This is a genomic window from Haloferula sp. BvORR071 (assembly GCF_000739615.1).
Classification (GTDB): domain Bacteria; phylum Verrucomicrobiota; class Verrucomicrobiia; order Verrucomicrobiales; family Akkermansiaceae; genus Haloferula.
Window position 1 is genome coordinate 1 of the sequence record NZ_BATP01000012.1, and the last position, 46,222, is coordinate 46,222.

Here is a 46,222-nt window from a genome sequence, read left to right on the forward strand (position 1 = left end):
GTCAGCACCTACAAGTACCGCAACCCCGCCGCGGGCATCGGCAGCAGCTATCAGGGCGCACTCGGATACTTGAGCCAGGCCGACCTGCTCACCGTGCTCGGCAATGCCGCGACGCCACGCTCGGATACCTTCACGATCCGCGCCCACGGCGAGGCGCGCGATGCCAACAACAAGCTCACCGCCACCGCGGTGTGCGAGGCGGTGGTGCAGCGAATCCCCGAATACATCGATCCCGCCGACAAGACCGAGATCGCGGCAGCCGGGCTGAGCAGCGATGCCAACAAGCACTTCGGCCGGCGCTTCGAGATTGTTTCTTTCCGCTGGCTGAGCTCCGCTGAGATCTGACATCCTTTCCATAGACCCATGCGCCTGATCCTTGCCTTCGTCTTGTCCGTCATCGGCTCAACCGCCTTTGCCCAGGATGCCCGTCCGATCGAATGCCGCTTTCTCGCCTTCGGCGTGAAGGATGATGCCGCGGCGATCGCTGTCGGCGGCAAGGGCGAGGAGATCGCCTGCCCGCTGCCGACCTCGACGCTGTCCAAGAAGATCACCTGCACTGCCAAGGACGGCAAGATCCCCTTCATCTCCGCGGCGGACCGCAAGCCGATGGCGACGGCTGGCATCCCCTCTGGAGTCAACTCCGCACTGGTCGTCTTCGTGCGGCTCGACAAGGCCGCAGCCGATGCCCCGCCCTCCGCGGGCTGGCGGGTCTTCGTCATCGAGGATTCGGCCAAGAGCTTCCCGGACGGCGGGGCCTATGTCGCGAACTTCTACACCAGTGACATCCGCTTCGTCATCGGCGAGCACAAGGGCATGCTCAAGGCCGCCGGTGCCCACGGCTATGCGATGCCGAAGGAGCGCGACGACTTCAACATGGCACCGGTGATCTTCGAGTTCCTCAACGGCGACAAGTGGCGGATCGCCAACGAAAGCTCGCTGCGCTTCCTGCCGGGGATGCGGTATTTGATCTTCGCGTATGTCGACCCGGTGTCCGGACGGCCGAAGATCAATACTTATCAGGATCTCGAACCCACGAAGCCCGCGGCGACTCCTTAAGCAAGTTCAAGAGCCGGTGATGCAGATCGCGAACTGGCGCGTCCAGGCATCGCCCTCTGCATCCGTGACGGTGAAACGGAAGCCACCACGACCCGCCGAGTTCCCTGCCGTAAAGCGGACAAGCTTCCCGCCGGGTCCATCTTGGATGGCCTTGCCACCACTGACATCGGAGATCGTGAACTTGGGCGACTTCGTGAAGCCGGCAGTGTAACGGCTGAGGTCGATCTCAATAGGTGCTGCCCTCCCCTTCTCCATGAAGAGGTGCGGCACGCTCTTGAAGTGAAGATATTCTTCCAGGCGGGTGTAGCCTTCAGCGCTACCCTTGGGAAAGAAGCTCGCGCCGCGCACCGCCTCATTGTTGTCCTTCTCCCGCGGATTCCAATGCAAGGCCTCCTCGTAGCTATCAGGCATTCCGTCCTGATCCCTGTCAGCCAAAGGAATAGCAGGCTTGAAGGTACCGAAGCCGCCATTGCTCACGCCCTCCAGGTCGCGCTCCCTGGTGATGTGATTATGCCTGAGTGCAACCACGTCCTCTAGCAGACGCGAATCGACCTCGTCGCGCAGGCCCCCGTCATATGCGTAATCCAACCGCAGGGGACCGGAATCGGAGACAATTTTCTTGTAAGCCACGCGCGGGCTCTCGACGGCCAAGAGCTCGGAACCCGGCAGCGGAGCATCGAGTCGGATGTAGTTCCCGGATGGCTTCGACCCTTCCTTGAAGGGGCTGCCGCCAACAATCGCCCAGCCGCGATCGGTGCCATTGAGCTCCTTGTCGCCGTTGTTGTCGTGAAGGTTGTTCGCCACGTGGATGGAGAAATTCGGCCGCCCTTCGCGATCGACGCCGGCCTTCTCCAGCGGAGTATTGCGGATATTTCCGGGCGGGCAGATGAAGTAATTGCCGATCACATTCGCCTTCCACGAGGCAGGTGTCTCGGAGTCCCCCATGATGAAGCCGATGTCCCAGTCAAAGCTGACGTTGTTCGTCCACTCGAGCAATCCCGCAGGCCGGGCCTTAGGATTGCGTGTGTGGTTGTGCGCCCAAACGGAGTGGTGACAGGTCGCATGATTCTGGTCCCACAGCCCACCGCAGGAATGAGTCTCCAGGCCCCAGGCATTGAGCGACCATTGCAGCGTGAGCTTGTCCGGGGGACGTTTGAAGGAAGAGATATTCTCGTCCGTGGAGAAAGCCATCGAGATGTGAACGAGGATCACGTTCTCGCAATTCGAGTCGAGATCGATACAGTCCCCGCCCGAGCCCTCCTTGCCATGGCGGAAGCGCAGATGGCGGATGACGATATCGTCGCCGGAGATCCGCAGCGTGCCATCGCGCAGCAGAATGCCATCTCCGGGCGCCGTCTGGCCCGCGATCGTGAGCTTGTTCGCGGCGATTCGGGTCTTGATCCCGCCCGCCAGATGAATCTCCCCGCTAACCGCAAAGACGATGGTGCGGCCTGCGGACGGAATGGTTGTTAGACCTTCATAGAAAGAGCTCGCCCCCGAGGACGCCAAGCTGGTGACCACATAGACATCGCCACCCCGCCCTTCCTTCGCATAAGCCCCATAGCCTTCCGCTCCGGGGAAAGCGGGAATCTCAGCGCCTGCGGCGAGCGAGCAAGTGATCGGAATCAGCAAAAGGGATTTCATCTCGGATCATCCGCTATACGCCGCGAAGGCCGCCACTCTAGCGGAGCACACCATTGGCTTCCCTGCAAAAACCCTTGAAACGCCTGCAAGCAACATCGCGCGGGATGCTTCCCAATATTCAAAAGCTTTTGCAGAAAGCCGCCTTTCGCGCATCTCAGGCGCTTGGGCAAGATTCTAGACAGGCTGCCGGAAGGTGTCGCGGCCCGTCTCCCAAGCCCTATGAAAACCCATCGATCCACCTGCCAATCCCTCGTCGCCTCATCTCTCCTCCTCGCATCGCTCCTCGCGCTCGGCGTGCAAGTGCCTATCCGCGCTGAAGCCGATCTCAACGTCTCCGAGAACTACGATGGTGTCAGTACCAGCACGGACGGAGCATCCCCCTTCGACGCTACGAACCTCAATGCGCGCTTCTCGAACCTCGACCGCAATGAGGTGCTCGCCCTGCGCTTCAATCTGAGCGGATACGACCGTTCCAAGATCGCGGCGGCGGCAGTGCGACTGGTGAACTACCGAGCCAATTCCGCCTCCCAGACTCTCCGAATCTACGGCGTGAATGACAACGCCACCGGCTACAATGCCGTCACCGCAACGGACGGCACCGGCACCGACGACAATTGGCCGGAGAACGGCACCACTTTCTCCAGCACGCCCGGCCTTGAGTTCGACGCCCTGGCGACCAGCCGCGGCATCCGCCTGGACCGCGTGACTGACCTCGGCACCGCTGCCGCGACAAATACCGCCGAAGGCACCGAAGTGAACATCTCGACCGCCGCCCTGAAGGACTTCCTCGTCGCCCATCCGGACAACATTGTGACGATCCTGGTGGTCTCGGAAACCGTCAATGGCAACCAGAAACGCTTCGCCTCGCGCGAGGCCACCACCTTGGAAACCGGTGGCACCGCCAAGCCCGCCGGCACCTATGCGCCGCGCCTCGTGATCGATCTTCCCGGCGTCAGCATCGCGGCGAGTGCCGACACCCAGATCAACGAGCAGAACAACTCCAACAGCAACAGCGGCACTGGTGAGGCAATCAATGTCCGCTGGATTCCGAATGCAACCGCCGGGCAGGGCAACCACGAGATCGTGGCCATGCGCTTCGACCTCACCGGACAGAATCCCGCCGACATTCTCGGAGCAGAGGTTCAGCTCATCAATCAACGACTCAACAGCTCAACGGTGCCGCTACACTTCTACGGGGTGATCGACAATTCCACCGGCTACAACGCGGTGACCGCCACGGAAGGAACGATGACCGATGACGATTGGTCCGAAAGCAGCACGACCTTCTCCACTTTCCCGGGCCTCGAATATGATGGCCTCACCACCACCATGGGGATTCGCAGCGACCGCACGGTGGACCTCGGAGTGGTCCAGACCTCCACGGCTAACAACAACGTCAACAAAGGCGCGCCGGTGACGCTCTCCAGCCAAGCTCTGATCGACTTCGTCAAAGGCCACCCGGACAACATCGTCACGATCTTCGTGGTCGATGATAGCAACGGCAGCGAGGGCCAAAAGCGCTTCGCAAGCCGGGAGTGCAACAACCTCGACGCCGATCCCGACGTGCCCATTGGGACCTTCTCACCGAAGATCAACCTCTACCTGGCCAATGCCGACCGCGAGGGCGATGGCCTGCTCAATGCGTGGGAAGTCCAATACGGGCTCGATCCGGACGATTCCGACAGTGACAACGACGGCATCGCCGACGGCGAGGACGACCTCGATGGCGACACGCTCTCCAACTTGGGAGAACAAACCGCACACACTGATCCCACCAATCCCGATTGCGACAACGACGGTCTCTGGGACGGCTGGGAGACCGGCAACGGCACCTGGGTCGATAGCACCCACACCGGCACCTATCCCTTGGTGGCCGACTCCGATGGTGATGGACTCCCGGACGGAATCGAGAATCCTGAAGAGGTCTTTCTCGATGGCACACAGACGGGCACCGATCCCAATAGGCGGGACACTGACAACGACCTCTACTCCGATGGTGCCGAGATAGCTCGCGGCACCAATCCGACGCTGGGCACCAGCGTGCCGGACAACGCCATCCTTGAAGTCCTCGGCACCGGCACTGCTGCCCTACTCCCCGCGCCCCTCACCGACCCCGACAATAACATCGACGACTCGACCGGCACCGGCGCGAACTTCAACTGGAAGGTGGTCACCTCCACGCCAGCGAAGAACTTCTTTGGCACTGGCTCGCTGACGGTTAATCCCGAGTTGCTGAGCGGTGCCTACGACCTCTTCGACAACAAGGTAGGCACCTTGAACGACAAGTGGCTGAGCGGTGGCGTCAATGTTGCAGGGGGGGCCAACGTCACGGTGGAGTTCCCCGGCACGGTCTCCTTGCAGAGCTTCACCATCGCCTCGCCGGACGATCGGCCGGAGCGGGATCCGGTGGACTGGCAACTCCTCGGCTCGAATGATGGTGTCGCTTTCACTCCGATTTTCACCCAATCCGACCCGGCGCGCCTGACGATCTGGTCGACACGGAACCAAGTCGTGAAGTGCACCTTACCCGCAGCCACGCCACAGTATCGTTACGTCCGCCTGGCCTGCACCAAGGTGGGTGTTAGTGAAGGCACCGTGCATCTGAATGAGCTCCAGCTCTTCGGCACCCTCACCGCAGATGCCGTCGCAGCAGACTTCAAGATCCTCGGGATCACCGGCGGTCCGACCTCGTCGACCCTCACGCTGACCTGGACCTCGCAACCGGGCAGCACCTACCGGATCGGTTATTCGGCTTCGCTCGGTGACGCGTTCGTCGGAACGGCGGCGAGCGGAGTCCCTGCCGGAGCGGGCAGCACCACAACCTATAGCTTCCCGAATCCCCTCCCCGGCTCCCAGCACTTGTTCTTCCGGGTGGAAGCTCCATGACAGCCTGAAGAGGCGAGCCTAGCAGACCATCGGGGCCCGGCGTAAAAGCCGGGCCCCGTCTTGCACTAGTGAATCGTCACTGCATCCTTCGATAGGCCTTGTCCGAGCTCTATCCGGCCCGTTGCCCCGGAGCTATTCCGGATCTCGATCCCGCCTGAGCCACTGCCTTCAAGCCTCAGGAACCCGTTCGTCTCAGAGGATGAGCTTATACTATCAATCGAGACTTTCGTGGCATTGCTCAGATCGAAGAGCGGGCCGTCCTTGATGTCGAACTGCATGCCCTCAAAGCGGAGATCCTTCACGAAACGGGCAATCACCCCCCGCCTCGCCGAAAGCTTCACCTCCTCAAAACGGACATTTTCGATCAAGGAATCCGGCTCGCCGGTGATCCGGATCGCGACTGGCGCGCCATCACCGGCAATGCGCTCGAAGCACATGTCGCGGAAGACCGGCGACTTTTCATTGGCGGCGGCGTTCTTGTCCGCGCTGTAGTCCATGTTGAGGATCACAACCTCCTCCTGCATCTTGCGGAGCTTGATGTCGCGGACATAGACCTTCTCGACCACTCCGCCGCGGCCCCGGCGAGACTTGATGCGGATCGCGCGATCGGTGCCGTCGAATTCGCAGTCGTGCATGAAGACGTTACGCACATCGCCGGACATCTCGCTGCCGATTACAAGGCCGCCGTGGCCGTGCTTGCTGGAGCAGTGGCGCATGATGACGTTCTCCGTGGGCCGCCCCACCCGCCAGCCGTCCTCATTGTAGCCGGACTTGAGGACCACGCAGTCGTCACCGGTGCTGAAGGTGCAATTCTCGATCAGGAGATCGCGGCAGGAGTCCGGATCCACGCCATCGTTGTTCGGGCCATCGGTGTCCACCTTCACGCCGCGGATCGTGATGTTTTCACAATACACCGGGTGAATCGTCCAATTCGGGCCGCTGCCGATGGTGAAGCCCTCTAGAAGGACATTCCGGCAGTTCATCAGGCAGAGGAAGTTCGGCCGGATGGCCGCCTCCGTGGTTCCGAAGACCCGCTTCTCCACCGGCACGCCCTCCCCGCCCATCTTGAAATGCTCTCCGGTCTCCTTGGACTTCCAGGCCCACCACTTCTTGGCATTGCCGTTCAGGATGCCTTTGCCGGTCACGGCCACATTCGTGCAATCCTTGGCATAGATCAGCGGCGAGTAGTTGAGGATTTCCACGCCCCCCACGCGCACCGGCACAACCGGCAGGTAGTCCTCGAAGTCATCACTGAAGATAATCTCTGCGCCTTCCTCCAAATGCAGCTCGATATTGCTGCGAAGATGGATCGGCCCGGTGAGGAACTTGCCCTTCGGCACGACCACACGTCCGCCACCCGCGTCGGCGCAGAGCCGGATCGCCGTGGCAAAGGCGGCTGAGCAGTTCTCCGTGCCTCCCGCTACCGCGCCATGCTGGGTGATGATGAAGTCGCGCTTGGGAAAGGTGGGTGGCACGATCCGTTTGAGGATCTCCGGTACGCTTGCCCATGCCTTGTCCGCCGCTTCATCCGCGGATGAGCGGTTCACCATGAGGACCGCCATCATCAGGGCGGCGTGGAGGGATCGGGTCATCATCAGCATCCTGGACCGGGGACGCTCCGAGCGTATACCCCGGCATTCTGCAAAGCTGCTTGAAAATTCACCCTTTGGCCATTCACCCCTGCCGGTCGCCATTCCAGCGCCAGCCGGGATGATGAACGTAGGCGAGCGACTCCTTTACATCGACTCCCTGTTGCGCGCGGGCCACGTTGAAGGCACGGTGGCGTTCCCAGATCTGCTTTTCCGCGGGGCTGGGCTGATGACGCCGTTCATAGGGGGCCTTATTGCCAACCAGCATGACCAGATAGCCTTCGATCCCGAAGTCACTGAGGGAGGATGGCATGCGGTAGCGGCAGAAACCGGTGGGCCCATTCTCGCGGTAGAACTCCAACAGGTCCTTGATGCCGCTGAGATCCGTCTCTTCCTGGCAGCGCCGCCAAAATGGGGTCGTCCCCGCCGAGTTGAGCTTGTAGTGCAGCCCGAGGAAGTCGCGGATCTCACGCCAATTGTTGGCCGTCTGTTCGTTGAAGAGATTGCGGAAGGAATCTGTCGGCTCCAGTTCGGAATGGATCAGGAAGTCGGTCAGCGTGCGGCTATAGGCGCACACGATCATCAGCGCGGTCGCCTCCAGCGGCTCGACGAAGCCGCCTGAATTTCCCACCGCAACGACATTGTCCACCCACATCCGGCGATAGCAGCCACTGCGGAATTTCACGATGCGCGGCGAGTCGGGAGCCTTCGGGTTCTTGCGGCGGAATTCCTCAGCAGCTTCATCATCGGAGACCATATCCGAGCAATAGACGTAGCCACGATTGATGTGGTGCTCGTGCTCGATCTGCCAGGACCAGCCGTGATCCATCGTCTCCGAGGTGGTATAGGGCAGGATTGGCTCGTCGGTGCGTTCCCAGCCACCGATCACCGCGCGGTCACAGAAGAGGGTCTTGTTAAAGCTTTCGTATGGCTCCTCCAGGACTTTTCCCAGCAGCTCGCTCCGGAAGCCACTGGCATCGACAAAGAAGTCGGCATCAAGACGACGGCCATCCGCCAGATTCACCGCGGCGATGCCCTGAGGGCCGCGCTCGGCACCCGTCACCGCACCATCGATGAATTCAACCCCGGACTCCACGGCGATTTGTTCGAGCGTGGAGACCAGTTTCTCGTTCTCCATGTGGAAGGCATGCCAAGGCTGGATGTCCGGCCCGCCCTGCGGAGTTCGGGCAAACGCCTTGCCCTCGCGCATCAAGGCTGCGGGGAGATCCACATTGGAGAACTCCTCATCGCAATAGAAGCCGTTCGGCTTCGGCAGATCACCCCAGACGAGATCCATCTGCGGCGAGAAGGTATAGTCGAAGCGGCCGCGAGGCCCCCACAGGAAACGGATCCCCAGCTTCCAGGTTGGCTCGGCAAGGGCGTAGAAGCGCTTTCGCTGGATGCCGAGATAGTCGAAGAGATGGGTGACGAAATTCGGCGTTGTGCCCTCCCCAACCCCGATCACCCCAAGCGCAGGATCGCGCACGATGCTCACTTCGAGCTGCGGGATTTTGATCTTGAGGGAAAGGGCGGCGATCAGGCCGGCGCTGCCGGAGCCGAGGACGAGGACTCGTTGGATCATGCAAAAGGGAGGATGGTAATAGTAGGGAAGAACGCGGCAGCCCTTCCGACCTGAGCCGGGAGGCACGGCTTCACCATGAAGCCGGCCGACGGATTGAAAAAGTCCCGACCGCAGGAAAATGCGGTCGGGACCCCGAAGCCATCGTGCCGGTCGGTGCTTACGGTGCGGCCGTCACTTGCACCCGCAGGAAGCCCTTGCTTCCATTGGGCAGACCCTCGGAGGCCGACAAGCGGAAGGTGTGATACTCCCACGGCGTGCCGACCAAACTGGGCAGGCTCGTGCCAGCAGCCGTATCCGAGGCCCCACCCACTTTCACCACCGCGGAGTTCGGGAAGGTCAGGTTCAGCGAACCTTGGATCGTATAGGTGACCCCGTCCTTGGTGGCCACTTGCGTTCCGTTTGGGCCCGCGGCGAAGACTGCACCGTCGCGCACCGCCACGATCAGCGTCAGCTCCTTCCCGGTTGGCGCTGCAGTATCCTGGAGCAGCAGTGCCGTGAGCCCACTGTTGGACCCGCTGTTCGGAACTCCATCGAGCGCAAACTCCGTGAGGTTCGAGGACCGATCGCCATCCGGATCATCGCCGGGATCGCGATCTGCCGGCAGAATCGACGGGAAGCCGTTGATCCATGTCGTGTAGGGTGTGGCGGGCACCGTCAGGGTGATCTGCGAGTTCGTGCCAGTGCCGTAGTTCAGCGTCCATCCGGCGGGCAATGCGGCGCCGTTGAGCGTCACCGCCGCAAAGGGCTGGGTCAGCGTACCGGTATAGCTCGCCACCACGTAGGACGAGGCACTCGCCGGATTCAATTGGGTGATCGCCAGGGTCGAGCCGGTGACATTGAGGTTGCCGTTGACCACCAACTGATCCCCGGTCGCGCCGTCGATCTCGTAGGCATAGGTGCTACCTGCGCTCAGGGTAGTGGCACCGGCGGTAAAGGTGCCCACCGAGTGCCCCGGCGCCAGCTTCGCTCCCGAATTGACCACCAGCGGACCCGCGACACTGCCTGTGCCGCCCAAGGTGCCGGCGGAGACGGTCGTGGTGCCGCCGTAGGTATTGACTCCATCCAGTGCAATCGCACCTGCCCCGGTCTTGGTCAGATTGCCCGTGCCGCTGAAGACTTGGGCGAGCTGCAGGCTCTGGCCATTCGGGTTGATCGTCACGCCTCCCGCCCCGATCGTCGCAGTCCCGATGCCATACATGAAGTTTGGGTAGGCATAGGGGGCGGCGGTGATGTTGGCGTTGTTCAACGTCAACGTCGAGGTGGCTCCTGCATGAGCCTCCGCGGAAATCCCGCGGGCGGTCAAGGTCCCGCCGGCAGTGACATTCACAATGCCGGTATCATTCTCGCGGGTTGCGAGGTCGATGCGGCCGCCGGTATTGCTCACCACGCCAGTGTTGCTCACGTTGATCGTGGCCTTGCCATCCTCGGCCACGATGATGTTCCGGCCGATCTTGGTGAGGTTGAAGCTACCCCCGGACACATTCACCACCGAGTCGGAAGTGCCCAGGCGTCCGATGACCACCCAGCAATCGAAGTTCGCCGTACCCCCACTCTGGGTCCAGAGCGCGTCCCCGCCTTGACCGATATAGGCATCGCTGCCATAGACGTTCACGTTGCCACCGGTGATATTGACGGCGGAGATCGAGGTCTCATTGTCTCCCACCCGCATGAATCCATGCGCATTGAAGGTGCCGCCGGAGATATTCACCGTGGCATTCGTCCCGGCGCTCTTGCCCCAGAAGACGTTGTTGACGTCGATCAAGCCGTTGTTCTGCAGGTTGAGCGTGCCGACCGTATTACTGTTGTCAGTAATGTTCATGTCGCTATCCACCTGGTAGTAGCTGGCATTGTCCTTCACGGTCAGGATGCCGGTGCCACCGGTGCCATTCTGACCGACCGAGATCCAACCGCCCGATTGAACGATCTGGCTCGTACCGGAGAGGATCAGCGTGCCGGTGGACGTGTTATCACCGAGCAGCACCCGGTTCTGCGTTTCCAGGAAAGCGTTGCCGTTCAAGGTCAGGGTATTCGAGCCGGAGTTCTCTCCAACCGTCAGATCGCCCGTTGCCAGCTTGGTGTTGTTGTTCAGCGTGACGCTCGCCCCGTTGTTCAAGAGCAGTGCTGAGGACAGGTTGACCTGAGGACCTGCGGTACCGTCGAAGACGATGCTGCCGCCCTGCGGCCGTAGCGCGCCTAGACGGTTCTCGGCACCCGACAGCGTCAGCGTGCCGGCCCCCAGCTTGATGAACTCGCCATCGGTTGCCACGGTTCGCAGCACCGAACCGCTCAGGCTCAGATTGTTGGCCGTATCGAGCGAAGCCGAACCCTCCAGCGTGAGGCCGCGGTTGATGGTGGCCGCGACGCCGGTGTAGATCAGCTTGCCACCGCCACCGAGCACCAGGTTCGCTGGCGATGCGGTGGCAGCCCCGATCGAACTGGCAACGCCACCGTTGGTGAGCGAATCGATTGTCACATTGCCGCCCGTGAGGCGGGTGACGCCGGTGTAGTCATTCGCCAGCCCCGTGATCGAAAGGTCACCGGAGCCGGTCTTGGTGAGACCGGTGGTGCCAGTGATCTTTCCGCCTCCAGAACTCAACGCATAAGCAATCGTGTTGTTGAAGACATTGATCGATCCCGGAGCGACGCTCGAACCCACCTGCACCGTGCCAATCGCGGCATTGTCGTTGAAGGACACGATCGCCTTGTCCACGTAGTTCGCGGGCACAGAGGCAACCACATCGAGCCAGTTGTTCGCCGCGGTCCAATTGCTACCCGCATTGCCCGTCCACTCCCGGTCCGCGTAGCTTGTCACGGTGAAGCTGACGATACCGGTACTCGTGTTGTCATTGAAGGTGGCCGAGACCACACCCGGCGGCAAAGTGCCCGCCGCGAAGGTGCCCCCGCCCGACCGCTGGGCCGGCACATAGGAGAGCACCGGCAGAGCGACCCCGGTCTGGAACTCCGTGCCCTTCAGGTTCACCGGGATACTGCCCGTCAGGGACATCGCACCGGTGACCTTGAGCGTCGCATCGGTGGGATTGGAACCGCTGAGATCTCCCACGTCGGGATTGAAGGAAGTACCAGAGGCAAAGCTGAGGCTAGAGACCACCGCCTGATCCCCGGCGAAGGCAAGCTTCACCCCGAAGGAGGTGTTAGCTGTCAAGACCACAGGGTTGCTGTTTGAAGGAGAACCTACACTCTGGCCACCAAGCACCAGACCACCCGCATTGACGGTGTTCGTGCCGGCGTAAGTGTTCGCTCCCAGCAACGAGAGCGTGCCAGCGCCACTCTTCACGACATTGCCCGTGCCAGTGATGACTTGGTTGGCTGTGAGATTGTAGCCGTTCGAGTTCACCACCATCCCGCCACTCTTGATCACGACGCTATCGACCGTGGTCGAAATGAAGTTGCTATCGCTCTGCGTCGCGATGATCTGGCTTCCATTGAAATTGAGCGTCCCGGTGCCGGCCGAAACGCCGGTGTCGTTCGTCTCGCGGGTGCCGATGAAGCGGTGGGTCCTCACTGTGCCGCCATCCAGATTGAGCACCCCGGTGGTGCTATTCTGTGCCAGCGAGAACGCTTCAGTTCGCCATTCCGCAGTGTTCGAGATGGTGAGCGATGCATTGGCCAAGGTGCCGTTCTCACCGATCCAGGTGATCCCGCCCTGCACATCCACCAGACCGCCGGTCTGGGTCATCACGCCGGGACCGGAGCTCGCAACGATGAAGTTGCTGTTCATGCCGGTCTTGGTCCAAGTGCCCCCGGACATGTCGACCGTTCCGCTGCCGCCATCCCGGCCGATCACGACCCAACTGCCGTTCGCAATCGCTCCCGCTTCGAGGTGGACCGTTCCCACGGCGTTGTTGCCTTGGCCGATGAAGAAGTCGCGGCGCGAGCGGAAGTCGCCGGTGCCGGAAATATTCAGGTGGCCCACACCGCCATCACGGCCCGCCATCGGCACGCCATTGCGGGTGAAGATGCTACCGCCGCTGAGATTGACCGTGCTAACGCCCGTGTTCTGGCCGATCCACAGGTCGTGGTTGAGCCACATCGTGCCGGCGGTCTGGTTGACATTGCCAGTGCCAGCACCGTCCGCGAAAATCGCATTTCCGTCGTGCTGCTTGATGCTGCCGCCGGCCATATTGAGCGTATCCACCCCATTGCCACCCCAGCCGACGCGGAACCAACTGCCGACGTCGATCGTCCCGGCATCGATCTTGACCGTGGCATCGGCGCCGCCCTCACCCATATTGAACTCTCCCTGGACCTTGATCAGGCCGCTGGTGTTGATGTTCATGGTGCCGGTGCCGTCACCGGCGCCAACACGGAGCTGATCTCCCGTGAAGATACTGCCCGAACCTTGGGCGAAGCCGGTCAGACCAGGGCCCACGGCCGCGGTATTCGCCAGATTATAAGTACCAGTGCTACCGCCCCCGCGGCCGACGATCACGTAATTCCCATCGCCGCTAACGACGATCCCGCCCCGGTGATCAAGACGCCCCGCTCCGCCTGCTTCACCCACGAGGACGTCGCGCGGCAAGGCATCGATGTCGTTCGTGATGACCGGAAATCCGGTGGTCGCATTGACCACCGCGTCTTCATCGAAGCCGAGGAATACCTGCGGGATATGCCCGTTGCTCCAGTTGATGGGATTGTCCCAGTTCTGATCGGAAGCAGTATTGGTCCACGTGTTGGTAGCGGCCTGTGAGGCCTGACTCAACGCGAGCGCTCCGATCAAGGAAACACTCAGAAGGGCGCCGCTGGTGATGCGGGAGGAGAATGCACCAGGGCAAGCGACTGCCGTCGCAAAGAGAGAGGCACGCGTCGTGCCCGACTTTGGTTGTTTCATGGGTTCGCGGGTTTCCGGCGGGGGCTCACCACCGAAGGGGTCGGTACTCGCTCAACCCAAACGCGTTTGCAGGCAAATGGAAATTTGCTCCTCGGCACCCAATGAGGGCGCTTTGTTTATAATGCGGACAACCTGTCATCACAGGTTGTCCGATTCGTTGCAACACGCACGGGTTGAGAAGGTCCCGACAACCCTAAACCCGCTCAATTCGCGGGCAAAACCACGAGCCTCAGGAAGCGCTTCTTGGTCGATCCCATCGCCACGTTGTCTGTATAAGTAGCCGTCCCCGCAGAGGCGAAGGCCGGGAAGGTCTGTACTACAGTCCAGTCGCCACTGAGGCTCTCGCTGGCTTCGACACGGAAGCTAATGTTGCCACCCGCAATGTGATCAAAGCCGAGCGTGAGGAAGTTACCGCTCTTTCCCAAAACCGGTCCCGCACCACCACCTTGGATCGGATTGCGCCCCATACCGAACTCAATCAGGTTCACCGAGCCATCTTGGTCAGGGTCCGCATCAACCGCCGCGGAGTCCCCCGCGAGACCGTAAGAGGCAGCCCAAGTATCGTAGGGACTCGCTGCTCCCACCAACGCCACCACCGGGAAGCCGGAGCCATTGTTGTGGGTGTAACTCAGAGTATAGCCCGCAGGGAGCGCTCCATTGACGGTGAAGGTCCCGCTGACACCGGCGCTACCACTCGCGATAATATAGTAAGGAGCGGTAAGTGTGCCCGTTCCGCTGAAGTCAAGAGTCGCCCCCGCCCCCAGCGTCAATACGCCCTGCGAATGGAGATGCCCCGGCAACACGCTCGCTTCTACATCATAGCGGATGGCTAGCTTGCCATTCACCGTGGAAGCCGCCTGTGCATTGAGCGTGCCGATCGGCGTCAAGGCTGCACCGGAAGCCACCGTGACCGCCCCGGTCTGACCACCGATGCCCAGACTCCCGGAGTTCACACTGACGGTCCCGGAGAAGGCGACGTTCGGAGAAGTGAAGCTCACGCTGCCGCTGCCACTCTTCGTCAAGCTGCCGCTGCCATCCACGCTGCCACTGAAAGTGACGGCATGGGGAGCATCCAAATCATCCGCCCCGGTGACCACCGCCGCACCTGTTAGAGAAACCGGCACCGTGGAAGCCGAGTCGGCCGCCGCGCCCAACACGCCGCCACCCAGCCGCAGCCTCGCGGTCATCGCAGCATTGGCCGAGCCAGCCACCATGCCTCCCGAGCCGACATACACGGTGCCAGCAGTGAGATTGAGAATGGAACTCCCTGCAAAGTCCGCTTGGCCGAACTGAAAGCGCTCCGCCTTCACCACGCCGCCACGGACCAGCATGATCGACTGGCCATCGAATGCAGTCCCGATGCGCACCCCAACCGCAGCATCCGTGGAGGTGAAGCTCCCGCCACCGATATCCAGCACCGACCAGCGGCTCAGGTTGGCGATCCCCACTGTCGTGGAGCCGTGGACTGTCAGGCTGCCGCTGTCCATCCGGGCGCTGACACTCGAGTTGGCATTGTTGCCCAGCACCACGTTCCCCGCGACATCCACGGCACCACCATTGATGTAGAGCCCATTCCCCGTCTGGCCGGTGGTAGGTTCAGTGCCAAGGTTGAGAGCTCCCCGGCTGACGCTGAGGCTCGCAGTATTGAGACTCCCTCCTCCCACGTGAACGAAGAAGTTTCCGCTGCTGAGGTTATTGTCAGAGATAATTCCGCCGTTGAAGTTCGCCGTGCCCGACACGATATCCAAGCCAGCGGAGGCATTGGTGAATTGCGATTGGGCTGAGGCCGTCAAGGTGCCTCCATTCAGAAGCAGCTTGGAGCCGGCCGCACCGGTCTTCACGGATCCTGCGCTGAAGCTCGATCCCGCATCCAATGAAAGCACACCTCCATTGACGGTGGCATTGCCGGTGAAGGCATGCGTGCCAGTCAGCGCGAAGGTGCCACTCCCTGCCTTGGTGAAGTTCGTTCCAGTCCCGGCAGGAGAGCCGGTATAGCTGGTCGAGGCATTGTTCTGTCCCACCGTCAGGGATAGAGGAGTCGCAACCGTATTCGCCAGCGGGAAAGGCTTGTCGCCACTCAGAGCTCCCAGCGTGATACTATCCAAGAACTCCGATACCGTGAGCGTGCCACTGGCAGCCGAATAGGTCAGTGTACTATTCTGCAGCGCAAGCGGATCACCGATCTCCACCGTCCCTGCGGAAATCGTCGTTGGTCCGCTGAAAGTATTCGCCGAGAGCAAAGTCGTAGTGCCAGCACCAAAAAAGTCCACACTGCCACTGCCGCTAATCTGCGAGGAGAGGCTGAGCGCATCCGAGCGATTGATGCGAAGCACCCCATTGTTCGCGATCGGACCACCAACCGAACCACTGGTCCCGCCTGCGCCGATCTGCAGCGTGCCAGCGCCATTCGTGGTGAGTCCGCCGTAGAAGCTGTCACCGGTGAGAATCAGGGTCCCGGGCCCGGATTTGCCCACGCCGCCATCTCCCGAGATCTGGCCCTGGATCGTGAGCGCACCCGCAGCGTCATCCAGCTTGGCAAGGATGCCATTCGCAGGCAACTGCACCGGCGCGCTGATTGTATGGCTGCCGCTCTTCACATGCAGCGTCGCCGCAGCCTCACCGTCGTCGAAGATCAGCGCATTGGAGCCCGCCACCGTAAAGGTCTGCGAGCTGTCGATGTTGAGAATCCCTACCGTCGCCGGGCTGCCAAGTGTGACCGTGCGCGCAGCGGTGATCGGCGTGCCCGAGCTGCCGCCAAGATTCGCGATTGCCGAGGTCCCATTCGGCACACCATTCGCCGTCCAATTCGCAGCCGTCGCCCAAGTGCCATTCGCATTCACGTTCCAGAAAGACTCCGGACGATTGCCAACTTCGATCCGCAGCGTCACGAAGCCCGAAGCCACACCAAAGGTATAGGTCTGCCCCGGGATCTTGCTGCTCTCGGCCACCGCCAGGCTTGCGGTGCCTGAGCCGCCGATCGCCCCGGAACTGGCAAAGAGATTGAAAGTGCCCAAGCCGGTGAAGGGCTGCGTCGTCCCCGCATTGTAGAGTTCGATCGTGCCGCCGTTGATGACCAGGCCATCCGAGTTCAGCACCTCAATCAGGTCCGACTGCAGCGCATCGACCGCCTCCCACTTGATCACCGAGCCCGCTGCCAGATTCAGCCCCCCGGCCTTGAGCGAACCCACTCCACCCGCACCCGGAATCAGGGTGCCACCGGATGCCACGCTGACCACACCGCTCATGCTGCCCTGGCCGGTGAGCGTGCCGCTATTGTTCACGGCCACCGCGCCGGAGCCGGTCGCGCTGCCGCTGGTATTGTTGATCACCAGCTTGCCGCCGTTGATGGTTGTGCTGTTGGTGCCATTGCGCGTCGACCCGCTAGCCGCATTCAGCCGGACCTCACCCGCGGCCATGGTCAGGTTGCTGACCGTATAGGCGCCGTTGTAAATGACCGTCCCCGCCCCCGGGTGACTGATCGTTCCTCCGCTGGAATTATTGCGGACGTTGATCGGGCAATTGAGCGTGAGCGTCCGGCCGCCCGGGACATTGTTCACCATCGCCACACCACCGGTGGCCCGGAAAAAGATCCCGCTTGCCACGGTCAGATCTTGAGTAGCCAGGCTCATGTCCACCCCGCCACTCGCGGTGAAAGTGAAAGTCCGGGTGCCAGTGATCGAGACCGGCCCGGCAGGATCAACAATCTTGATCGTATTGAGCCCGAGATCCCCGCCGATATCCACAGTGTTTGCAGCGGCCACGCGGCTATCCCAAATGAAGATATCCGTCTGACCGGTGCCGTTGATCGGCGTAGTCGCCATCGCGGCTCCGGCCTGATCCACCCACGAGGCATTCTGGTTCAGGCTCGAGGTGTTGTTAGCCTTGTAGTAACTCGCGGCTTGGGCGGTCGCGAGGAGCATCCCCAAGGCCGTGCCGCTCTGGATGAAGCACGGCAGGATGGGGCGGAAATGGGTACGCAGGGTTTGACCTTTCACGGGGTTTGATGGGTTAGACTTGGGTTCGAGAAAAGGAGCCGCCAGGAGCGATGGAGATCGATTCCTAGGGATAGAATAAGAAACGTTATCTTTAGCGGAGAGTTGCCGCGCGTATACTTGGCGTTTCTGCAAAAAGACTTGAGATTTAGGCTCTCAAGCCTCGTCGCCAGAGCACTCCAATCGCTCGCATGAAAGCGGCAACGCCACTTCCCTCTCAAAGCCTCAGATAGGGCCCTACCTATGGCGTCACCAACACCCGATAGAATCCCGCCGTCTCGCTCGCAGCCGGATCGCTAAAGCTCAGCACCGCTCCACTCCCCGCCTGAGCAGCCCCCACATCCACCCAAGTGCTGCTCATGCTCGTGGACCGCTGCAACCGGTAGGTATGCCCCGCGTAACCCTGAATCGTTACCGTGAAACCATTCGTCCGGCTGGCACTGGCCACCTTCACCTTGCTCGAGTCCAGGACGACTCCCTGGTTCACGATTGCCTGCAAGGTCGCCGCCGGCACATCGGCGGTTAGAAGATCGAGCAGACCGGCATTGGTGAAGCTTCCGTTCAGCTCGAAGTCCGTGCCATTGGTCACCCGGAAAGTCCCATTGTTCACCACATCGCCGTGGATGGTCAGCTTCCCGCCACAGTCGGCATGCACCGTCCCGTTGTTTACAAGATCACCGATCACCGTCCCGCAGCCATCTAACAAGCCACCCGCATCGATCACCACCTGATCCATCCCCACCGTCCCACCTGCCAAGCGCAGAGTCGCCCCGCCCGCCACATCCAGGTCGCCACCGCTGCTCATCAGCACGCCGGAGACCGCGAGCGTGCCAGCCGTTACCGCGGTATCGCCGCCGTAGTTCGAGCTACCCGCAAGCGTCAACGTGCCCGTCCCCACCTTTGTCAGCGCCGTGGCATGCGGCGTCGCATTGCTGCCATTCGAAATCGCACCAGCAAACGTCGTGTCCGTATTGAGCGCCCCGACCACATAGGTATCCACCGCCGGCCCTGCCTGGTCACTGCCACGCAGCTGCGAACCCGTTGCACCGCTCAAGGCCCCTAGGGCGACGCTCACATCGCCAGTCGCGCGGTTGTTGATCACCTGAGCCCCCGCGTCGAAGGCAATGTCTCCCCCGCCCCAGGCACCGCTGCTGGGATTGAAGCGCAGCGTTCCCCCTCCCCCGGTGAGGGCGATGCTTCCCGCGAAGTCATCGAGATTCCCCTGCAAGGTCATGACTCCACCGGCCGGGAACTGGATCGCCAGGCTTCCCGTCCCTGTCAGCGGTCCACTGAGTGTGTTATTGCCACTGGTGACCCCGATGACGGAGCTGCCGCCGTTGCGGATCTCATTCGCCACCGAGAGCGATGCCACCCCAAGATTCAGCGTTGAGCTATTCAGCGCAACAAGCCCACTGCCCAGGGCCGTGGCACTGCCGATCGCAACCGTTCCACCGTTGATCGTCGTTCCCCGCGTATAGGTATTCGCGGTATTGATCGTCAGCGTGCCGATCCCGCTCTTCGTCAGCGCCGCCGATCCCGCGATGCTACCGCTGCCATTGAAGGTGTAAGCGGTGACGCTATTGGCCACGATCACATCCTGCGGCTGGAGTGCCCCGCTGAGCGTCACGGCGCCATTGGCTGCGCTGTCATTGAAGCTGACCGCATCAAGATTGTAGAAGTTCTCCGTGCCTCCGCCTTGGGTCCAGTTCGCCGCGCTATTGAGGTTCCAATTCACGCCCACCGAGCCGGTCCAGACCAGATTTGCCGCAGAGCCGGTCACGGCAAGCTGCACGAAGGGCGTCGTCGCACCGGCGGCGGAACTGCTGAGCGCAAAGCCTTGGCGAGTCGTCGCCGGCAGATTGTGCGTGAAGGCCGCCGAGTTGAGCGCGGTATTGTTGCCACCATCGACCAAGCTATAGATGCCTGCTCCCAACCCGCCATTGAGCAGATTAAAAACAAAGTTCTGGGTGCCGCTGATCGTCAGCAAATTCTGGGTGGTGATCCGGTCGTTGCCGCTGCCCGGATTACTGGAAAGATCGTAGTTCAGCGTCGCCCCATTCAAAGTCAGCGCTGCCAGCCGCAGCTGTCCCACCTGACCCGCCCCGGCTGGAATCAAGGCCGAGCCGCTCGCGGCAGTCACCGAGCCACCCACGGAATCCCCGATCCGCCCGATCCCACCGAGCTTCGCACCGTTGGCAATCGTCGTCGAGGTGCGGCCGAAGGTCCCGTTCAGCATGAAGGTTCCCGCGTTGATATTGGTCGCGCCGGTGTGGCTGCCGGGACCATTCCAGGTGAGCGTCCCCGTGCCCGTCTTCGTCAGCACCGTCGCCGAACCGCTGGCGGAGTCAGTGGAGCTGGTGCTGTTCGAGATCGAGCCGTCGAATGTCGTGCTCTTGTTCAGCGCCCCGATCGAATAAGTCAGCGCCCCCGCATAGTGCGCTCCGCCCAGCTTCGCCGTCGCCGTGCCTTGCAGCGCTCCGATGCTAAGGGTATTGCCGCCCGAGTTGTCCCGGCCTCCCAGGTTCACATTGTCCAGATTGACCGTCGCGGCATTCAGGTTGTTGAAGGAGCCATTGGTCGAGTCGCCGTTGAAGTTCGCACAGATCAGCGTCTGCGCTCCCGTCGCCGTTAGATTGAGCGTCCCATTGAATCCCGACCACGAGCCATTCAGCCGCGAGTCCTGGACTGCCGCACCGGTCACCTTGAGATTCAGGGTTCCCCCCCGTTTACTCCGCCGATCTTCATCTGCGGCGACATGTTCACGCTCACATTGCTGCCGCCCGGCACCGTGATCAGGTTCGGCAGCGTGTGCCCGCCGGTGAAGAGAGAGCTCAGCGTACCGCTGCGGAACTCGAGCGGGCCATTGCCCATGCTCGATCCATTGCCGATCACCACCGTGCCACCATCGATCAGGATATCCAGCGGGAAGGTATTCCCACCCGTATTCGACAAGGTAAGCGTGCCGCTGCCCGACTTGCTGAGCGAGGCCGCCCCGCCAATCGCTCCGCTGCCCGTGAAGGTGTAATTCTTCGCGGAGTCAACCGTCACCGCCGAGGGCTGCACCGTGCCGGACACCGTGATGTTCGGCGAATTCAAACCGCTGTCGTCAAAGGTAGCTGTATCCGTGTCTCCCCAGCCGCTCGGTGTCTCGCCATCCAGCCACATCAGGTTGCTGGCGGTATTGTTCCAGGTATGCGAGCTGCCATTGCCCTTCCAGACCAGCGGCGAGGACACCGGATCCACCGGCAGCGGATCGCTGGAAACGAGAATCGCAAAGCGCTGCGTCCACGAACTTCCCTCCGCATCCGTGACATTGAAGTCAAACATCGCCCGGCCCGCGAAGCCCGCCGCCGACACGAAATGCGCCTGCGAATTCCCTCCTCCCGACAACGTCACCGCACCGCCCACTACATTGGAAACCGTGAAGACCGCTCCATTTGCAAAGCCGCGCGTGTAGCGGCTCAGGTCAATATCCAGCGCATTGTCCTTCAGCACCGCCCGGTGTGGGATTGCCATGTAGTGCAGATACTCCTCCAGCTGCGTGTAGCCCGCAGGCGTGCTCGGCGGGAAGAAGGTCGTACCGCTCACGAAGCCACCGGCACTGGCCATCACCGTATTGTTGTTCGCCACCGTGTGGCTGTAGCCCACAGCCTTCTCCCAATAGTCCGGCATACCGTCCTGGTCGGTATCGGTCGGCGCGGGACTGGAGATCAGGGTGCCGAAGCCACCGTTCGTCGCCCCCGATCCCCCGAGAGACCCATAAGTAATCCTGTGTCGCCGCTGGCTGGTCAAATTGTTCGTCAGGATCGTATTCAGCTCGTCCCGCAGCGGCCGGTTTGGATTCGCGTCCTGCCGCAGCGGCCCGCAGGCGGAGACCACCTTCTTGTAGGCGACCAGCGCATTGGCATCCTCGGTCACTGGCACCCCGGTACCACGCGCCACCGGACTTCCAAGCAGGTTCACATTCGCCAGGCTGCTACCCAGGATGCTGCTACCCCGGTCGGTGCCATCGAGCACCCCATCCTTGTCGCTGTCGTACAGATTGCCGTTCACATACACCGAGAAATTCGGATTCCCGTTGCTGTCCTTGCTGGCACTCGCAAAGGGACTGCCAGAGGAGGAACTGGCGATGAAATAGCTGCCGACCACGTTCGTCTTCCAATCCGCCGGGGTCTGGGAATCGCCGAGGATGAAGCCGATGTCCCAATCGAAAGTCACATTGTTGACCCAGTCGAGCAGGCCGTCCGGCCGCGCCTTCGGATTGCGCGTGTGGTTGTGCGACCACAGCGAGTGGTGGACCGTCGCATGATTCACATCCCACAAGCCGCCCGCCGAGTGGGTCGCCAGGCCCCAGACATTGTTCGACCACTGGAAGGTCATGTTGTCCGGCGGCGTGTTGAAGCTGGAGAAGTTCTCGTCATGCGCGAACATCGCGTCGCAGTGATCGAACATCGTGTTCGTCGCCGTGCTGTCGATGTCGATGGCATCGCCCGCCCGTCCATCGCGGAAGCGGATGAAGCGGAAGACGTTGTTGTTCCCGGAGACGCGGAAGGTCTCGTTCTTCAGTCCGAAGCCATCGCCCGGCGCGGTTTGTCCCGCCACCGTGATCTTGCTGGCAGTCACCCGCAGCGTGCTCGAGATGGTGGTGTAGCCGCTCACATCGAAGACGATCGTCCGCCCGGCGGCAGGCACATTGGTGGTCAGCCCGTAGGCAAAGGACCCTGCCCCCGAGCCATTCGTATTCGTGACGTGATAGACGTCTCCGCCGCGTCCCCCCGTGGAATGTGCCGCAAAGCCCTCGGCACCGGGAAAGGCGGGAATCTGCGCATGAACCAGCCACGGGCACAGAGCCGCGAGGCCGGGAAGGATGAATCGGAGCGCTGGCGCAAGTGAGGTAGGGACGGCTGGCACGGGTTTCAGGGAAAATTGAGGGTCTTAGATCGCGGTCACCAGCAGACGCACGAAGCGCCGTTGCGATTCAGCGGGGAAATGCACGCTCACCCGCTCGGTCTCCGGATTCAGGGCGGTGACTTCAATGCTCACGCCAGCCGCTCCGTTCGCAGCATCCGTCCATGCATCGAGATCGGCGGAACTCTGCACCACATCGGCAAAGCTCCCCCGGGCCCGCAATTTGCGGTCGTAGCTGAAACTCACCCCGCCACCCGTCCCGGGACTCATCACCGGACTCACGGACCCCGCGTCCCATGCCACCGGGCTCCCGCCCAAGAGGAACTCCAACGCATTCGCCAATCCATCGCGCTCGGGATCGCTTTCCGCGGCACCATCCGTCGCGGGGTCGAGGCCGTAGCCATTGAGAAAGATCTGGTAAGCACTGATCACCCTTACCCCGACCTCGCCGGACATCGAGTCGCCCGCGGAGTCCGTCACCCCGAAGCTGAAGCGCGCGATCCCACTGAAGCCCGCTGCCGGTGTGAAGCGCACGGTCTTGCCATCGCCGAGCAGCTGGACCGTGCCCGCCGTGGCAGATGCTGGAGCAATCGCCACAGTGCGGACCGGCGCTGCCGTGTAGCCCTTCGTCAGTGTGGCAAGATCGAGATCCACCGGCGTCCCTGCGGTCGTCTCGATCCTCGGCAGTGCCATCCAGGCGAGATAGTCGTCCAGTCTCGTGTAGCCGTCGTTCTCCGGATCGGCATTGGCCTCTGAGAAATCGCCCGCCGGGGATGAAGGGCTCGTGCCAATCAGGCTCTCCCACCAATTCGGCAATCCGTCGCCATCGCTATCCCAGTTTGCCGCTCTGGCCTCGCTCGGGTAGTTCTCCCAGCCGCCGACATCGTCCTGCGTATTCGGCAGACCCGGGTAGCCGCCATAGGGACCAGTCCCGGTATAGGTGTAGGTCCCGCTCAAGGTCTCCTGGATCACGCGGGTATCATGCGTATCCAGTGGCCGGTTCGCTCCGACATCGGAGAGCACGCGCTTGTAGGCACTCAACGCCGTCTGCGTGCCTACGTAGTTCTCGAAGAAAGGCGCCGCCACGAAGGTCTCATAAGTCGGAGTCGGGGCGCCATTGGACACCACGCTGCGCCGGCCGGTGCTCTGGCTGGCTTCATTGAAATAACCCGCCATCACATTTCCGGTGAAGTAGCAGCGCTGCGAACCACCGAAGTCATTCTCGTGGTTCATCGTCACAGCATAGGGCACCAGCGTCGTCGCGGCTCCCGGCTTGTAGTAGTTGTTGACGAAGTTGACCTCCATCGCCCCGCCATCGGTGGTCCGGGACTTCCAGTTGTAGACCACGTTGTTGCGGATATCGAGCCGCCCCGAGAAGAAGCCCAAGGCATCGACCCCGCCACCCATCGACCAATTCCGTCCCGAGCAATGCGCGAGCAAGTTGTGATGCAGGCTCGCGATATCCCCGCCGACCGTCGCGGCATAGCCGTGATCGGTGCCCGCCGGATAGTTCTGGTGCCCGGCGATCGCCAGCGCCTCCGAAATCAGCGTCTTCTGTAGCGTGATGTTCTTTGCCCCCCGGGAGCTGAAACCCTCGTCCATCGACCAACTGATCGAGCAGTGATCCATGATCGAATGATCGCAGCCTGCCAGGCCACCGCCGTCGATCGTCTGCCCGCTGATATTTCCCGGGCGGTTGCGTAGGAAGCGCACCACGGAATCGTTTGATCCGCTCAGCCCGAGCGGCCACTGCCGCAGGCAGATCCCCTTCCCCGGCGCTGTCTGCCCGGCGAGGGTGACAAAGGGCGAACTCAGCGTCAGCCGCCGGTCCAAGGTGATCATCCCCGCCACATCGAACACGATCACCCGCGGCCCCGTCTCGACTTCCACCGCGTGCCGCAAGGTCCCCGGCACCGGCGCCGCACTAGACGCGTAGTCCGCCAGCGAAGTGATGTGGATCACACGCCCGCCACGCCCCCCACGCGCGTAGCGCCCATAGCCCTCGGCTCCCGGGAAGGCCAACTGTCGCGGCCGGAAGCTCCACACCGGACCGGCGGTCACGTTGCCGAGTGCATCGATCTCATCCACCCGCCAGTAGTAGGTCGCGTGCTTGTTGGAGGCCGCCACCACGCGTGAAGTCCCGGTCTGGTTCCCTAGGAAGAGCGTCGAGGCGCGAGTCGCTGCAGCTACCGCCGTGCGATCCGTGCCCAAATAAACATCGTGCGATGCCGTATCGCCAGCCAATGCCGCCGACCAAGCAAGGTTCACCGTGCCCGCGTCGGCATCCACATGCCCGTTGCCATCGGCGGGCGATGGAGTATTGGCAATTCGCACCGCATTCGGTGTGTCAATCTCGAAGCCGTTGATCATCGCATTGCGGATTGTCACCCCGGCCGCCGTATTTGTCTCCGCGGCAAAGATGATCTCGGTGACATCCGCAGGCCCGCTCACCGTGAAGCTCACATAGGCGCTCGCCGCCGCAACATTCGACGCGGCGCGGATCGATGGCTGGAGATGGTCCACCGCCAGCACGCCATTCACGAGGATATCAATCGGTCCCAGCGACCCGGCCGGAATGCTGTCCCAGGCGTTGTGGTAGCTCAACAAGGTATGCGGCCCGGCATTCAGTCCCGCGATCGTCATCCGCAACTGCCCACCCGTCGCCAAGTTCGCCGGTGCAACCGTGAGACCATCGCTCACCAGCTTCGCGCTTCCTTCCGCTCCGGCCTTGTACCAATTGCTCAATAGTCCCGTCCCTCCCGCCGCAGCAGAAGCCGCCGTCTGCACAAAAGTCACCGTGACATTCTCATTCGCCGCTGTCGTGAAACTCCGGCTCACCGCATTGGTCCCCGTCGCGGCACCGTTGGTATTGTCCAAGCTCCAGCGCGTGTAGCCCAACTCCGTCACCGCCGCCGTATTGTTCGCGTCGCGGTTGATGTCCACGCGCAACTCGCCGGCATGCACCATCGCCGCACTCGCCAGCACACCGACACTAACAATCGCTCCTTGGGTTCGCAGCTTGGCCATCGGGTATTTCATTCCTACCTCTCCCTCTACTCGTCGCCTACCGGCCATTTCTGCAAAGAACCTTGAGAATTGTGCCCTACCCGTCCGGGTTACTCGCGATGTACAACCCACGGACGGCCCACTGGGTACGCCGACTTCAGTCGGCCTGAACACACCCTTCCAGTCCGCCCCATCAAGAATGCTGATCTCAAACCTCATCCCACGGCCAAGCTTCCTCCAGAAGCCTCTCAAACCGAAATCACTGCTTCCCCCATACCCCCTTCAACCACTCCGCCACCTTCTCCCCATACTCCGGCGAGAACTTCCCCCAATCCGCAATCCGATGCTGTGCATCCTTCATCTCAAAAACCTCACAAGCCACCTCCACCTTCTTCAAGCGTTCCGCAAAGGCCAAGGTATCCAGATGCCGCACCGACTTGTCGGCTGTGCCCTGCACTAACAGAAAAGGTGGCAAACCTGCCCTTACCTCCTCCGCCGGAGAAATCGTCGCAATCTTCTTCAGAGCCGCCTCATCCATGGCCTCGGGAAGATCCAGCAAGTTCCGCATCGCCGGCCCTACCACCGGTCCACGTCGCTTCGTATCCTCCACCAGCTCCACCGCCGGCGCCAAGCCTACCACCGCCTGGACCCGCGCCTCTCCCTCAGCACGAATCGCCGCCAGCGCCGCCAACTGCCCGCCCGCCGAATATCCAACCAAGGCAACCCGCTTGGGATCGCAGCGATACTCCGCCGCATGCGCCTTCACCCAGCAGATGGCCGCCTGCACATCCTCAATACACGCTGGCCAGCGGTGCTCGGGTGCCAACCGGTAGTTGATTGAGAACCATGCAATCCCCGACTTTGCCAGAGGCCCTTCCAAGGCCCCAAAGTCTTGGGCTTTATCCCCGCTGCCCCAACCGCCGCCATGGATTAGGATTGCGATTGGGAATGGCCCATCACCCTCCGGCACCACCGCATCCAACCGCAGACTCACATCCCCGGCCTTGGCATACTCCACATCCACCAAGCGCTTCTCTTCCGCAGCCACCACCGGCAGGCAAACAAGCCCCAGCAAAATCAGAAGCGGTCTCATGCCGCTCGTGCGGCTGCAGCCGCTTCACCGAATTCCAGCCCGAAGTAATCCCGCGCATTGCTGAAGCAAATATCGCGGACCATCTTCCCTAACAGTCTCATATCCCGCGGCAGCTCGCCATTCACCACATCCTTGCCGATCAGGTTGCACAGGATCCGTCGGAAATACTCGTGCCGCGGGTAGCTCAGGAAACTCCGTGAGTCCGTGAGCATGCCCACAAAGCGGCTCAGCAGCCCGAGGTTCGAAAGCGAATTGAGCTGCCACTCCATCGCTTCCTTCTGGTCGAGGAACCACCAGCCACTGCCGAACTGGATCTTGCCCGGCACCGTGCCGTCCTGGAAGTTCCCTATCATCGTTCCGAACAGGTAGTTGTCGGCCGGATTCAGGTTGTAGATCACCGTCTTCGGCAAGCGATCGTCCTGATCCAAGCGATCGAGGTATCTCGCCAGCGCTGCAGCCTGCGGCTGGTCGCCAATCGAATCGAAACCCGTATCCGGCCCCAGCGCCCGCAGCAGGCGGCTGTTGTTGTTCCGCAAGGCCCCGAGATGCAACTGCTTGGTCCAGCCCTTCTCCGCATCGAGATGCCCGAAGAACAGCATCACAAAGCTGCGGAAATCCGCAGCCTCTTGTGGAAAAACCTGCTTGCCGCTCCGCACCGCATCGAAGATCCGCGCCGCCTCCCGTTCCGTGCAATCCTCCGCATCCAAAGCGTTCAGCCCGTGGTCCGAAAGCCGCCCGCCCATCGAGTGGAAGTAATCGTGCCGCTGCTTCAGCGCCTCCAGGAAGCCATTGAGATTGCCGCAATCCACTCCGCTAGCCGATGACAGCTTGTCCGCCCAAGCATTGAATGCGAGGGCCTGATCCACCGCCAGCGCCTTGTCCGGGCGGAAGGTCGGATAGACCCGGGTCGCCAGCGCGCCATCCTCCCGGATCTTGCGGTGATGCTCCAAGCTATCGGTCGGATCATCCGTAGTGCACAGCACGGCAACCCGACTGCTTGTTAGAAGCTCATGCACCCCCGTGCTAGCCAGGCGCTCGTTCGCGGTCTGCCAGATCGAGCCGGCACTCGACTCATCCAACAAATCATCGATCCGGAAGTAGCGCAGTAGCTCCAGATGCGTCCAGTGATAGAGCGGATTGCGCAGCGTCCGCGGCACCGTCCGCGCATAGGCATCGAACTTCTCGCGGTCGCTGGCATCACCGGTACAGAAGCGCTCTGCCACGCCGTTCGCGCGCATCGCCCGCCACTTGTAGTGATCCCCCTCCAGCCAGATGCGGTAGAGATTCTCGAAGTGCCGGTTCCCCGCGATCTGGTCCGGCGGCAGATGGCAGTGGTAGTCGAAGATCGGCTGCTGCTTGGCGTGATCGTGATACAGCTCCCGCGCCACATCGCTCTGGAGCAGGAAGTCGTCAGTGATGAAAGTCTTCATGTCTCAATGGGTCGGGATCCGTGAGGCACTGTGTTCGTTGCCGTTCACCTTGGACTTCCTGAAATCCACCGTTTGCTTCAGCGGCCGGAAGCGGAACCATGCGAAGTCCGCATGGCCCGAGGCATCGAGCACATCGGTGGTGATGCAATAGAGCCCGACCTTGGCTCCGATCCACTGTCCAGGGGTGGCTTGGAAGGAGGGACCGAGCTGGTAGAAGCCCGCCTCCGTGCTCACCACGCCGAGGGAGCAAATCCCCCCCTCCGCCACCCTCAGCGAGATGGCGGAGGGGGGCCCTTTCAGGGCCAAAACACCCCCCGTTTCGCCCCCTATTACCACCCTCAGTTGGTACTCCCCGCCGAGATGCTGGACGTCCAGCGCGGCACAGCTTTCCCCGGTCACGACCAATCCTGCGTGCAGCCCGGCGTGCCCCGCGGGCAACTCGATCCGGGTTTCCACCACGAACTCCGTGGCGGGAAATTTTTGCAAGAGCAGGTTCGGCGCTTTCGCGATCTCACCATTCAGGACGAAGCGCGGTAACAGGCGCAAGTGCCCGGCGTGCTCCGTCAGATTGAACCAAGAGTCCTCGTGGTTCGAGGTCCATTGCCACTGGAGCCCGAGCGCAGGACTCTCGAATTCATCGCTATCCTGCGGCACCGCGGGGATGTGCCCATTGAGCAGCGGCTTGCGGTGCTGCAGGACCGGGCGGCCGACCAATTTTTCATCCTGGGCTTCACCAACGAGGGGCCAGTCATCTTCCCAGCGCACAGGCTGGAGATGGACCACACGACCGTAGAGTCCCTTGTCCTGAAAGTGCAGGAACCACCAGTCACCGCCGGGAGTATCCACTAGGGCGCCTTGATGCGGCCCATTGATCGCGGTCCCGCGCTGCGCGAGCACGACCCGTTCTTCATAGGGTCCATGGATGCTGCGCGAGCGGAAGATGGATTGCCAGCCGGTGGCCACGCCGCCAGCCGGTGCGGAGATGTAGTACCAGCCATGGCGCTTGTGGAGTTTGGGCCCCTCCAAGGCCGGCAGAGATGGATCGATTTCGACGACCACCCGCCCCTTGCCGAGGGTCCGTGAGCCGTCCGGAGCCATCGGACGAATGTGGAGCTTGTTGCGGATGCCGGCGCGCGAGCCCGCATAGGCATGCGCAAGGTAGGCTTTGCCATCATCGTCCCAGAAGGGACAGGGATCGATCAGACCCTTGCCCGCGAGCACGAGCTGCGGGGCCGACCACTCGGCAGCCGGATCACTCGCGGTGATCACGTAGATGCCCTCGTCCGGAGTCGGGAAGAAGATCCAGAAGCGCCCGGCATGATGGCGCAGTGCGGGTGCCCAGACTCCTTGGCCCGGCTGGACCTCGCTGTAGCGCGGGTGGGGCAGATTCTTGAGCGCATGATTGATGATGCGCCAGTTCACCAGGTCCCGGGAGTGCAGGATCGGCAGGCCGGGGGTGCAATTGAAGCTCGATGAAGTCAGGTAGAAATCCGCGCCGACCCGGATCACATCCGGATCCGAGTAATCCGCATGCAGCACGGGATTACGGAAGGTCCCGTCGCCCTGATCAGGTACCCAAGGGTAGGAATGTGAATGGCCGGCTTGGCTCATGGTGATTCGGTCAGCGGTTGGGAGACCGGCAGCAGCCGCTCCTCCCGTTGGATTCTCGGGACGAGGAGCTGGAGGATTCCCAGCGAGAGCAGATACATCAGCGAGAAGTAGGCGAAGACCCAGACATAGCTGCCGGTCTTCTGGACGATCTGGCCGGTGAACTCATTGACGAAACCGCCGGTAAAGTAAGCGACAAAGCCGCCGAAGCCGATGACCGAGCTGATCGCCTGCTTCGGCATGGTATCAGAAACCACGCTGTAGAAATTGGCCGACCAGCCTTGGTGAGCGGAGCCAGCAAGGCCGACGATCAGCACGGCCATCCAGACACTTCCGGCGAAGGGCGCCAGGAAGACCGGTACCACGCAGAGCGCACAGACCAGCAGGGTCGTCTTGCGGGCGCGGTTCACGTCCCAGCCCTTGCCAATCAGGCGTGCGGCCAGCCAGCCGCCCATCACACCGCCTACGGCAGCAAGCGCGAAGAAGGCACCCGTCCACGCTCCCGTGGCCTGCAGGCTCAGGTTGAATCTCTTGCCGAGGAAGTCCGGCAGGAAGGACTGATAGAAGCCCCATGCCGGACCCGCGAAGACGCTCGCGAGGATGTAAGCCCAGACCGCGCGGAACTTCAGCAGGGAGAGCCAAGGCACCCGCGCGGCTCTCTCCGCCACCGCCGGTTGACCGCTGCGAATGTAGCCGAGTTCCGCGGCACCGACCTTTTTGTGGTCGTCGGGCTCATCGTAAAAGAACCACCAGCCGACGAGCCAAAGCAGGCCCGTGCCACCGGTCATATAGAAGGTCGAGGCCCAGCCGATGTTGGAGAACATCCAAGGCACGGCAATCGGACAGAGGATCGCGCCGACATTGGTGCCCGCATTGAACCAGCCAGTGGCAAGCGCGCGCTCCTTCACCGGGAACCACTCGGCCACCACCTTGATCGCGCCCGGGAAGTTGCCGCCTTCGGTGAGACCCAGCGCGATGCGCGCGAACATGAAGCCGGCGGCCGTCATCGGCATGACCAGAGTCGCCAGGCCGAAGCCGCCTTCAGCCAGGGAGAACCAAGGATAGCGGATGCGGAACTCAGCGGTGAGATCAAGGTGGCTGCAGAGCCCGTGTGCCATCGCGGCCAAGCTCCAAAGAAACACAAAGATCGGTAGACCGCGCTTCACGCCGAGACGATCAATCACCCGCCCGCCGAAGAGGTAGCCGAAGGCGTAAGCAAAGGAGAAGGCGGCTGCGATGTGTCCGTAGTCGGCGTCGCTCCAGCCCAACTCCTGGCTCAACGGCTTCTTCAGGATGCCGATCACCAAGCGGTCGATGTAATTGACGGCGACGGAGAAGAAGAGTAAGGCGCAGATCACCCAACGGGTGTTCCCGGGAGTACGGTCGGCGTTTGGTGAGGAGTCGCTCATTGGAATTTTACGGACTGTTCGTCCAATTCATCTCCGATCAGTCCTTGGATTTCAGCATCGAAATGACGGAGTGCCGGTCCCGAGGCCGGGTGGATCTCCACATCGGCGAAGGATATGCCCCTGCCGTGGAAAACCAGGGCACCCGCCGCCGCGGAAATCCTGACATGCTTCAGGCTCAAGTCGCGGACCGGTGCATCCGGGAGACCCCAGACGATGATCGAGTTCTTCGAGTCGGTGGCCGTGAGGTTTTCGATCGAGATATCGCGCCAGACGGGATTCAAGCGGGCACCCTCCGTGGAGAGATCGCGGGAGGGATGATCCGGCGGCTTGGGGTAGTAGCTGGTGATGGATACCGGGAAGCGCACCTTGTTCATGGTGAGGTTCCGGTAGCGGATGTTTTCGACCACACCGCCCCGGTCCCGAGAGGCCTTCATGCGGATGCCCGAAGTGGTGCCATCAAAGCGGATGTTCTCCGCGCTCACATTCCGCACGCCGCCGGAGGTGTAGCTGCCGATCGAGAGGCCATGGCCGAAGCCGAGGACGCAATCGCGGATCGTGACGTTCTCCACTTCCGGCACACCGGGCTTCTTCGAAGCGCTGCAGAGGAGGACGATGTTGTCGTCCCCGGTGCTGATGTTGCAGTCGCGGATCAGAACGTTCCGGACGCCATTGAGATTGAGGGCGTCGGTGTTCGGCGAATCATCCGGCGCGATCGCCTTGATGCCGTGGATCAGGAGCTCCTTGCAGTCCCGGAGCGAGTAGTGGGTGTTCGGTGGGTTGAGGGTGGTGATTCCGGCGATCTCCACCCGCTCGCAGCCTTGGAGGGCGATCAACTGGGGGCGACGCGGCGCGTCCTTGCCGCCTTGTGCCTTCTCGGCCCGGAAGACCTTCCACCAGCGCTCGCCTTGACCATCGATCGTCCCCTCCCCGCTGAGGCGGACGTCGTGGGCATCGCGGGCGGAGATGAAAGGAGGCCGGGCCTTCGCGCCTGCCGGGAAGTCTTCCTCCCGATCGCTCATGAGCAGGACCGCGCCCTTCGCGAGATGGAGCTCGGTATTGCTGCCGAGCACGAGGGGGCCGCTAAGAAAGCGTCCCTCCGGAATGATCACGCAGCCACCACCGGCATCGCTGGCAGCGTCCATGGCCTTCTGAATCGCGGCGGTGGCCAGTCCCGATGGGACTGAAACGACGCGGATCTCGCGCTGTGGAATTTGCGGCTCCCGAATGAGTTGGGCCGACTCGGCTGTTAGCAGACCCGGCGACATCAGCGCGGCCAAGGTGGCGGCATGGAGGAGGCGAGTCATCATCGTGGAGAGAGATCATAGCCGGAGGCGGCTCCCCCGTTGCCGGGAGAAAACCCTGCCGCCTCCGGCATATTGCCCTCGCTGGTGCTAACCCGATAGACACCAGAGGAAAGGAACCAGGGACCGCTCCGCGGGGTCCCGGAAAGTCGATTGATGAACAGACAGCTTGAATGATTCATGATGGCCGCGTGGGTGGGTTTCCGGTCCGCGGAGAGGACTGTTGGCCGTGCGGTTGCCCCGAGGGCACCGAATGAGATACAGAGCCCGGCGCGGCGCGTAAACGGACCCATTCTGCAAAAGGGATTGAAAAAACGGCAGAGGCAGGGATCCGCCCCAACCCAATCTGCTTCTGCACAATTCCACGGAAGGGATTCCGAATTCTGCATTTACAAGACCGTGGCGGCGGAGAACTCTCCGATACCCCAAGAAACCCATGAAGAGGCAGAAGAGCGTGCTGCTGGCACTCGGCTGGCATGACCACCGGCTACTCACTGGCATCGCCGCGTACGCGGCCGAGCACAACTGGCACATCTCCGCGGCAAGCATCACCAAAGAACTGGTGATCCCGTGGGGATGGAATGGCGATGGCGTGCTCGCCTGGCTGGCTGGCAACGATGAGCTTTGTGAGTTCGTGCTCGGGCTCAAGAAGCCGACGGTGGACTTCAGCTTGCGGCGCGCAAACCTGCCCTTCACCCATGTGGTGCAGGATCATGCCGAGTGCTCGCGGCTGGCCGCGGATCACTTCGTCCGCCGCGGCTTCAAGAATTTCCTCTTCTATAGCGACTCCGCGAATTGGACCTTCGAGGAGCGCGGCAATGGCTTTGTGAAGGCAGTGGCGGCGCAGGGCCACGACTGCACCTGGATCAAGTGGCACACGCACAAGTCCTATCGCAAGGGCCGCGGTGAATGGACCGGACGCCGAGCCTGGCTCGCGGAGAAGATCGCGCAGGCAAAGAAGCCGCTGGCCGTCTTCGCAGCGAATGGAACCCTGGCGGTGGAGATCCAGGAGGTGTGCGATCTCTCGGGTATCGCGGTGCCACAGGAAGTATCGATCATCGGGATTGAAGACGACCTGCTGCTGCCACAATCGACGCAGCGGCCGATTACCGCGGTGGATCCGGACTTTGAGAACCTGGGCTACCAGGGGGCCGCGTGGCTCGACCGCATGATGAATGGCGCGAAGCTGGATCCGACGCCGATCCGGATTCCCCCAACGCGGATCATCGCGCGGCAGAGCACCGATATTACGGCGGTGAGCCATCCCGGTCTGGCGAAGGCACTGCGCTACATCGCCAGTCACTTCAGCGAGGATATCGACATCGACACGGTGGCAAGAGCGGCCGGCATCTCGAGGAGAGGGCTGCACCAGGCTTTCATCGAGCATCTGGGGCTGACGCCGGGAGAGCACATTCGCTCGACCCGGATCGAGCATGCGAAGCATTTGCTAAGCGAGTCCGGCAACAAGGTGGAGTCGGTGGCGATGCTGTGCGGTTACCAGAGCGTGAATAGTTTCTTCATCGCCTTCAAACAAGCCTGCGGGATTCCGCCGGGTGAGTTCCGGAAGCAGGCGACGATTGGCAGGCCGCTGGCGAATGGCGCCGCGGCGCGGAACTAAAGTTCAAATACGGTTGTCGTCACATCGCGGAGAGGAAGATTGAGGGGCCGAAGTTGAGCGTGTCCGAAGCCTGACCTTTCGGAAAAGGTCCCTGCCTTCGCCTGGTGCGCGCCGCCGGGGCAGACCCGGGTGCTATACTTGGCGAGACCAGAGTCGCCCGGCGCTTAATGGCAACAGGGTTGCCTGCCGAAAGCAGCAAGAGGCTTGCCGCCGGCCAAGGCAGCGGTGTTGCGGGATCCAGGAGGAACCTCTTATCCACTAGGTTTACCGTAGTTCCGCCCAAGGCCGGCGGATACCCAAAATTCAAGCCGATTTGCAGAACGGGGCGATTTACCGGCAAGCCGCTGTCGGAGTTAGATCGAAGCTGAGCCAAGCGGACCAAGCCGCAGTTGCTCTGATCCCCGAACAAACCCAACCCATCCCGATGAAACCTCATACCTCGCCCGGGATTGCGGGCCTCCCCCTCCGTGGAGCATCCCCCATTCGCACCCAAGTCGCGCCGCTTCATGCGGGCATCCCGTCCCGCCGGGCTTCCATCATGGCGATCGGCGGAGCGATTGTCTTGAGCGCAACCGCCGTTGCGGGCACCGCCACCTGGACCGGCGGAGCTGATCCGACCGCCAATTGGTCGGAGGCCGGCAACTGGAGCAGCGCGCCGCTCACCGGCGACGATCTGGTATTTTCAGGTTCGGCCGGGTTGCTGAACACGAACGATCTTTCCACGGCCAACGGCGGCAGCTTGCTGGTCAACAGCATCACCTTCGACGCCACAGCAGGCGAAGCCTTCGACATCAGCGGCACCCCGATCCTATTCACCGGCAAAACGATCACCAACAACTCGCTGTTCCGGCAGTCCCTGAATCTCCGTCTTCAGGAGACAGGCACCGGCATGATCGCGGCTGGCTCCGGAGACCTTTATCTTGCCGGACTGGAGACCAACAGCTTCAGCCATGTGTATACCAAGAACGGCTCCGGGCTGGTGGAAGTGGACGGCACCTACAGCACAGTCGACGGTTCCCCGGGCGCGCCATTCCAGCTCACGGTGAACGGTGGCACGCTCGATTGGGCAGGCGGGATCTTCGGCACGGTCAATATCAACACCGGTGCCACCCTGATCTCCAGCAACGCCAACTGGCACTACAACACCACCTGCAAGCTCAACAGCTCGACCTCCACGCTGGGCTTCACGATCAACACCGGGCTCGGCGAACTGGATGCAGTGGCGGGCAGCGTGATCAAGAGCATGGCCAGCGGCGGGACCACGGTAGTCGACTTCAACCAGGACGCGACCCGGGTGAACGATATCGCCGGCAATCTGGTGGATGGCGATAGCGGAGGGCGACTGGGAATCCTGCTGGGTTCGAACACGGGCAGCCCGCTGGTGAACCTCTCCGGGCAGAACACCTACACCGGCAATACCGAGCTCAGGACCGCAGGGTCGGTCCTGAATCTACTCAATGGCGGCAAGCTCAGCTTCAAGATCGAGGAGGGCGGTGTCAGCAACAGGATCTTCGGACCCGGCCTGCCTACGCTGGACGGCGCATTCGCGATCGACCTGAGCGCGGCTGGCACGCCTGTATCCGGCAACAAGTGGACGCTGGTGCAGTCGCCGCGCGCGACCTACGGCACGAACTTCGCGGTGACCGATTTCACCGAGATCCAGCCGGGGGTCTGGAAGCGCGTGGTCGGACCGGACAGCTGGTATTTCACCGAAGTCAGCGGCAAACTCGGCTTCGGCGTGCTGCCGGAATCGGTGTGGAAAGGCGAGGGCGGCGGGAACTGGAGCGCAGCTGGCAGCTGGACTTCCGGAGCCGCACCCGTGAGCGGTGATCTCCCAACCTTCACCGGTGCCAATGTCAGCAATAGCAACGATCTGGCGACGGGCTGGGATACGGTGAACAACACGACTGGAGCGGTGGTTCTGGAGGGTCTGCGCTTCGACGCTGCCGCTACCTCCTTCAACCTCGCGGGGAACGAGATCTACCTCGACGGCAAAACGATCGAGAATCTCTCGGCAAACCCGCAGACCATCAGCGCCGGGATCGCGGCTGGCACCGCCGGCCTCAGCGTGGCGACCGCTGCGGGCAATCTGACTCTGAGCGGAGCGCTGAACAACTATGCCGCGGCCAACCGGGCCCTGAACAAGACCGGCAGCGGGACCCTGGTGCTCAATGGCACCCAGAACGAAAGCTGGGCCCTCAATGTGAACGCCGGGACGATGCAGGTCTTCAATCCGAACAACGGGACCAAGACGATCGGCTCCGGTGGCAATGTGGCGGCCGGTGCCACGCTGCGCACCGAAACCGATGACGCGATCTCGGCAAATGGCATCGTGGCGGTGAGCGGCACCTTTGACATGGCCGGTAGCGGTGAAGCGCTGGGCGCGGTGACCGGCAGCGGCGTGGTGACGAACCACGGGGCAGGCGGCGGCACCGCGCTGCTTTCCTTCCAACGGAACAACACGATCTGGGACGGGGTGATCCGCAACGGCGGGAATACCACCGCGGTGGCCTTCACCGGGACCACCACCGGGAGTGACAGCGTGACCTTCAACGGAGCCAACATCTACACTGGCAATACCACGGTGGGAGCGAATGCCTCATTCACGCTCTCCAACACCGGCTCGCTGCTCTTCGCGCCGGGGGCGAATGGCGTGAGCGGCAAGGTCACCGGTGACCAAACGGCGGGGACCGGCTTCGTGAAGCTGGATGGCAAGCTGAAGCTCAACCTAACAGGCGCGAATGCCACCAATGGCAATGCCTGGACCCTAGTGGATACCAGCACCCTGACCGAGACCTACGGCAGCACCTTCGCGGTCTCGGACACGGCAGTGGTCCAGCCGGTGGGATACAAGATCAATGGCGGCAACAATACGGTCGGCTCCTTCGCGGCCTCGACGGGCTATGTGACGCCAACGCCGACCCATTTCGCGACCGGCAGTACGATCGACGTGACGGCGGTGACCGATCCCGCGCCGCAAGGAGTCTACCAGACGGAATACTACACGACGGGAACCATGACCTACACCTTCACCGGCCTGGAGGCGGGGAACAACTACCGGATCCGCCTGCACTTCGCCGAGCTCTACCAGACGGCGGTGAACAAGCGGAAGTTCGACGTGCTGATCAATGGCGCGCTGGTACTGGACGACTACGATATCTTCGCAGTGACCGGAGCAAGGTACAAGGCGGTGGTGGAGGAGCGAACGGTGCCGGCCAACAGCAGCGGGGTGATCACGATCGCCTTCGCGAAGGGCCCGGTGGACAATGCCAAGATCAACGGCATCGAGATCATCGACAACCGGCCCGCTTCCACCTTCTCCGACTTCACGAAGTCCGGCAATGTATGGACCCGGGTGGACGGCAGCAAGACATGGACCTTCAGCGAGACCACTGGTGTGCTCTCACTGGCGGTGGGCGGCGGCGGGCCGAACTACAGCACCTGGGCAACGGCCAACGGGATTCCCGGGCAGCCCGCAAGCGGCGACTACGACCATGACGGCCTGAGCAATCTGATGGAGTATGCCTTGGGCAAGAGCCCGACGACCTCCAGCGTGCCTGCGGGGAGTTTCACAGCCGGGACCGTGTCCTTTACCAAGGGTGCAGAGGCGGTCGCGAATGGTGACGTGACCTGGGCAATCCAGGAGTCCGACGATCTAGGGATCACTGATCCGTGGAGCGTGGTGACGCCCACTGTCAATAACGCCACAACGATCTCCTACACGCTGCCCAACGGAAAACGAAAGCTCTTCACCCGGCTGCGGGTGGAACAAAAATAAGGTCCCCCACCCTGCCGCCTTCTCGCTCTGGCTGGAGGCGGCAGGGGCGTTCCCGCGAACATTACCCGGAATATCACAGACCTTTGCTGAGATCCGCTGCTGAAGCACCGTAGTTTTTCGACACTTCATTCCCATGCTCCGCATCCTCGCCGCTCTCCTGCTCTGCTTTCCGCTCCTGGCCCGAGCGGAGGAGCCCGCCGCCGATCACAAGCCGCACATCGTGCTGGTGGGTGACTCCACCGTGACCGACAACGCCGGCTGGGGACTCGGCTTCAGGCAATTCCTGGCCGACGGGGTGAAGCTGAGCAATACCGCGCGGGGAGGCCGCAGCTCGATGAGCTTCATCAAGGAGGGCTGGTGGGAGAAGGCACTGGCGCTGAAGGGCGACTATTATTTGATCCAATTCGGCCACAACGATGAGCCGGGGAAGCCAGGCCGCTCGACGACGATGGAGGAATTCCGGGCCTACATGACCCGATATGTGGATGAGACGCGGCAAGCGGGGGCGACGCCGGTGCTGGTGACCTCGCTGGTGCGCCGGCAATTCAAGGCGGGCGATCCCCACAAAATCGAATCGAGCCTCAACGTGCGGGCGGCGGTGGTCAGGGAGATCGCGAAGGAGAAGAATGTGCCCCTGGTCGAGCTGCATGACCGCAGCAAGGCGCTATGCGAGCAACTCGGGCGCGAGGCTTGCCTGGACTTCAGCCCGAAGAAGGAAGGCGGGCAGTTCGATGGCACGCACCTGAACAAGAAGGGCTATGTGATCTTCGGCAGGATCGTGGCTGAGGAGTTGCGGCAGGTGGTGCCGGCGCTTTCGCCCCTGATTCTGGCGGAGCCGCGTGAGGCGAGCCCTGTGGCAGCGGAGGAGAAGTATGATGCGGTGGTGGCCTTCGATGGCTCGGGCACGCATGCCAGTGTCCAGACGGCAATCAATGCGGCACCGGTCGAGGCGACTGCGGCGAAGCCCTATCGCATCCTGGTGAAGCCCGGCACCTACAAGGAGCATGTCGCGATTCCGGCGGACAAGCCCTTCGTTCAGCTGCTCGGCGAGGCGGGGCAGGCCGCGGCGACGGTGATCACGATGGGCACGAATGTGAAGACCCCCGATCCCGCGAATGCGGAGAAGCTGCTGTCCACAGAGGATAGCTCGACGGTCTATATCACCGCTTCTGACTTCACGGCGCGCAACATCACGTTTGAGAACACCACGACACGCGAGGACAAGGTGCAGGCCTTGGCGTGCTTCATCACCGGGGATCGGGTGGCATTCTCCGGCTGCCGCTTCCTGGGCTGGCAGGACACGCTGCGGCCGGATGCGCCGGCGGGGAAAATCGCGCGGCAGTATTTCCACGATTGCGAGATCACGGGGCACGTGGACTTCATCTATGCCGCGGGGACGGCGCTGTTTGACCGCTGCCGGATTCACTGCCGCGCGGATGGCTACATCACCGCGGCGAGCACGCCGGAGAACACTCCGTTTGGCTTCGTGTTCCTGGATTGCAAGATCACGACCGGGCCTGAGGTTCAGAAAGGAATGTATCTGGGTCGGCCGTGGCGCCCGAATGGCGCGGTGGCCTTCATCCGCTGTGAGATGGATGGAAAGATCCGGCCGGAGGGCTGGCACAACTGGGGCAAGGTGGAGAACGAGTCCACGGCGCGGTATTTGGAGTTTGGTTCTACCGGAGCGGGTGGTTCTGTTAGTGGCCGGGTGGCTTGGGCAAAGCAGCTGAGCGAGGAGGAAGCGAAGGCTTATACAGTGGCGAATGTGCTAGGCGGGAGCGATGGGTGGAAGCCCTTGGTGCCTTAAGGCGCGGGCAGCAGTCCTTCCACGCGGACCCTCCAAGTGCCATCCGCGGGGAAGCCGGGGGCAGGACGGTCCGGCGCGCCATCCCAGCCGCCGGCCATCATGGCAACGGCGTGGAGCAGGCCGCCATTGCCAGGGAGATAGAGAGGGAGGCGGGTGTCGAGGTAGTTGTGGCCGTTGGCGAGGTAGCCATTGCGCGGAGTATCGCGCAGCAGCTCATTCACGGCATCCGAAGTGCGCCCGATGCGTGCGGCGGCCATGGCAAGGACGGGCGGATCCCAGCCCCAGGTGGTCGGCCATTCCCACTTCGCGGCGATGTCGTCGAAGGTGCGGCTGAAGCGCTGCTTGTCGAGGTCTGCCGCGGGAGGCAGCCAGCCGCAGATCATGAGCACGCAGGGGTGATCATGATAGAGGGTGAAGGGTGGGCCACTGACGGTGGCGTAGCGGTCCTCGACCACAGGCAGGGGCGCGAGGTCCTTCCATGCGGACTCCCATGCGGGATCCGGTGCTTCGCCGAGATCGGCACGCCACTGCCGCGCGATGCCGATGGCCCAGCGGAAGTAGGCGAGCTCGTAGGCGGGGTCTCGCGTCTCGGCTGGCTTGTAGCACTCCTGCGCTGGAATGAGTGGCGGCACGAGGTGAAGCTTGCCATCGGCCTCGCGGTGGGGAAATGAGGCGAGGAAGTCCGCGGAGGCGAAGACGATCTCGCGATGCTTTGTTAGAGTTTCGTTGCCCGGCTTGGCGCGACGAACGAGTTCGGCGAGATAGATGGGATGGGGCTGTTGCCAGGCGAGGAAGACCCCGATGTCGCTCGGACTTTCGCTGCCGGAGGGGTCGGTCATTTTCGGCCAGCGCGCGCCCTTGCAGCCCTGACTGGCAGCGGTCTCGCGGGCCTTTGGAAGGATGCGGCGGTAGTAGTGGAGCTGGCGGTCGAGGATCTCCGGGTGCCCCCACAAGGCGAAGTGCGCGGCGTGCCAAGGGAGCATCTCCATGTGGAACTTGCCGAACCATGAGTTGCGGGCATTGCCGGTTTCTTGAGGAGGATTGGGGCCGGCGCAGTGGATGGCGGCGAGGTAGAGTGAAAGGATGACGCGGCGCTCGAGCTCCTTGGCGTGGGGATCGGTGGAGCCGGAGAAGTCGACGATGCCGCCGCGTGTCCAGTAGTCGAGCCAGGTCTTGCGGCAGGTGGCGATGGTCGCATCGAAGCCGGGTGATTTGTTAGAGGCCTTCGGATCGGGAGAGAAGGCAAGGTGGACATCGAGGGACTTTACGCCGTGGGGTTTCAGGAGGAAGCGGTGCGGGCCTTGCTTCTCGAATGCCGCCGTGCCGGTCCAAGTGAGATCGGTGGCATAGCGAGTGCCGTCCATGGATCTAGCGATGAGGGCGTGGTTGGGTTCGCTTGAGGTCAGCTCACTGCGGTGGGCATCTGGGTTGCTGTCCTTGCCCGTCGCGCCCCACTCGCCGGAGGGGCCGGGGAAATCGAGCTGCAGGGCGAGGCGGCCGTCTTCTAACAGGCCTGATTCGATGCGCGTGGCGATTCCTTCCGGTCCGGTCGCGGGGACCGTGGTCACCTTTACCTCGCTGCCGTCGATGACGAAGCTGGAATGGAGGACGCCGGACCAGAGGTCCATCTCCTGGTGGATCTTGGTCAGATCGGTGACGGCAATGGCACTACCATCGGGGTGCACGAAGCCGATGCGGCCGAGGCTGATGCGGTGGGGATTCGCGCGCAGCCATGCGGCGGCTTTCTTCCAGCGCTCGGTCTTTTCCGCGCTCAGGCCGGCGGGCGGATTCATCGGCGAGTAGGGTTGCGTGCCATCGAGATGCGCATGCGGCGCGGTGCAATCGGCGAGGGTGAAGTTCTCCGGATTCGGAAACTCATGCCAGGCCCAGCCCGCCATGGTATTGAGATCCTGGCCATCGCGGTGAAAGTCCGCCAATGTCTGCAAGCCGGTGACGTCCGCGGTGAAAACGAAGTCGGCGCCGGGTAGGCCAAGGCCAAAGGGGGTGAGCTTGTCCGCTTTCTCCAACACCGGCTGGTTGCGGCGGACGATGGCTTCGCGATCGAGCTTCTCCGCGGCCGCCAAGGTGGTGACTAGGCAAGAAGCGAGGACAGCCATGCATGCTCCATTCATTGTAGCTGATACGGCCCACGGCGGAGTCGCGCTGTCAATCCGCCGCGGCGGCACTGCACAATATTCAATCGTTTCTGCACACCGTTTGGATAGACCTGTGTAGGTCCTTCCGTCGGGCGACGGTAGAAAGACCTGAGCCTCTCCACCATGAAGCGAATCCTGCCTGCATTGCTTGTCCTATCGATCTGCCACGCCGAACCGGTCACGATGGAAGCGATCGGGCACTTGCCGGCTGGAGAGCAAGCGGTGTGGAAGATTTACCTTGAGCGCTCGCAGGCGACGGCTGCGGGGGATCAGGCTGCGCTGCAGGCTGAGCTGGCGGCCAACAAGATGCCCATCGCCCTCAAGGCGCCCTCGGGCGGGGATTTCCGGATGCCGAAGGGCGGCGAGGACTGGTTCGCTTCCGATGAGGCCAAGGCCCTTGTCGGCGTTGTGCTTTCCTATCAGGCGCCGAGCGGCGGGTGGTCGAAGCATACCGGCTACAGCGAGGGTCCGCGTAAGCCGGGCATGCTGTGGAGCTCGCAATATGAGGCGGGCAAGAGCCCGCACTATCTGGCGACTTTCGACAACGGCTCGACGACTACGCAGATCGCGCTGCTTGCCAAGGTTTGGCGGGCCACCAAGCGCGCAGATTGTGCAGCGGCAGCGTCCAAGGGGCTGAATTACATCCTGGCCGCGCAGAATCCGAATGGTGGCTGGCCACAGGTCTATCCGCTGGAGGGAGGGTATCACGATGACATCACTCTCAATGATGATGCGATGACCCACATCCTGGAATTACTCCAGGTGATCGTGAGCAAGGATCCGGCTTACGCGTTTCTAGACGAAAGCTTGCGCGACAAGGCAGCGGCCGCCTTGGAGAAGGGGCTCGGCTGCGTGAGCAAGATGCAGGTGGTGCAGGAGGGCAAGAAGGCCGTGTGGTGTGCCCAGCATGACGCGCTCACGTTGAAAGCCGCTCCGGCCCGCAAGATGGAGCCCGCGACCTTGAGCGGCTCGGAGAGTGCGAACCTCGTGAAGTTCCTGATGACCTTGTCACAGCCATCGCCAGAGCTGATCGCCACCATTGAGGGCGGGCTGGCGTGGCTGGAGCGCGTGAAGATCACCGGGATGACACGGACCGAGAAAGACGGGAAGACGGCCTATGAGCCGGATCCGTCCTCCACGGAGGTCTATTGGGCCCGCTTCTACAGCCTCGCCGACAACAAGCCGGTATTCCCCGGGAGGGATGGAGTGGTGTATGCGAGCTTTGCCGAGATGGCGGAGAAGAATAACCTAGGGTACGACTACTACACCACCCGGCCGGCGAGCATTGTGGAGAATGGACAGAAGAAGTGGCGGAAGGATTTGGAGACGCCTTAGCCGCCCACCCTCGCGCTAGCCTCCTTGATCATGAGCTTCGCGATCGCCCAGTCGAACCAGTAGAGCCGGGGGGTCGGGACACCGCGTTCGAAGTCCCTGCCATTGCAGATCTCCGCGATCTTCCGCGCCCGTTGCAACGCGGCGTTCGCGAGATCCATCTTGCCCATGGCGGCATGATTCAGGGCGACCACTGCCTCAAGCGAGGCCTCGCAGGAACTCTTGCGCTCAGGGCTCGCCAAGCCCAGCTCGCAGGCCTTCAGCGACTCGACCGAATTGCCGCCGCGAAGGTGATAGAGCGAGAGCGAGAATGCGGCCCATGCCGGGCAAGGGGTCTCGCGCGGGTCGCCCATGGTTTTCACTTCGCGTTCCAGTTTGGCGACCACTCCGGGATCGGCGGGAGCGATCAGGCAGACCTTGAGGAGATGCTCCGCACGATGGCGACCATCCGCGGGCGTGTAGCGCTCGAGCACCTTCTCGCGAAAGTCGCGATACTCGCCAGGGTTCTCCGTCAGCAGTGCCGCGGCGACGGCCATGAGGTCGTCACCGTAGAGGGTCTTTTGAGGATTGTCCTGCTTGCTGGCTTCCCGCAGCAAGCGATAGCATTGGATAGCCTGATCACCACGGCCGTTCTCAGAGTTCCAGTCGCCAAGCGCGCGGAATACAGCGGCGGCCTCCAGGGAGGGCTCGATCGAAGAAAGGGGATACTTCCGGCACAGCTCATCCGCTTCATCGATGCGCCCTTGGTCGAGGAGGAAAGCGGCGCGCGAAATCTTCGACCTCGCGTCCGCCTCATTGCGGGCGGCCTGGGCCTCGTTCTTGAGCCGCAGTTGCTCGATCGCGGTCTTGCGCTCGCGCTCATACATCGCGGCCGTCGTCGCCAGACCGACGACAAGAAGGATCACCAAAAGCAGCGCCGCCCCACAGGCGATTCGATTGCGGCGAATGAATTTGGCCAGCACGTATACCCTTGAGGGCGGCCGTGCCGCGATCGGTTCATGCGCCAAGAGGCGGCGCACATCCGTGGCCAGGCCATTGGCCGTCTGGTAGCGGCGGATGCGATTCTTCTCCAGGGCCTGCATCACGATCCAGTCAAGATCGCCTCTAACAAAGCGCAGCAGGTCGCCGGTCTCCATGCCGCGCTCCTGCGCCAGCGTGGCAAGAACCCCGGGCGGGCGCTTCGCGAGCAACTCGGAAGGCCGCTCGGTCTCCCAGGTCAGCAGGGACTTGCGGATCTGCGAGAAGGTCACATCCGGCACCGCCGAACGGTCGATCGGAGTGGCGCCGGTCAAGAGCTCATACAGCAACACCCCCAGGCTGAAAATATCGCTGCGGGTATCCACGTCGATGCCGGTCATGGCCACCTGCTCGGGGCTCATGTAGGCCGGCGTGCCGAAGAACTGGTCGTGGGCGGTGATCGATTCGCCGGCGCCAGCGTCCTTGGCGATGCCGAAGTCGATGATCTTCGGGACATTCGCGCCGTCCTGCCGGGTGACCAGAATGTTCGAGGGCTTGATGTCGCGATGAATGATGCCCTTCTGGTGCGCGTGCTGGATCGCATTGCAAACCAGCACGAAGAGCTCCAAGCGTTCGCTGCAGTTCAACTTGCGCTCGTTGCAATAGCGGACGATCGGCTCGCCCGTCACCAATTCCATCGCGAAGTAAGGCCTGCCCGAAGGCGTGGTCCCGGCATCGAAAACCTTGGCGATGTTCGGGTGATCCATCAGCGCGAGGGCCTGCCGTTCGACATCGAAGCGGGCCAGCGCGGTGTGATTCCCCAGATCCACCCGCACGATCTTCACCGCCACCCGGCGACGGATCGGCTGCTCCTGTTCCGCTTCATAGACCACTCCCCCGCCCCCTTCACCCAGCCGCGCGATCAGGCGATAGGGGCCAAGCTTGTCGAGCACCGCATCGTCATCCACGAAGCGGGCCGTGGCTGCCGGTGGCGCGGCATGGTTTTCGGAAAGGATCTTCGCGGTAACCTTGGCCCGCTGCTCGCGCGCCTCCAGGAAGAAGGTGGCGGCGCCATCGGCGGCGTCTAACAGACGCGTCATCTCCTCCTTCGCCGCCCCCTTGTCGCCGAAAACCCGTTCGAGGAAGACCTGGCGGGTGGCAGGATCGTCCAGCGAGAGCGCCACCTCCATGATGGCACTACTGATCTCCCCGTCGGTGGCGCTGGTGGTCATGAGATTTTGAATTGAGCAAGCTGGGCTCACTCCTCGCGTTCCTGGTCTTGTTGGATCAGTTGATAGAGCTTGGCCTTGGCGAACATCCACTGGCGCTCGACCGAGCGCACGCTGCGGCCGGTGACCTGCGCAATCTCTTCACTGCCGAGGCCGCCGTAGAATTTCAGCAGCACGACCTTCGCAGAGTAGGGATCGATCTTCTCCAGCTTGGTCAGGCAATCGTGGATGAGAAGGATATGCGAGTCGTCCTCGAAGATTCCGTCATCGAGATTCTCGACGGGGCGCGTCCGCTTCTGCCGGGATTGGGCGCGCACCCGGTCCACCAGGATGCGGCGCATTGCCTGCGCGGCGGCATTGAAGAAGTGCTCCTTGCTCTGCCAGATCTTCTCGTTGCTGGTAGAAAGCCTCATCCATGCCTCATGGACCAGCGCGGTCGGTTGCAGGGTCTTATTGGCGGCGGCATGGTCCAGACGGAAGGCCGCAAGACGACGCAGCTCGTCGTAGACGACGGGCAGTAGCTCGGCGGACGAAAAGCAAAACTCGTCCGCCCGGATTTCAGAACGCTGGGTGGTCGTTCCCATCCCGCTTTGGCCTAGGGTCCGCCACCTTCCGGGGCAAGCGTAATCGCTGAATGAGGGTCCCGACTGCCATCCGGAAATTTGCGCATGCCTGCATTTCCTTGGCGGGATCTTTTCCCGGATAACGGAGTCCGGATGCGTAGCTCCGCTTCATGCGGGGCCTCATCCATCGAACAACTTCATCGTCACGCCGTGGATTCCCCGCGGCGGCAAGCACCCGGCGGTTTGGGTTTCCGCCGGGACGTGGGCGAATTGCGCGGGCGGCCGGGTAGCCGCCCGCGCACTACCGCAACATTCTTCTGGCTTCCTACGGGTCGAGCCGGTGCGCCGCGCGATGATGCCTAACTTTTTTGGCGGGATCTTCTTCCGAACGTCGGAATCCGCCGTGGATGCGATTTCCCCCGCGCTGCC

At 62.4% G+C, this 46,222-nt stretch carries 22 protein-coding genes and 1 pseudogene; 7 read left to right on the plus strand and 16 right to left on the minus strand.

The genetic code is table 11. The features are described 5' to 3' along the window. A pseudogene (locus BV071_RS07060) lies at positions 1 to 345 on the plus strand (hypothetical protein); the annotation flags it as partial. Between the two features lie 18 nt (positions 346 to 363). Continuing rightward, positions 364 to 1,056, plus strand: a complete 693-nt coding sequence (locus BV071_RS07065; protein ID WP_035604146.1) for a hypothetical protein — start codon at positions 364 to 366, stop codon at positions 1,054 to 1,056. A gap of 6 nt (positions 1,057 to 1,062) precedes the next feature. On the opposite strand, the gene BV071_RS07070 is transcribed toward BV071_RS07065, so the two are convergent. Further along, complete coding sequence (locus BV071_RS07070) at positions 1,063 to 2,700, minus strand: hypothetical protein (protein WP_265594165.1); 1,638 nt, start codon at positions 2,698 to 2,700, stop codon at positions 1,063 to 1,065. A gap of 219 nt (positions 2,701 to 2,919) precedes the next feature. Between BV071_RS07070 and BV071_RS07075 the strand changes: the two genes are divergently transcribed. After that, entirely contained in the window at positions 2,920 to 5,586 is a 2,667-nt protein-coding gene (locus tag BV071_RS07075) for a hypothetical protein (protein WP_035604153.1), read from the plus strand. Positions 5,587 to 5,651: 65 nt separating this feature from the next. Here the strand turns inward: BV071_RS07075 and BV071_RS07080 are convergent, their stop codons facing one another. The 12 genes from BV071_RS07080 to BV071_RS07135 form a co-directional block, all read right to left on the minus strand. Continuing rightward, a complete protein-coding gene (locus tag BV071_RS07080; protein WP_265594166.1) occupies positions 5,652 to 7,181 on the minus strand; it encodes a glycoside hydrolase family 28 protein in 1,530 nt (509 codons plus the stop codon). A 79-nt stretch (positions 7,182 to 7,260) separates the two neighbouring features. After that, positions 7,261 to 8,757 (minus strand): tryptophan 7-halogenase, encoded by a 1,497-nt coding sequence (locus tag BV071_RS07085; protein WP_035604155.1) that lies wholly within the window; start codon positions 8,755 to 8,757, stop codon positions 7,261 to 7,263. Between the two features lie 157 nt (positions 8,758 to 8,914). Further along, positions 8,915 to 13,606 carry an autotransporter-associated beta strand repeat-containing protein gene (locus BV071_RS07090; RefSeq protein ID WP_035604158.1) on the minus strand — a complete coding sequence of 1,564 codons (4,692 nt, stop codon included), beginning with the start codon at positions 13,604 to 13,606 and terminating at the stop codon, positions 8,915 to 8,917. A 203-nt stretch (positions 13,607 to 13,809) separates the two neighbouring features. Next, positions 13,810 to 17,601, minus strand: a complete 3,792-nt coding sequence (locus BV071_RS07095; protein WP_035604161.1) for an autotransporter-associated beta strand repeat-containing protein — start codon at positions 17,599 to 17,601, stop codon at positions 13,810 to 13,812. A 238-nt stretch (positions 17,602 to 17,839) separates the two neighbouring features. Beyond that, positions 17,840 to 20,299: an autotransporter-associated beta strand repeat-containing protein gene (locus tag BV071_RS07100; protein ID WP_035604164.1), complete on the minus strand. Its 2,460-nt coding sequence runs from the start codon at positions 20,297 to 20,299 to the stop codon at positions 17,840 to 17,842. Between the two features lie 8 nt (positions 20,300 to 20,307). Next, entirely contained in the window at positions 20,308 to 22,509 is a 2,202-nt protein-coding gene (locus BV071_RS32620) for a hypothetical protein (RefSeq protein WP_265594167.1), read from the minus strand. A gap of 24 nt (positions 22,510 to 22,533) precedes the next feature. Further along, positions 22,534 to 25,533: an Ig-like domain-containing protein gene (locus tag BV071_RS07110; protein WP_265594168.1), complete on the minus strand. Its 3,000-nt coding sequence runs from the start codon at positions 25,531 to 25,533 to the stop codon at positions 22,534 to 22,536. A 238-nt stretch (positions 25,534 to 25,771) separates the two neighbouring features. After that, positions 25,772 to 26,605: an alpha/beta hydrolase gene (locus tag BV071_RS32625; protein ID WP_052573011.1), complete on the minus strand. Its 834-nt coding sequence runs from the start codon at positions 26,603 to 26,605 to the stop codon at positions 25,772 to 25,774. Further along, on the minus strand, positions 26,602 to 28,035 hold the full coding sequence (gene uxaC / locus BV071_RS07120) for a glucuronate isomerase (RefSeq protein ID WP_035604167.1): 1,434 nt from the start codon (positions 28,033 to 28,035) through the stop codon (positions 26,602 to 26,604). The genes BV071_RS32625 and uxaC overlap by 4 nt, the downstream gene beginning before the upstream one ends. Positions 28,036 to 28,038: 3 nt before the next feature. After that, entirely contained in the window at positions 28,039 to 29,646 is a 1,608-nt protein-coding gene (locus BV071_RS07125; protein ID WP_075090858.1) for a glycoside hydrolase 43 family protein, read from the minus strand. Next, on the minus strand, positions 29,643 to 31,052 hold the full coding sequence (locus BV071_RS07130) for an MFS transporter (protein ID WP_052573012.1): 1,410 nt from the start codon (positions 31,050 to 31,052) through the stop codon (positions 29,643 to 29,645). Before BV071_RS07130 ends, BV071_RS07125 begins: the two co-directional genes overlap by 4 nt. Next, complete coding sequence (locus BV071_RS07135) at positions 31,049 to 32,359, minus strand: glycosyl hydrolase family 28 protein (protein ID WP_052573013.1); 1,311 nt, start codon at positions 32,357 to 32,359, stop codon at positions 31,049 to 31,051. The genes BV071_RS07130 and BV071_RS07135 overlap by 4 nt, the downstream gene beginning before the upstream one ends. A gap of 430 nt (positions 32,360 to 32,789) precedes the next feature. Between BV071_RS07135 and BV071_RS07140 the strand changes: the two genes are divergently transcribed. From BV071_RS07140 to BV071_RS07150, 3 genes are all read left to right on the plus strand, one after another. Continuing rightward, complete coding sequence (locus tag BV071_RS07140; protein WP_035604170.1) at positions 32,790 to 33,971, plus strand: substrate-binding domain-containing protein; 1,182 nt, start codon at positions 32,790 to 32,792, stop codon at positions 33,969 to 33,971. Positions 33,972 to 34,395: 424 nt separating this feature from the next. After that, positions 34,396 to 37,749 carry a malectin domain-containing carbohydrate-binding protein gene (locus BV071_RS07145; RefSeq protein WP_265594169.1) on the plus strand — a complete coding sequence of 1,118 codons (3,354 nt, stop codon included), beginning with the start codon at positions 34,396 to 34,398 and terminating at the stop codon, positions 37,747 to 37,749. A 133-nt stretch (positions 37,750 to 37,882) separates the two neighbouring features. Continuing rightward, positions 37,883 to 39,556, plus strand: a complete 1,674-nt coding sequence (locus BV071_RS07150; RefSeq protein WP_035604176.1) for a pectinesterase family protein — start codon at positions 37,883 to 37,885, stop codon at positions 39,554 to 39,556. Here the strand turns inward: BV071_RS07150 and BV071_RS07155 are convergent. Further along, positions 39,553 to 41,673 (minus strand): hypothetical protein, encoded by a 2,121-nt coding sequence (locus BV071_RS07155; protein WP_052573014.1) that lies wholly within the window; start codon positions 41,671 to 41,673, stop codon positions 39,553 to 39,555. The two genes, BV071_RS07150 and BV071_RS07155, sit on opposite strands and share 4 nt — an antisense overlap. 162 nt (positions 41,674 to 41,835) lie before the next feature. Between BV071_RS07155 and pelA the strand changes: the two genes are divergently transcribed. Continuing rightward, the gene (pelA, locus tag BV071_RS07160) at positions 41,836 to 43,047 is read left to right on the plus strand and encodes a pectate lyase (RefSeq protein ID WP_081885851.1); all 1,212 of its coding nucleotides are present in this window, start codon (positions 41,836 to 41,838) and stop codon (positions 43,045 to 43,047) included. On the opposite strand, the gene BV071_RS32630 is transcribed toward pelA, so the two are convergent. Both BV071_RS32630 and BV071_RS07170 read right to left on the minus strand, forming a co-directional pair. Continuing rightward, positions 43,044 to 45,233: a serine/threonine-protein kinase gene (locus BV071_RS32630; RefSeq protein ID WP_052573016.1), complete on the minus strand. Its 2,190-nt coding sequence runs from the start codon at positions 45,231 to 45,233 to the stop codon at positions 43,044 to 43,046. The two genes, pelA and BV071_RS32630, sit on opposite strands and share 4 nt — an antisense overlap. 26 nt (positions 45,234 to 45,259) lie before the next feature. After that, positions 45,260 to 45,814, minus strand: a complete 555-nt coding sequence (locus BV071_RS07170; RefSeq protein WP_052573017.1) for an ECF-type sigma factor — start codon at positions 45,812 to 45,814, stop codon at positions 45,260 to 45,262. Positions 45,815 to 46,222 lie beyond the last annotated feature (408 nt).

Excerpts from the sequence above, each read along its gene's own strand:
- BV071_RS07110 (WP_265594168.1), bottom strand. The coding sequence starts at position 25,533 with ATGGCCAAGCTGCGAACCCAAGGAGCGATTGTTAGTGTCGGTGTGCTG.
- BV071_RS07085 (WP_035604155.1), bottom strand. The coding sequence starts at position 8,757 with ATGATCCAACGAGTCCTCGTCCTCGGCTCCGGCAGCGCCGGCCTGATC.
- BV071_RS07135 (WP_052573013.1), bottom strand. The coding sequence starts at position 32,359 with ATGATGACTCGCCTCCTCCATGCCGCCACCTTGGCCGCGCTGATGTCG.
- BV071_RS07170 (WP_052573017.1), bottom strand. The coding sequence starts at position 45,814 with ATGGGAACGACCACCCAGCGTTCTGAAATCCGGGCGGACGAGTTTTGC.
- BV071_RS07140 (WP_035604170.1), top strand. The coding sequence starts at position 32,790 with ATGAAGAGGCAGAAGAGCGTGCTGCTGGCACTCGGCTGGCATGACCAC.
- BV071_RS07145 (WP_265594169.1), top strand. The coding sequence starts at position 34,396 with ATGAAACCTCATACCTCGCCCGGGATTGCGGGCCTCCCCCTCCGTGGA.
- uxaC (WP_035604167.1), bottom strand. The coding sequence starts at position 28,035 with ATGAAGACTTTCATCACTGACGACTTCCTGCTCCAGAGCGATGTGGCG.
- BV071_RS07130 (WP_052573012.1), bottom strand. The coding sequence starts at position 31,052 with ATGAGCGACTCCTCACCAAACGCCGACCGTACTCCCGGGAACACCCGT.
- BV071_RS07125 (WP_075090858.1), bottom strand. The coding sequence starts at position 29,646 with ATGAGCCAAGCCGGCCATTCACATTCCTACCCTTGGGTACCTGATCAG.
- BV071_RS07065 (WP_035604146.1), top strand. The coding sequence starts at position 364 with ATGCGCCTGATCCTTGCCTTCGTCTTGTCCGTCATCGGCTCAACCGCC.
- BV071_RS07075 (WP_035604153.1), top strand. The coding sequence starts at position 2,920 with ATGAAAACCCATCGATCCACCTGCCAATCCCTCGTCGCCTCATCTCTC.
- pelA (WP_081885851.1), top strand. The coding sequence starts at position 41,836 with ATGAAGCGAATCCTGCCTGCATTGCTTGTCCTATCGATCTGCCACGCC.
- BV071_RS07070 (WP_265594165.1), bottom strand. The coding sequence starts at position 2,700 with ATGAAATCCCTTTTGCTGATTCCGATCACTTGCTCGCTCGCCGCAGGC.
- BV071_RS32630 (WP_052573016.1), bottom strand. The coding sequence starts at position 45,233 with ATGACCACCAGCGCCACCGACGGGGAGATCAGTAGTGCCATCATGGAG.
- BV071_RS07090 (WP_035604158.1), bottom strand. The coding sequence starts at position 13,606 with ATGAAACAACCAAAGTCGGGCACGACGCGTGCCTCTCTCTTTGCGACG.
- BV071_RS32625 (WP_052573011.1), bottom strand. The coding sequence starts at position 26,605 with ATGAGACCGCTTCTGATTTTGCTGGGGCTTGTTTGCCTGCCGGTGGTG.
- BV071_RS07150 (WP_035604176.1), top strand. The coding sequence starts at position 37,883 with ATGCTCCGCATCCTCGCCGCTCTCCTGCTCTGCTTTCCGCTCCTGGCC.
- BV071_RS07080 (WP_265594166.1), bottom strand. The coding sequence starts at position 7,181 with ATGATGACCCGATCCCTCCACGCCGCCCTGATGATGGCGGTCCTCATG.
- BV071_RS07155 (WP_052573014.1), bottom strand. The coding sequence starts at position 41,673 with ATGGCTGTCCTCGCTTCTTGCCTAGTCACCACCTTGGCGGCCGCGGAG.